Genomic DNA, 42,115 nt, shown 5'->3' on the forward strand with positions numbered 1-42,115 from the left:
TAGGTAATGATGAATTTGGTAAACATATTCAAACATTTGCTCGTGGTGAGGGGATTGACGTTTCCCAAGTTGATTTAGTTGATGGATATCCTACTTCATTGAACTTTAAAGAAATTATGGAAGATGGAAGTGTACGAACATTTTACTATCGTGACAAATCACCCACTTTAACGATGACACCAGTTGATTTGGATGAAGCATATTTTCAACAAGCTAAAGTGTTGCATATAACTGGGATTTTCCCTGCCATTGATTCAAAAAATATTGCAATTTATGATCGAGCCATTGAATTAGCGAAGAAACATGGATTAAAGATCTCTTTTGACCCTAATATTCGTTTGCGTATGTGGAGTAAAGAAAAAGCAAAAGAAGTATTATCTAAAATCCTGCCGCATGTTGATATACTGCTTGCTGGTGATGAAGAAATGGATATTATTATCGGAGAAAAAGATCCAAAAGTCATTATTGAAAAAGCGAAGGAGCTAGGCATCTCCTTTATAGCTGTTAAACAAGGTGATAAAGGGTCTGTTGGATATCATAACGGAGAAATTATCGAATCTCCACCAGTCAAACCTTCTAAAGTGGTTGATACAGTTGGCGCGGGAGATGGATATAATGCAGGTATCATCTATGGTATTTTAAAGGACTGGCCGTTGGAAAAGACATTGCACTTTGCTAATACGATTGGTTCGATGGTAGTTAGTGTTGTTGGTGATAATGAAGGATTGCCATATTATGAAGATGTGCAGGGGCGACTAGGTGAAATTGAACGAATCGAACGATAAAGAAGGAGTGTTAGCATGAACTTACAACTTGCTCTAGACCGGTTAACCAGAGAAGAATGTCTTCGAATTGTTGATGAAACAAAAGATGAAATTGATTTTATTGAAGTTGGTACAGGTGTTATAAAGGAATATGGAATGGCTATTGTTCGTGAGATGAGAGAACTTTATCCAGACAAAGCAATTGTAGCCGATATGAAGACGTGTGATGCTGGAGGCCATGAAGCAAAACAAGCATTTGAGGCGGGAACTGATATCGTTACGGTTATGGCTTTTTCATCCGATTTAACCATCAAAGATACGTTACAAGTTGCCCAGCAGTATGGGAAACAAGTTATGGTTGATTTATTGGAAGTTTCTTCAAGAGATAGAATGGAACAGCTAAAAAAAATAGATGTTCGTCTGGTTAGCCTACATGTTGGTAAGGATAAACAACAAGAAGGAAACTTTGATACAGAATTATTTTCCTTGGTAAAAGGTCTTGATTTTGAGGTTACCGTAGCAGGTGGCATTAATTTAGATACACTGCCTGATATTATTCAGGAAAAGCCGGATACTGTAATAGTTGGAAGTGCTATAACAAAGTCGGAAAATCCTAAAGAAGTAGCTAGTAAGATGAGAAAAATGATTAAGTCAAGCTAACTAAAGGAAGGGGAGATTCGAAATGAACTTAGGTACAATAGGAACAAATTGGATCACAAGTAAGTTTATAAAAGCTGCAAAGGAAACAGGTCTATTAACCCTTTCTGCTGTATACTCCCGAACAGAGAAAAAAGCGAACGAATTTGCAAGTACTCATGGAGTAGAAAATACGTTTACCAACTTAGAGGAGATGGCCAAAAGTAATTCTATCGATTGTATCTACATTGCGTCACCGAATTCTTTACACTTTGAGCAGGCACTAATGTTCTTAAAAAATCACAAACATGTGATCTGTGAGAAGCCTATATTTTCTAAAACTGTTGAATTGGAAAAAGCCTATCAGATAGCTGCGGATAATAATGTATATTTATTTGAAGCATTGCGAAACATCCATGTTCCAAATTTCACTTCATTAAAAGAAAACCTTGATCATATCGGAAAAATTCGTGGTTCCATATTACACCGCGTGCGATATTCATCACGCTATACGGACTACTTAAATGGAGAAAATCCGAATGTTTTCTCACCTGAATTTTCTGGGGGAGCACTTGTAGATTTAGGGATTTACCCACTTTCTTTGGCGGTGGCGTTGTTCGGAAAACCAGAAACAAGTACATATTTTCCAGTCTTATTAGATTCCGGGGTAGATGGCGGCGGAACACTTATATTAAACTATACGGACTTTACATGTACCGTTATTTGTTCCAAGATTACTACTTCCTATCTTGCTTCTGAGATCCACGGTGAGAAGGGGACTATAACGATCGATGATCCTGGAAGATTAACAAACTTGCAGTTAACAAATATCCACGACGGGAGTACCACGGCTATAAATGAGGATCAAGATGATAAAGACATGATCTATGAGATACAAAGCTTCGTTAACATAATCAAAACCAACGACCAACAAAGATACGAAGAACTAAAACAACTCAGTAAGGACGTACTAAGCATTACCGAATCAGCCAGAAAACAGTAGAAGAGGGGCCTGTTATTTTCCGGTTTTGAGCGGATTTTGTCGAAAATGTATAAAAAATCTCCTAATAATTGTTATTAGGAGATTTTAATGATGGCGTTAGATTTTTCTTTTTTCATTCGCTTCTTCTATAAATCTAATGATTGCTAATGTCTCTTCCTCAGGAATTGGATTATTACCTGTTTCAAAAAACGTAATGACTTGTTCTAGTAAAGAAGCATAGTAAGGTTTCTCATCTTTATAGATAGGCAGGTGAACTGTTTCATTTTCATAATGAAGGATTGCCTCGAAATTTCCATGCCAGTTATGGCTCCCGCGAATTATTCCGAATCGGCCATCAGCCCACTCTGTAGAAATCACATCATAATCATTGTTGCCCGAAACAGTTACCTGGTTATAATTTGGTCCCATAATGGTGAACAACAATTCAACCATATGTATACCATACCAAAAGTAATAAGGCATCTTTTCTATAAATGGAAGCGGTCCGGATAAATATGCGCCTTTAAGTTGTCCAGGTGAATCTGCTAGATGTTTTTGGAGTGAATCAGCGTAACGTAACGAAGAGGATGACATAATTGGTGAATGATACTTTTTGCTTAATGTAAGGATTTCCTTTGCATCCAGCTCCGATAGTGCCAAAGGTTTATCAATAAATATAGGTTTACTATAGGATGCAACTCTCTTAAACAGATCTAGGTGTTTTCTGCCATCTACTGAAGTAATCATGATAGCATCAGCTTTTTCTGCTACGTCATTAATAGATGGAGTGATTTCTACCCCATAATCATCCCGCAAAACAGCAGTATATTTATTCACCCTGTTTATACTCAAATCCAAATCTTCAGCAGCGTAAGGACAGCCTATAATGACTTTTGAATTTCTAAGTTGATATTTATTTTCATGGAGCAACTTTGTGAATATCTCTACATGGGAAGTATCTAAACCAATCATACCAATATTCAAACTCATTATTTTTCACCTCTTAATAACATTTTATATACTTGACGGGGACGTCCTTTCGATTGAAGTTTTTCAATGCCAACAATTTCTACAATGTTAGCATCTAACCATGATAAAAGAATGCGGTGGGCACTTCTTGTCGTTACACTTAACGATGCAGCTAATTCTTGTGCTGTAAATGTATCAATATTTTGCCGCTCAATGATTGATATGACCTTTCTTAAATAATAGGGGGATATAGACGTATCCTCTGATTGTTTCAATAGCTCTTTATTCGTAATGTTTAGTGGGTATGTCAGTGGTGGATTATTCTCAATCGGACCAATCACACTACGATCCTCTTTTACAATGAAACACTTTTCTCCTCCAAAATCGATAGACTGAGATAGTGCCATCCTTGCGTGAGTACCTGCTTCATTCGCGGATAATCCGAATCCAATACCAACTGAGATACTCAGTTTTTGCTGCTTTTTCATATCTGCGATGAGGGGGAAGTATTTGTACCCTTGCGTTACTCGTTCAAAGGTTCCTCTTGTGGTAACAAACATATACTCATTGCCATTTAATACTGTTAAATAGCCTTCTACAATTTCAACAAAATCTAAGATTGTCTTTTGAACATCTAAATAGAGACGTTGGATATGTTGCTCAGATGTTATCTGTCGCTTTAGCTGATCGAAGTTTTCGACCTGTACAATGCCAAAAACGATTTGTGATTCTAGTTTTTGTCGTTGCTCTGTTGATAAAAGTGCTCTCTCGAGGGTCACAATAATATCCTCTTCTGTTGGTAATATCCATTCGTTTGGTATTCCTTTTTGGGTTAATTGCTCTGACACAACCTTTAAACCAGTTAAGGCACAATCTGTTTTATTTTGATTATAGTTTGACACATGGAAGTTCACAATTTCATCGGTTTTAGCAAGAGACAGTCTGGAATCGTAATGTATGCTCTTAATGGATTCATCCAGTTCATTGTTTAAATGGTTAATCTCATGCAGGGACAATGTATCAATGGATATGGTAGTAAAGTTTGTAAGTTTTTTGTGAAGTTTGTAAAAAGCCCGGTACAAGGAAGCCCCTTTTATAGGAACAAAATGTGCTGGTAGGTTGATAGGGATATGCTCCTTGGATATGGAATAAGGTATGTATCCAGAGTAAAGCAGCACATCGCATTTTTCTTTTAATTCCTTTGTAAAATCAGAAGCGTCATATATGTTGTTCGATGTTTTATATATTGGATCGAAGTTTGGGAACATTTTCAGGGAGCGTTTGATTCGCTCATTAGTCCAGGTAGGTCCTATAATTCCGATTCTAATCATGTCTTAACAACTCCTTAATAGGAAAAGAGGAAACACTGTATGCGTAGTGTTTCCGTGTACTAACTATATTCTATCTATATTTAAAATTAAATCAATCTCGTCTCAGCCATTTGTTTAGGTTTTTTGTTATGAATTCGTCGTCATTCAGGTGAGGATATTCACAATAGACACGGTCGATTTCCTCTGATTGTCCAGGACTAAGTTTTTCCTTATCAAGTAGACACCAGTTACCTCTAAGTAATCCTTGTCGTGCTAAGACTTCATTGATGCCGGCAATACAGCCTTTGAAACTATTATGTGCATCAAAGAAAGCAGCATTGGCATCCGTAACTTGATGAGATAATGGGAAAAACGTTGAAACATCCCCATTTTCCAGACGTGTTTTTTTAATATGTTTGAACTGTTCTACTGCTTTTTCGGTCCAGACAGCCCAATGACCTAACAGTCCACCGACTATATTTTTCCTGATGGTTTTGCCCTCGACTTGTATTTCATAGGTAGTTAATAAATCTATAACAATATTATCATCATTACCAGTATAAAGAGCGATCTTATCTCCTCTATTGGAGTGACACACTGCTCTAATAACATCCAGCGTTTTATAGCGGTCAAACGGTGCCATTTTTATCGCATGCACATTTTCAATGTCAGCAAAACTTCTCCAAAAATCAAAGCTTAACGTTCTTCCACCAACAGCAGGCTGAAGATAAAAACCGAAGATTGGTATTACTTCAGCAACTTGCTTGGCATGATTCAGCAACTCTTCTTCTGATAAATGATTAAGTCCTCCGAAGCTTAAAAGTCCTAAATCATATCCTAAATTCGATGCAATCTGTGCTTCACGTACGGCTTGGTCAGTAGAACCACAGATACCTGCAATTTTAATGAAAGGACGGTCTAAGTTACGTTTGTTTACTTCTTCAGTAGCCAGTTGTAAAACTTTTTCGAAAAGCTGAAACTCTTTGTCTCTAATTTCAAATTGTGTGGTATGAACACCAACCGCTATACCGCCTGCACCCGCATCCATATAATAATTGGTTAAAGCTCGTTGTCTATTTTCATCTAGCTTTTTGTCTTCTGTAAGTGCAAGTGGGTGAGCTGGTATAACAGTTCCTTCAAAAAGCAGATTTTTAATAGCTTGTTGTAACATTTAAAACGCCCCTTGTCTTTCTTGGAAGTGTGTTGGCTTTTCCATAATTTCTCCACCATGTTGGAGCCACTTTGCAGTCCATTCAATCATTTGTTGTAACGGTATACTCGGGTAACCGAATAATTTATGTGCTTTCCCGGAATTATTGAGTAGGGCATTTGGTGCCTCCTCATTTTTAAACGAAACCTTTTTATTGAGATGTCTACCAAATTCTTCCGCCAACCAGCGAACAGAAGCTGTTTCTGGACCTGTAATATTTAATATTGCTGGGTCAGTACTGCAGTGAAGTAATGACCGAAGCGCAAATTCATTCGCATCACCTTGCCATATAACATTAACATGTCCTGTTCTCAGATCTACTGGTTTTTCCTCATAGACCTGTTTTGCAACTTCCAACAGCACGCCATATCGCATGTCTATTGCATAATTTAATCTATACAACAGAATAGGTGTATTATTTTTCTTAGCGAAATGTGTAAAAACTCGTTCTCTTCCTAAGCAAGATTGAGCATATTCACCAATCGGGTTTGTTGGCGTATGTTCTGTACAGCCACCTTTTGTGATGTCGACAAAGGGATAAATATTTCCTGATGAAAATACGACAATATTAGAGTTTGAAAACTTCTCAGCAACTCTACCTGGCAAGTACGTATTCATGCCCCAGGTTACATGTTCGTTTCCCATTGTTCCAAACTTTTTCCCAGCCATAAAGATAATGTTTTTTACATCTGGTAATGCCTGTAATTCTTTATCATTTAACAAATCAGCAGTAATTGTTTTAATACCGAATGATTCTAGTTCCTTTTGTAAGGGACCTGAAGAGAATCTGGAAACTCCAATTACCTTCTTTTCTAAAGCTGCTTCATCAATTGCCCGTTTCGTTAATTTGGCCAATGATGGCCCCATTTTCCCGCCTACCCCAAGAATCATAATGTCACCAGAAATTTGTTTTAAATCATTTATTAAACGGGGTGAAGGTTTTGTCATTATTTCATCTAATTCTTCTATTGTTTGCATGTAATCACCTCATTAAGTTTATAAAAAGATATTTTTTACATTATTAAATGCTAGTAGTAGCAATACTATTAAACCGGCAATAGCAATCATATTTTTGAACCATGTATTTTTTAGATCGCCCATGATTTCTTTGTCGTTTGCTACAACTAGTAAAGCTATAGCAATAAAAGGTACAGCAACGATCGTGATTGCTTGTGCAAATATAATCAAGTTAAGTGGAGCACCGCCAAATATGATGGCAATGATAGAGCCAAATAACATAACCGTGATAATTGCCAGCTTAACTTTCTTGTCTTTTAATTTACTTCCAAAACCAACACTATCTGAAATCATTGCTCCACCAATGGTTGCGTTCCCCATTAGGGATGAAAATGCTGCTCCAAAAAGTCCAAACATAAATAGTGTTGTTGCCCAAGTTCCATATAATGGTTCTAACGCTAAGCCCATATCGGCTACGGAATCAATCTGAATACCTGCTGGTTTAAGTACGGCAGCTGCTGCAATCATAACTAAAAGAGATATTAAACCGAGTAAAAAGATACCTAAATAGGATTCTTTCATACCTTCTTTTGCAGTGTCTCTAGTCCAACCCTTTTCTTGAACAAGGTATGATTGATAACTTGCCCCCACGATGGAAAAACAAGTAGCGGTTAGTGCAATGATTAAACCTAACGATCCTGTAGGTATTGATGGGACAAGGCCACTGGCTATTGATCCAATAGATGGCTTTGCAAGGAATACAGTTATGAGAAAAGATATTAACATGAGAGCTACTAGACCTATCATTAATTTTTCCAAAATACTATAAAAGTCTTTCGAAAATAATAGTAGAGCACCAGCAATAGTAAATGCCACAACCCAAAATTCCGGATTCAGACCTACAATAGCTGAAGCAGCAACACCAATACCAATCGAGTTTCCGGCTTGGAATGATGCTGTTACCAAGAATGCACCAATACCAATGAGAAGTGCCCCCCACTTACCCCATTTTTGTTTTATGATTTGGATAAAACTAATTTTCGAGGCTAAACCAATTCGTGTACTCATTTCTGTGTAAATCATCATGAAAATTACAGTTACAACTAAAATCCATACTAGCTGATTTCCAAAAACTGCACCAATGGTAGATGAGAGCGTTAAACTACCAGGTCCTAATACTAACGCAGAGGTGATAAGAGCTGGGCCTAAGAATTTAAAAATATTCTTTTTGCTACCACCTTTGTTACCGCTTTCAATATTAGGTGAATGATCTTTAGCTTGTTGCGATTGCATGAAATCCCTCCTGAATATTTATTTAGAATATTGATTAAATTCATTATATTGAATTCTGGATTTAAAGAAAACGTCTTAATTATGTCTTTAAATAAAAAATGCCTTTTACATGAAGGAGATGATAAATCAGGCTATAATGTAAGTAATATACGATAACAAGGAGGCAAAAACAATGAATCTTGGTCTAAAAGGAAAATCTGTATTGGTACTTGCATCCAGTAAAGGATTAGGAAAGGCTACGGCCTATCAGTTTGCTGCAGAAGGAGCCAATGTCTTTATATCAAGCCGAAATAAAGAAACGCTGGAGAAAGTTAAAAAGGACATCCAGGAGGGTACTGGGAATAAAAATGTTGAATACGCTGTTTGTGATATTACGAACCCTGATTCTATCAAACAAATGATTAGTACAATAGTTGAAACAAATGGAACCATTGATGTTTTGATAAATAATGCAGGAGGACCACCAGCTGGTTCATTTGAGGATTTCGATGACGTGGCATGGCAACAAGCATTTGAACTCAATCTACTTAGCTTTATTAGAACCATTCGGGAAGTGATACCATACATGAAGAAACAAGGGAGTGGACATATTGTAAATATCGCCTCCTCTTCAATAAAACAGCCAATTGATCATTTAATTTTGTCCAATACGTTTAGAACTGGTATTGTTGGGCTTGCCAAGAGTCTATCACAAGAACTTGCAGCAGATAATATTTTGATTAACACGATTGGACCTGGAAAGATTTCCACAGACCGTATCTTGCAGCTTAATTCTAAACGAGCAGATGAGCTTAATGCTAGTATGGAAAAGGTAAAATCAGATGCAGAGAAACAGATTCCAATCGGTAGATATGGTACACCAGAAGAGTTCGCAAAGACAGTTGTGTTTCTATGTTCGGGAGCTAATACGTATATAACCGGCCAGTCTCTATTGGTCGATGGTGGGATGGTTAAAGCGTTGTGATTTGTTTGGCTCCGAACCGGGCAAGCGGTTAACATTATTTTAGAGTAAGACTGCTATTAAAAAGGAATCAGAGATCTCTGGTTTCTTTTTTTAAAGGTAAGGAAAGTATAAAATTTTGGTACTATAAAGTTTCTTGTCAGCAAGAGCCATGTCTAGCTCCAGCGCCCAGCCACTCGCGACATAAGCAATCCGTCTTGCGAAAGGAAAAACCACCTTTCTCCAGCCGTTTTGCTTATGCGGTCGTGTCTTTCAGGGCGCTTGCGCTTTTCTTATAGATAAGAACAACTGAGGCTTGGTGATAAGCCGAGTTTTCTAATATTAGTTTTATTCACCTTTCCACTTCTATCTTTGATAAAATATTAAAAAGAGTCAAAATTCAGAGGAGTTGGTAATGTGAAGGTGAAGTCAGCTGTGTTACGGGAATTAGGACTTGAAACCCCATATGCGAAAAGTCGTCCTATCAAAATCGAAACGTTGGACTTGGATGCTCCAAAACAAGGTGAAGTTTTAATTAAAATAAAGTCTGCTAGTCTCTGTCATTCAGATTTATCTGTCGTTAATGGTAGTAGACCAAGGGCGCTACCGATGGCATTAGGTCATGAGGCATCTGGTGTTGTGGAGGAAGTCGGTGAAAGTGTTACAGGCCTAAAGCCCGGGGATCATATTGTGTGTGTGTTTGTACCGAGTTGCGGTCACTGTTTACCATGTAAAGAAGGTCGTCCTGCTTTATGTGAAACAGCAGCAAAAACGAATACGGCTGGAACATTACTTGGTGGTGAAAAAAGATTGCACGCAGGTGAGGAATCTATCAACCATCATTTAGGAGTATCTGCTTTTTCAGAATATGCAGTTGTATCAAGGAATTCATTAATAAAAGTACCCAAAGATATAGCCTTTGAAGAGTTAGCCCTGTTTGGATGTGCTGTCATAACGGGTGTCGGTGCAGTGGTAAATACGGCATCTATTAAATTAGGCAGTACAGTGGCAATTGTTGGACTAGGTGGTGTTGGATTAAGTGCGCTGATTGGTGCGGTAGCAGCTGGTGCTGGTAAAGTAGTAGCAGTGGATATTAATGAGACGAAATTACAACAGGCAGGAGAATTAGGAGCAACGGAGACATTCAACTCCATGGATAAAGATGTTATAGAGCAAATCCGCAATACCACAGGAGGCGGACTTGATTACGTATTTGAAACGGCTGGTGTGGTACCTGCAATGGAAGTCGCCTATGGTATTACCAAACGTGGTGGAACGACTGTTACTACTGGATTACCACATCCTGATCATCATTTTTCTTTTCCTTATGTTAGTTTAACTGCAGAAGAAAAAAGTTTAAAAGGATCCTATGTCGGCAGCTGTGTTCCTGAGAGGGACATCCCGAGGTTTATTAATTTATATAAACAGGGAAGATTGCAGATCGACAAACTCACCACAGAAATTATTTCGTTAGATCAAATCAATGAAGGGTTTGACAAGCTAGGTAAAGGAAAATCTTCCCGGATTATTATTAATTTTTAGGTAGGTGGAACGTTATGTACAAAAAAATAATTGAGCCCCGAGTGTCTGAAACTGATGGAGTCGGTCACATCAATAATACGACATTACCAATTTGGTTCGAGGCTGCGAGAAACCCAATTTTTAAATTATTCACACCAGATGATTCATTTGAAAATTGGCGAATGATTATACTGAACATCAATATTGACTATGTGAGTCAAGTTTATTTTGGAATTGATGTGGAAGTATGCACGTGGGTGAAGAAATTAGGGAATTCAAGTTTGGAATTATATGAGGAAATCCGTCAAAACGGTAATCTTTGTGCCAAGGGAAAAGCGGTATATGTGAATTATCATACGGGTAACCAAAAATCTGAACTGATTCCAGATCATATCAGAAAGGAACTGGAAAAGCATTTATATGAAGAGACTCCTGAACCAGGGGAATAATACGTCATTTCTACGGATAACACATGGGATAACAGAGCGTTATTCGATGTGCTATTTATCTTGTAAAACTATAAGGTTTCTATTACTATAAAAAGAAAGAGAAGAATGACTATTCGGAAATATTAAATAAATGGAAACATTTTAAGGAGGCGGACATTATCGATTTTAATTGGTCTGTCAATTGAAAAAATTAAAACTGTTTCAGAAATAATAGAAGAACTTCACGTTTCCTACTCAAATGCTACAATAAATAGTAAATAAAAATACGGTAAGCAGGATGTGACAGTAATGCTCGAAGAATATGGTTTAAAACTTATCAAGCTTGATCTTCCCTTTAGGCTAAATCATGTGAATTGTTTTATTGCTGAGGGAGAAAATGGTTGGAAAGTAATCGACACAGGGTTGAATAACACTCCAACGAGAAGAAGATGGGAACAGGAACTGGTAGGGAAAAAGGTATCAGATATTATCGTTACACATTACCACCCAGATCATTATGGTTACGCGGGAGCACTGCAAGAAAAAACAAGTGCATGTGTCTCCATGACTAAGGTTGATTCAGATGCAGGATCAAATGCCTGGCAAGAGAATACCATTAATAACCTATCAGATAACTATATGTTAGCAGATATCCCTGAAGATATAGCGACTAAAATGATAGTTAACACAAAGGAATTTGTATCTTCTGTTACACCATACCCTACAGTGGGTCACTACTTAGAAGAACGTGAAAAGTTTCCGATTGGCAAGTATGAATATGAAGTAATCTTCACACCTGGACACTCGGATGGTCTGGTAAGTTTTTATAATAAAGAGAAAAACATGCTATTATCCACCGATCATATTTTACCTAAGATCACACCAAATATATCTTACTGGTTTCATGGCGATCCCAATCCATTGGGTACTTACTTGCAATCATTGGATAAAATAAGAAAACTGGATGCTGATTTTGTCGTCCCTTCTCATGGAAACCCATTTTATGGAGCTAATAAAAGAATTGATGAGATAAGATCGCATCATGACGATAGATTGGCGCATACTTTGGAGTTAGTCCGTGGAAGTAGTACGGTGTATGAGGTTTGTCAAAAGTTATTTAAAAAAGAACTTACGATTCATGAGACAAGGTTTGCTATCGGTGAAACGATTGCACATCTCGAATATTTAGTTGCAAGGGGAGAATGTAAAAAAGAGACGGTAAACGGGAAATATTTATATACTATTTAACTATGGATTGCATAAAAAAGGAACCAGTTTAATTAGGTTCCTTATTTGTATATATGCACTTATTTTCGTATGTTGCATTTTTGACATGATAATATTTGGCTAATAAATATTCTTTATACCGGACTTAAACTTTGGGACTCGAGAATTTTTTATCTTTTTCGCATTGACTATATTTGACTTGTTATCTCTTCTTTTCCGGCAAAATTCCTCACTTCTTGCAATAATTCAACTCATAGAATAAATAACTCCCAAATTCCATAAAATAATGGCAAATACTAATAAACCCTTACCATCATTACGTTATACATTTATTTTTATCTAATTTATAATGTTACCTAGTCTGCATTCTTTGGAGGATTTACTACATGAGTTGGTATTTGATTTATTTTATTATTTATTTTGGATTTCTATTTGGAATGGGGTTTTGGTATTTTTTCCGGGTGAAAAGTTCTGATGATTACTTGATTGCTGGCTGGAGCATGGGTTTCTGGCCAATCGTGGGAACGATTATCAGTACTTTTTGTGGTGCCGCAGTTTTTATCGGTTGGGTTGGAATGGGATTCACGATCGGTATGTCAGGATTTTTTAAATTTGCATTGCCCGCGTACATATTTACACTGATTTTGATCGTGTTATTTGCAAAACCACTACGTCGACAGAAGTTATATACATTAGCTGATTTATTCAGTGAGCGTTTTGGTAGTAAGATTGGGATATTCCCTTCTATCTTATCTGCATTTATTTATTCAGTTCCGACGCTTGCACTTCAGATTGTTGGAATGTCAACGGTTTTTACATTAGCATTTGATATGTCATTTAACGCAGGAATTATTATGGCATTTGCGCTTATTTTAGGATTTACGATTTTAGGAGGGCTGCCTGCAACCATCATAACGGATGCGATCCAATCCATTATTTTAGTGATTGGAATTATTGCGCTCTTTATAGCAAGTATTGTATACGGTGGAGGGTTGAAAGAAATTTTAGCTTCGACTCCAACTGATTATTTAACACCATTTGGACAAGAAGGTGTGGCAGCAGTATTAATCTATGCGTTGTCTGTCGGACCGTTTTATTTAATATGGCAATCAACGTGGCAACGGATTTTTGCCTCAAAATCGGAAGAGGTCGCGACAAAAGCTGGGGTTACTGCTGTTATTATTGCAACGTTAATTTCAATTTTGCCATATTCAATCGGCGTTATAGCTCGTGGATATGTACCTGCAGATATTAATCCGGATCTGATTTTTTCTTATGTCACAGTTGAATTATTGCCATCTGCATTAGGTGGGATTATTCTTGTTGGTTTATTGTCAGCACTTATGACGGGGGCAGACTCATTTATTTTGCAAGGAAGTTCGAATTTAACGAAAGATTTATATGCGAGATTAATCAGGCCTGATGCTAGTGAACGTCAAATGATGCGGGTATCACGCTTAAGTGTTGTCATAATTGCAGTATTAGGATTGATTGTAGCGTATAATATTACGAACATTATTGATATGTATCAATGGGCGCTTCGTTTATCTGCAGTTACACTTGTTTTTCCGTTCTTAGCCGTTATGTTTTGGAAACGTGTAACAGCCATTGGAGGATTATCATCGATGATTGTAGCAGCAGTATTAACGATAATTTGGCCATTTTTAAATACGCCAGTTGATGAAACTATTGTCGGTTTTTCTGCATCATTAATAATAATGGTAGTGGTAAGCTTATTCACTGGTCATTCGAATAATGAAAAAGTGAATGCGATATATTACGAAGACTTTAAAAAGCAGAAGAACGATGTCCATGAGAGGGGTTAGAAGAGATTGGATTATGATAAAATCATCTATAATGGAAATATTCTTACACTAGAGGATAACCGAACAGCAAAAGCAGTAGGACTTACAAATGGAACCATTACGAAGGTGTGGTTTGATGAAGCATTGCCATACCTAAAAGCGCACCAATGGCTTGATTTAAAGGGACGTACATTAATTCCGGGTTTTATCGACACACATAATCATTTATTTATGTATGCACGACAAAAACAACAATTAAATTGTTCGACACCTCCTAATAAAGCAATTGACGATATATTGGATATTGTAAAACGAGAGATAGAAGGCAAATCTGCTGAAGATTGGATTGTAGGAGCCGGTTACGATAATACGAAACTTAAAGAGAATCGTCATCTTACCCGACGTGAGTTGGACGATGTTGCGCCAAATCATCCTGTATTTATTCGCCATATTTCCGGGCATCTTGCGGTAGTCAATTCGAAAGCTTTGGAGATTTGTGAGGTTACCGAGGATATCGAAAATCCTTCAGGGGGACATTTTGGTCGTGATGAAAATGGCCAGTTGGATGGAGTGTTATATGAACTACCTGTTTTAGAACGTGTCATGCATCTAATGCCTATGCCTACATTGAATGAACTTGTAGACCAGCTAGAAGCGGCTTCGTATGATTATCTGAAAGAGGGAATTACGACGAGCACGGATGCTGCAGTTGGGTTAGATATGGGTTTGGATGAGTACCGTGCACATATGAAAGCTGTTCGTACTCAAAAGAACCCACTAAACATGCGCTATATGATCATGCATCACTTGTTTGATAACGTTGGTGCATTTGCTGGTATGGATGCTAAAGCCATTGATAAGCAAATTCGAAATGATTCCGGCGGTCGTGGTGTTTTAGACAGTGTGAAGCTTTTTCAGGATGGATCTATTCAGGGGCGTACTGCTGCATTAAGGGATGGTTACCATGGGGAGGAAGATTTTAATGGTGAACTTATTCATTCCCAGGAAACGTTAAATACCCACTTCGAACGGTTTCACAACGAAGGATTTCGAATTACCACACATGGAAATGGGGATCTTGCAATAGCGTCGATTATAGAAGGCTATGCAAATGCATTGGATAAAAAACCTAATGACAATCATCTACACCGGATTGAACATTTGCAGACTGCAAGAAAACAGGATTTAGAAGCGATGCAAAAATACGGTATTGCTACATCACTATTTATTAATCATGTCTATTACTGGGGTGATGATCACCGGGATATATTCCTTGGACCTGATCGTGGTGCCAAACTAGATCCAATTGCAAGTGTCGCTGATCACGGAATAATATATACCCTACATTCCGATTGTCCAATCACACCTATTTCACCACTGTTCTCTGTATGGGCTGCGGCAAATCGAATTACGCGTGATGGCCATGTACTAGGTGAGGAGGAAAAGGTATCCGTTTTGGAAGCTTTAAAATCTATGACTATTTATGGTGCAAAACTGAATGGAACAGAAGATGTTAATGGAACCATAAAAGAGGGAAAGCGGGCTGATTTCGCAGTACTCGATCGAAATCCACTTGAAGTAGATCCATTAGAAGTGAAGGATATTAAGGTAGAGATTACCATGATCGGTGGAGAAGTTTTGTTTGAACGTAATTTTTAATTTTATAAGATAGTGTTAAAGAGACTATGTAAAGCCGATAATGGTTTTGCATAGTTTTTTTGTGTGTTAGAAAAATTTATTAACAATGTATGCCATGTCCAGTTCCGACGTACAGGACAAGAAATGCTTTGACAGCGAAACATCGTACGAAAAAAAGCGAACTTCTTTTTCGAGGACGTACTAGTGCCGATGACACCACAGGATAAGGAAACCTCCCTTGAAAAGCATCCGCACGCAGAAAAAGTGCTTTTCTTTTTCAAGGATGTGGCGAACTTAGCCTGTAAGGGTACTTACGCTTTTGTTCTGTGAACACAACTGCAAGCGCTACCATAAAAAACTCTATTTATTATTCAAAAAATTGTTGATTTCTGATACTTCTGTAATGTATAATTATAAATAATTTCATAAAGAGGTATTATATTAGGTGTTTAGTATATTAAATGGGTAATATTGTATCGTTTTATCATTTTATACAAACTAATAAAACTGTTTAAGTATCTTAAAACAGAAGTGAGGTGAATGTATGGAATATGAAATTGATGATTTGGACAGGAAGATTATTCAGAAATTGTCCGTTGATGGCCGTATGTCTTTCAGGCAAATGGCAGAGGAGATAAACGTAACGGAGAAGACCATTCGCATTCGATATAACAACCTAATCGACAGCAATACATTAGAGGTCGTTGGTGTTGTTAATCCAATTGCACTTGGATTGAAGGCGGGTGCCATCATCCAAATTAAACTCCAGCCAAACTCGGTTAATGAAGTAATTGAGGAACTGCAGAAAATTCATGAGGTTCGCTACATTACATTAACTTCAGGGGAATTCCCGCTTCTCGTACAAATTAATGTTTCGGATCATGATGAAATTACTAATACCGTTTTGAAGGTTACCGAACTCCCGCACGTAACTGGTATTAATACAATTGTACAAATGCGAATTTATAAAAATACATTTCAGTACATATAAATAAGGAGTTGTGGAGATGGACGAGCTAGTAAAACAGTTGACGGAACTAAATGGTCCGAGTGGCTATGAACAAAATATAGCCTATTTTATGGAGGCATACGTTAAAGAAAAAGTAGATCATGTACATATCGATCCTATGGGAAATGTCATTGCCAGGAAAAAGGGAACGAAACCGGGTCCTGTAACTCTTTTAACTGCTCATATGGATGAGGTTGGTTTTATTGTTAAAAAGATAGAAGATAATGGACTGATCCGCTTTGAAAAATTGGGCGGGCATGATGAACGTATTCTCCTTGCACAGGAAGTGAAAGTGCTGGGATCTGACAAAGAAATTGATGGGGTGATTGGTACCTTAGGCGCCCATTATGTGAAATTTGATGATCCCAAGAAAGTTCGCAAGTATACCCAATTATATATTGACGTGGGGGCAAGTTCCAAACAAGAGGTAGAGGATCTTGGGATTGAAGTTGGCACACCTGTTACATGGTCTACTACAAGTAAGTTGATTGGGCCAAAAGAAAATCAAATGATGGTAGGTAAGGCGCTTGATGATCGTGCTGGATGTGCTGTCCTGCTTACTGCTTTGAACGAACTACAGAATATGGAATTTGCTGGTGAAGTGGTATTTCTCTTTGCGGTTCAGGAGGAAGTTGGTTTAAGAGGAGCACAGGTAGCCATTAAGCCACTACAAGTGGATGTAGCCCTGGCAATAGATGCAACTGTTGTAAGTGATACACCAGAGGAAACAATGGATCAAAGCTTGGAACTAGGGGCAGGAACAGGGATAAAGGTAATGGATGCAAGTCTTATTGTTCAAAAGTCAGTAAAGGATTATTTAAAAAATATAGCTAAACAATCATCCATCCATTATCAATTGGAGATTTTTAATGGAATAGGTACGGATGGTGGGGCAGTGGCACTTGCCGACAAAGGAATACCCACTGGTGTTTTATCGATTCCATCACGAAACGCGCACTCACCAGTGGAGATGATTAACATGAAAGACTTACATGCGACAAAGGAATTGGTAAAAGCATTTGTTTTAACTATGGAAGAAGATCTACAATTTAAATTTTAAGAAAACTAGGCTTATCGCTAAGCCTGAATGGCGAAAGCCTAAGTTGCACTTATCTACTAAAAATATTGTCAAATCAACACAGACATACAAAACTTATCAACATGGAGGGCATATGATGAATAGAAAAAAATGGTCACTACTACTAACACTTGTTTTTGCAATGAGTATTTTCCTAGCTGCTTGTGGAGGAGATGAAAACTCGGAAGAAAGTGGAGAAGATGGAGATTCCACTTCTGAGCAAGTTCTAAATGTAAACATTAAATCAGAACCACCAGCATTAAATCCTGGACAAGCAACTGATACAACATCTGCTGCTGTACTGGATCAAATTTTTGAAGGTTTAACACGAGTTAATCAAAATGGTGAAGTAGAAAAAGCTATGGCTGAGGATTATGAAATTTCTGAGGACCAAAAGACATATACGTTCACAATTCGTGAAGATGCTACATGGTCAAATGGGGATCCAGTAACTGCACAGGACTTCGAATACGCATGGAAATGGATACTGGACCCAGAAAGTCCAGATACTGACTTTGCTTACTATTTAAACCCAATAAAGAATGCAGAGCAGGCTAAATTAGGAGAGGTTTCTCTTGATGAAGTTGGGGTTACAGCGGAAGATGATCAAACTTTAGTAGTTGAACTAGAGCAACCTACTCCATACTTCCTTGAACTAACAGCATTTTTCAGTTTTTATCCTGTTAATCATAATGTGGTGGAGAATGCTGAGGACTGGGCGCAGGACAAAACAGAAAACTATGTTACAAATGGACCGTTTACAATGGAGTCATGGAAGCATAAGGACCAAATCGTATTAAAGAAAAACCCTGATTATTGGGATGCAGAAACAGTACAACTTGAAACGATTAATATGTACATGATTGATGATGAAAATACAGAACTACAAATGTATGAAAATGGTGAACTTGACTGGGCTGGTTCGCCAACAGGTGACTTACCATTATCGGCAATATCTTCTCTTAAAGAAGAAGGTAGCTTAAACATTTCTTCATTAGCAGGTGTTTACTATTATATCTTCAATACAGAAGAAGAGCCTTTTACAAATAAAAATATTCGTAAGGCATTTGCACTTTCCATTAATCGTGAAGGAATCATTCAAAACATTACCAAAGCTGAACAACAGCCCGCTACTGCATTAGTACCATCGTCCATTTTTGAAGAGAATAAAGAGGGATACTTCAAAGATAACGACGTAGAATCAGCTAAAGAATATTTACAGAAAGGTTTGGAAGAAGAAGGGTTGGATGAATTACCAACCATTAAATTATCCTATAATACGAGTGAGGCACATGCTTCGATTGCACAAGCAATCCAGGACATGTGGAAAGAAAACCTTGATGTCGATGTAGAACTTCATAATGAAGAGTGGAATGTCTATCTTGACTCTATGAGTGAAGGTAACTTCCAAATGGGGCGCATGGGTTGGTTAGGTACCATTAATGATGCAAGTAACTTCTTGGATATTTTTGAAACAGCTGACGGAAATAACTATTCGAGATGGGAAGATGAAGAGTATGCAAATCTTCTAGAAGAAGCAAGAACAGAAACAGACGAAGCAGAACGCAGAAAAATATTACGTGATGCAGAACAAGTCTTTATGGATGCAATGCCTATTGCTCCAATCTACTTCTACACAAACGTGTGGGTTAACAAAGACTACGTGAAAGATATCAGTGTATCATCACTTGGTGGAATTCAATATAAGTGGGGTTATATTGAAGGAAAGTAAAAATTAAGCATTTAGAAGAAGAGGTAGCCATTGGGTTACCTCTTTTCACGTTTGATTTAAAGGAAATTAAATTAATACATTTTAGTGCAATTTTAGGTCTTGTTACCATGAAAAGAACTGTTCATCGTGTTACAATTACGTTATTGACTGCGAGGTGAACTTTTTGGAAAATTCTACTGCACAAACACAACAGGATAAACCTTCCTTCTTCGCTGACTTAAAATCGCTTTTTAAAGGAATTGTACTAATTTCTAACGTGTTACCTGTCTTTACTGGATTTTGGTTGGCACTTCATTATACAAATTCCTCTTTTATAACGCATTGGGATGTACTTTTATTAACGTTAACTGGAAGCACGCTTATCATGGCTGGAGCACTTCTTCTAAATAATTGGTACGATGTCGACATTGATACCATCATGTTGCGGACTCAGAAAAGGCCGACTGTAACAGGAAGTATTTCACTGAAGACGGTGCTGTTCATGGGGATTGGACTTAGTATATTAGGACTTATTTTACTTCTTTTTACCACAATGGAAGCGGCATTATATGCATTCTTAGGCTGGTTTGTATACGTTGTATTGTATACGATGTGGTCTAAGCGAAGATATACATGGAATACGATCATTGGAAGTGTATCTGGGGCTGTTACGCCTTTAATTGGGTGGGCTGCCGTTGATTCTCTAAACCATGTTGTTCCAATTGTATTGTTTATCATTCTATTGATTTGGCAGATGCCACATACATTTGCCATTGCTATAAAGAAATGTGAAGAATATAAAGCTGCAGGTGTCGCGATGCTACCAGTTGTTCATGGCTTTGGGGTTACCAAACGTCATAGCGTGATCTACATCGCTTGCTTACTACCGTTGCCATTTTTATTAACATCGTTGGGTGTGACCTTTATTACGATAGCTACCTTATTGAATGTTGGCTGGTTGGTACTGGGAGTGAGTGGATTCTATACGAAGAATGATTTTAAGTGGGCACATCGTATATTTATCTATTCACTATTTTACTTGATGACCTTATTTTTCGGAATGATTTTAATAACGTCGACGTAACGAAGGTGAATTCATATTGACATCTACTAGCTTCCTCTATATAATATATCAAGTGAAATGATTATATATTTCTGTTAAATAACGGGAGAGGTTCTTAGCTTTTAACCCTCTATAAAAAACTAAGGACAGATGATGCGATTACAAACCATGTGCCTTTAGGCTATGGTTTTTCTTTTTTTTTAAGGCTGCTTTCGCACGCATTATTGCTTTTTTACCTTCATAGTTGATGTATAATGCGACATAACGCTTGATTGATTTCTATAAGTTGTGCTATTGCCGCCGTCCGGAATCGCTCCGGGAGGATGCTTTCCGCGGGCACGGTCTCAGCCTCCTCGAGAAAACCACTCTGCGGGGTCTTCGAACACGTGCTGTTCCCGCAGGAGTCACCTCCCTTCGCTCACCATGACTGGTAAAGCTGCATTATAAGTGTTTTCTCGCTACGCTGCTATTAAATTATCAGATAGCACTATATTAGCAGCCGGAATACACGAAGACTCCTTGAACATACAGACCAATTTTCTGCGTGCGATGTAACGCTGCCGGAGCTTTCCTTGTCCTGCAGGAGGATAGGCATAGGTGAGATTCTAAAAATGCGTTAGCATGAAGAAGCTCACCAGCCGCGCGCGAAAAGCGAAGTGTATTTCCAGAGCGAATAACAGCACCACCATCATCTCAAGTTACGTCGCATTATATATCTATTCTCTCAAAAGCAACAATCTTTACGAAAACAGCCTTTTTTTAAAAAACATTTTAAGTAAGGAGGTATTCAAATGGCAGGAAGGCGAGATGAAGATCTAACTGATATAACGCTACTAGGAAGCCAAGGAACGACTTATGCTTTCGACTACACACCAGAAGTATTAGAAGCATTTGATAATCAGCATCCTAACAGAGATTATTTTGTGAAATTAAACTGTCCAGAGTTTACGACATTGTGCCCAAAAACGGGTCAGCCTGATTTTGGAGCTGTTTATATTAGTTATATACCTGATGTGAAAATGGTAGAGAGTAAGTCCTTAAAACTCTATTTGTTTAGCTTCAGAAATCATGGTGATTTCCATGAGGATAGTATGAACATTATTATGAACGATTTAATCGAACTAATGGATCCACGTTATATTGAAGTGTTGGGTAAATTTACACCGCGCGGAGGTATTTCGATTGATCCTTATTGTAACTATGGAAAGCCAGGAACAAAATTTGAGCAAATGGCTGAGAATCGTTTGATGAATCATGATTTGTATCCTGAAAAAATTGATAATCGCTAAATTGATCTTGAGGGTATAGCTTTGTTCCTTTTCTAGGAGAAGGAAGAGGATTAGTATGTTTATCTATTTAAATGCATTATTTGTAGGACTTTTATTATTAGCTAATATTTTAGGAGTTAAATTATTTAGTATCGGGGAATTTATATTACCAGCAGCGGTAATTGTTTATGTGGTAACGTATTTAATTACAGATGTGATTGGTGAGGTTTACGGTAAGGACGCTGCAAGAAAGACAGTTCAAGCTGGTTTTGTAACACAGGTAATTGCATTAATTTTTGTGTTTATTGCCATTCAGCTTCCTGCTGCACCAGTGTTTGAATCTCAAGCACAATTCGAGGAAATCCTTGGTGGAAGTTTTCGCGTGATCGTTGCTAGTTTAATTTCCTATATAGCCAGTCAGAACCTTGATGTGACCATCTTCCATAAATTGAAAGCAAAACATGGTGAGAAAAAGCTTTGGTTACGTAACAATGTATCAACGATGACTAGTCAGTTGATCGATACGACCATTTTTATAACCATCGCCTTTTGGGGAATGGTTCCTACTGGCATTTTACTTGGAATGATTGTAACACAATATGTATTTAAGCTTTGTATTGCATTGATTGATACACCAATTGCTTACTTGTTGGTGAATGTTGGAAAAAAGTATAGCAGTAAAGAAATATAGTAAAAAACCGGGAGGTGCTTGTCACTTCCCGTTTCGGTTAAAGCACAAAATATAATATATCAAGCATTTTAGCAGTCCAATTATCACAAAATTGGACTGTTTGTTTTTATTTGAATTCAAAAATATCTCACAAACGGTACGATTGCACAAGAAGGGCTGTTGCTTCTTGTGTAAACGAGGGAAATATAGACGAACGAATTTTAAGCGGACATCAGCGCCCTTATTTGTGTCGAAAGTAGTGATTTTTAAGGTCAAGCGGTCACAGGGGATCTTATTCAACGAAATCACTGCTTTTACATCTAGAATTGTTACAAATAAGGTCCACTGTGAAGTTAGAATAAAAAGTGGACACCCCTTTAACGGATTATTTGAATTAGGTAAGATGATAATAACTAGGAGGGGTTTCCATGGGTGAGAATCGCCAAAGATATAGTGAAGAGTTTAAACGGGAAACAGTCAAATTTGCGCAAGAACACCAACAAAAGAAGACAATGAAAGATATAGCCGATGAGCTTAAAATTCCGTTGAGTTGTCTTCATGAGTGGATGACGAAATACCGTGAATTTGAAAATGAACCGGTGGCAAGTGAAGATCGTATACGCCAACTGGAACAGCAAATCCGTAAACAAGAGCACCAGTTGAGAGCGAAAGAACGCAAAATAGCGTCAACAGAAGAAGAACTGGCTATTGTAAAAAAGGCGGTGCACATCTTCAGCAGACCAAAGCCATGAGGTTTCAATTCATTGAGGATCATAGCCGGGAGTTCTCAGTGGTGAAGATGTGCACTCTATTGGAAGTATCCCAGAGTGGTTATTATAAGTGGAAGAAACGCAAACCCAGCCACCAAGAATTGCGCAGCAAGGAGATCAAAGAGCGTATTTCCGAAATCTATAAGGATTCAGAAAATATATACGGCAGTCCAAAGATTACAAAGCTGCTGGAGAAAGAGGGATACAAGATCACTGAACGCACAGTGGGCCAGTATATGCAGCAGCTTGGTTTGCGCTCCTGTGTTTCTAGGAAGTTTAAAGTGAACACCACTGACTCCAATCATGACTATCCGGTCGCACCCAATAAGCTGAATCAGAACTTTAACGTCTCAGCGCCTAATAAGGTATGGGTCACCGATATCACCTATATTCCTTGTCGGGGAGGCCGTTTATATTTGGCAACTGTTCTTGACTTGTGTACACGCGAAATAGTTGGATGGCGCTTATACAACCGCATGGGAACAGAATTGGTCATGGATGCTTTAGACGATGCCTACCAGGATAGAAAACCGAAAAAAAACCTAATTCACCACTCAGATCGAGGGACACAATATGCTTCCAAAGATTATCGAAAGAAGCTGCAGGAGTACGGTATGGAAGCAAGCATGAGCCGCACCGGAAACTGTTACGATAATGCATGCGCAGAATCTTTTTTCAGTCTTCTTAAAAAGGAGTTAATCCGGGGTGGTAAATTCAGAACGAGAGTAGAAGCATCTACAGAAATCTATCGGTATATAGAGTTCTTCTATAATCGCAAAAGAATACACGGATCCATTGGCTATATGTCTCCCGTTGAATACGCACAGCAGTTTTATTTAAACCCGGCAGCATAAATGATGACTTGCGCTAATTAACAGGCAAAGTGGTGGGTTTTTCTTAACTTGCCGACAAAACAGATGATAGAGTGGATGGGTCAAGCGGGTTGGGCTTGACGCTTCCACGGCATCATCTATGCTTTTAAAAAGTTAAGAAAGGCCTACCACATAATAATTCCAAATTACTTTTTCGTTATTTAGGTGTCCACTTTCTTGACAGAGGTCCACTGAGTCCGACAACAGCGATAAATCTACACATTGAAAGGAAATAAGGTCCAATGAGTCCGCAAAAAAATGAAGGCAGTCTTAATGTTCAAGCAGTGTGGTTTCTATTCAAGTAACGGAGCAATAGTAAAAAAAGAAACACTCAGAGATTTTTTTAGCTCTGAGTGTTTCTATCAATGTTATGTTGCTGTTCAATTCAGTTGTTAATACTTTTTTGCGGTTTTACCTTCTATTGATGATTTTGTGCTTTAAATCTGAACCCGTTAACCTTAGCACTTTCTGTTTTTATAATTTGTCGATTTGTTTGATTGATTTTGCTGCTAGTTGCATAATTGTCATGTCGTCCATTGGTGGGTTGTGAAGGCCTGCCCGTACGTCCCGGTAGTAACGTTGCAATGGATTCTGTTGGGACAGGCTTCTTGCACCTGCAATGCGCATTGCCAGGTCAATTATTTCAATTGCCTGGTTAACAACAGAAAGTTTAACTGCGCCCAGTTCTGGTTTCATGGTTTCGCGTGTTGCTTCATCACTTTCATCCCATTTAATTGCCACACTATAGAGGAAACTTGAGCTTTGTAATACACGTAGTTCCATCTCACCAATCTTTTCCTTCACATTAGGCAGGTCAGAAATCGTTCCCTCAATACTATTTGGGGAATACTGTTTTGCAAAGTTTACGGCGTATTCTTGTGCAGCACGTGCTATTCCCAGATAACATGCCGGTATGTGTAACAACCAACCAGCCGCTGGTTTCTTACCAGGTGTGAGATTTTCTACTAGGTCATCTTTACCTACATGTACATTTTCTAAAACAATATCATGACTGCCGCTTGCTTTCATGGCGATTGAATCCCATGTTTCATCTACTCTAAGGCCTTCATTTTCACGTTTCACTAGAAAATTAGCAACCCTGTCTGTGCCGTCAATAGATGCGCTGACGACGAAATAAGATAGGATAGGAGCAAGTGTTGTGAAACTTTTTCTTCCGTTAATTATCCATCCACTTTCAACTTGTTTTGCTACAGTTTCTGGTCTTCCACCACGTGTTGGGCTGCCTGTTGCTGGTTCCGTAGCAGCGTTATTTAGTAGTGATCCATTTTCCATAACGTCTGTAGCGAAAGCTTGATACTTGTGTTCATCCCATATGTTGTTTTCACCCATAAACATCGTTATTCCCATGTGCCAGCCAATGGATAGTGCTGTCGCACCGTCTGCTTTTGCTATTGTTTCTTGAAGACGAAGCATTTCGTTCAGTGATATTCCTAATCCACCATATTGTTTCGGTATCGTTAATGCAGGGTAACCAATCTTTTTTAGGTCGTGAAAGTTTTCAAATGGAAATGTTCCATTTTCATCATGTTTTTGAGCTCTTTGTGCGAAAGGTTTAACGGTTTTTTGTAAAGCTTTGATTCGTTCTTCGGTTTTTTCAAGTTCCATTAGTTTCATACTCCATCACTCACTTTTAATTCTTATTAGTTAACTCGGATTTATGTAGTATATTATTTCATTTACGTATGGAAAGTGCAAGGTTTTGATATGCTGTACTACCAACGTGTAAATGTATCTTTTATACTGCTGATAGTAGCCCTACTAATATTTCCCCAAACGGAGGAATAAAATGTACAAACAGCAACTTAAGGGAGACTGGTAATATGAGGGGTGGTCAAGGAAAAGGACTGATTATCTTATTATTAGTAGTAATGGTAGGTATTGCTTCAACCGTTTACATTCTCTATATCTTGTCTCCAGAACGTCAAGCTGAAAAAGCGGTTGATTCCTTTTATACATTTGAACAAGACGGAGCATTTTCAAGTTCCTGGGCAATGTTTCATCCGTTTATGCAGGAGAAGTTTGACAAGGCGCATTACATACAGGATCGTGCCCATGTTTTTATGAATCATCTTGGGGTTACGACGTTTAGTTTTACGATAGATGATACACAAGAAATCAGAAATTGGAAAATAGACAAAGATAGAGAAGCAATTGATATAGTCTATAACGTAACCGTAGCACAACATTATCAAGGTAAATATGGTAACTTTACCTTGGTGCAGAATGTATATGCCACAAAATTAGAAGGGGAGTGGAGATTGCTTTGGGATTATAAGAAATAAGGATGGGCTAATTTGTGACTCAGCCCATTTTTAGATAAAACTATCTCCCTTTGTATCCTTTTTTAAAAATTTCCTGAACCCCATGTACGGTGACATAAGCGTTTGGGTCAATTCGCATGATGATTTTTCTGAAGGAAACGATTTCATGTTTATTAATGACAAGATATAAGATTTCACGTTCTGTTTTTGTATAGCCACCTTTACCTTCAAGTACGGTGATTCCACGAGCCATTTTAGTGGTGACTGCGTCTAACACTTCGTCAGGGTAGTTGGATATGATCGTAACAGCTGTCCGTTCGTTGGCACCTTCCACGATTACATCAATAACTTTAGCCCCCATGTAGACTGCAACCAAGGTATACATTGCTTTTTCCTGTCCTATTATAAAAGCAGATCCGGCTATAACCAAAATATCGATGATTAGCATTCCTTTTCCGATACTCCAGCCTAGTAGTTGATTGGCAAGCCTTGCAAGAATTGCTGATCCCCCTGAAGTACCGCCTGTGCGGAAGATGAGTCCAAGGCCAGTACCAACTGCTAGACCCGCAAATAATGCTGCTAATAATGTATCACCATTAATTTCTTCGCCCCAATCAACCGTGAAATGTAAGAAAAAAGAGGAGAAAATAATCGCAATGATCGTATAGATAATCACACGTTTATCGAAAAACTTATAACCTAATGCAACAAGCACCGAATTTAGCACGAAATTGACAAGACCTGGTGACCACTCAAATAAATAATAGGTAACAATAGTTATACCAATTACACCGCCCTCAGACAGGCGATTAGGAATAGCAAAATAGTTTACACCAATGGCAAAAATAAAGGAACCGATAAGGATCAATAGGACATCTTTAACTATTTTTTTCATCGATCCCTCTCCTCTCTATATTATCTTATACTATATCATTAGGATAACTATAGATTGAACCATAAATCAACTTAAATTTCTCCAGCAATTCGATATACATAAATTTTCCACGGTGAGGAGCTATTCTCAAAACTACGCTCATACAGAAGTCCTGTTTCTTCATGGTTTATTATCGGTAGAGCTGAAAAGACATAATCTCCACCCAGCTCTTGGAGTACTTCTGTATTGATATCCAATTGTTCAATTTCTTCTTCACTATCTTTTCTAAACAGATAGTTTTTACCTAGTTCGCCTACATACATATACAACCTGCCACCCCACGTGTCGAAGTAGTTTTCCAATGCTGGATTCTTTTCAAGCTCGTTTTCAGTCACTTCCCGAAATTTATGTTTATATTCAAGCGGAAAGCTGTTGTTATACGTATCCAGTGTATAGAATCCGTTATATTGTGCGATGGTTGGGTGCATGGCAACGCTAACGACTCTGTATTTAGATTGGTCTTTACCAATATAGTTCTCGATTTCCTCGAACAATCCTTCAGAATAAAATTCGTTATATGTCGGGGTACCAATATGGCTGTACTTGATTTCTTCAGTCATGGTAAAAAGCAATGTACATTGTGCGATGATTAATACGCTGACCACTATCTTCCCGAATTTCAGATACTTCCATAAAATGAACAATGCCAGAGCGAAACATATATACCAGATTACAGGATCCAAAAAGTGAATCCGACTAAAATTAAAGGTGTTAATAATCTTGAACTCATCTTTTAGTACCCTCATGCCTTCCCAGTACCAACATGCATACCAAAGCGAAAGTATTACGTTTGTGAAAAATAATCCGAGTAATAGTTTCGGCTTTACGTTCTGATAAGCAGCGACAAGAAAAGCAAGCCCAATGACTGGTATTAAGATGGTCGTATGAACTGCCATATCATGTGTGTGGCCATTGGCAAAATTATGGAAAAATAACTCGAGTGTACCGGCTAAATCCTTGTGTCCCAGATCATTTTCGATACGATGGGATGTGTTGTCTTTATTTATAAACATCGAATAAATTAATAGGTAATTTTTGACCAAATATAGGAACGTCATACATGAAATTGCTGTAAAGAATATCCAGTTTGCTTTTCTTTTACGAATCCAATTCACAAGCCATATAACGCACATTAATCCAAGGAAAAATACAAACGTTAAAATAAAGCTTGAGAAAAAAGGGAAGAGGAGCAGGATGATCCAATAGTATTTCGGTGTATGTTTCCCGTTCCTATAAATCGTAAGGAAGATGTGGAGTGCTAGTGGTAATCCGGCAATTGATAATAACCCTGATGGCCAAAAAGGCAAAAGCGCAAATCCTAAAGCTACACCACTGGTAATAAAATCGTTTTTTTCTCTGTAAAAGATATGATTCTTCAGCAGTACGTACATACCGAAAAAGGCAACAAAGCGCATAATGGTTTGGCCAATTGTATAAGCCGTCATTGGTTCGAATAATACATACAACCAAACCATCACATCAAGACCGGAAGCGAGGGAACTTCTAGGCAGACCATTAATTACGTTTGGTAGTGTTGTGTCTGTTAGGGAAAATGGTTGCCCACTATCTATGAGTAGTTTATACCAAACGATGTTTGAATCTAAATTATCATGAACACGGATATGAGTATCCCCACCTAATATATAGTAGGGCATCAGATAGGCAAGGATAATGAAGCATGCCATCCATATGAATCTATTTTTCTGGATAAGCGCAACTAAGGCATGGCGAATGCCAAGTTTTCTAAGCAGATAAGAAAGTATAAAAACTTTCTTTATTTGCATAAGTGCAACTAGGTCATTCGCTATAAAGGCATGGCGAATGCCAAGTTTTCTAATAAAATTGGTGTAAACAGTTGACCACATGATCGACATCCTCTTTTTCTATTCCGTAATATAATGGTAGGCGAACGAGTTTTTGACTTTCGGTAGTGGTATATTGGTCAACGCCTGAGAAGCTTCCATTTCTTTTGCCTGCGTGGGCTGAATGAAGCGGTACATAATGCGATACAGCCATAATTCCCTGATCGTTTAGAAACTCGATCAGGTGGCTGCGTTCCTCTTCACAACTCGTTTTTAAATAATAGAGATGACCATTGTGTTCACAGGAATCCGGAACAGTAGGTCCTGATAGTTCCCTGGAATCAAATAATGGCTGCAATTCATAATCATAGTACTCCCAAATTAGTTTGCGTTCATGGTTTATGGTTTCTGCATGTTCTAATTGCACGTGGAGGTAAGCGGCATTCAAATCACTTAATAAATAGGAAGAACCAATGTCCCGCCACGTATATTTATCGACCATACCTTTAATAAACTGCTCCCGATTCGTTCCTTTTTCCTGTAAAATTTCAGCGCGTTCGACTGCGGATTCCTCATTTATAATGAGGGCACCACCTTCTCCACATGTGATATTTTTCGTTTCGTGAAAGCTTATGGTACCGAAATGGCCTATTGTTCCTAAAGGTTCTTCTTTATACGTACTTAATAGGGCTTGTGCAGCATCTTCAATAACCCATAAATGGTGGCGGTAAGCGATATCCATAATCGCATGCATGTCACAGGCGATTCCTGCATAATGAACAATGACGATTGCTTTTGTATGCTCCGTTATTGCTTCTTCGATTTTGACGGGGTTAATGTTCATCGTTGATGGTTCCACATCAACAAATCGAATGGAGGCTCCCCTTAATGCAAAAGCATTAGCTGTTGAAACGAAGGTATACGATGGCATAATAACTTCATCACCTTCTGAGACTTCGGTCAACAATGCTGTCATTTCAAGTGCTGCTGTGCAGGAAGGTGTAAGAAGTGCCTTTTCGCAGTCAAGATGTTTCTCTAGCCAATTCGTGCATTTTTGGCCAAACGGTCCATTTCCGGATAGTTTGGATTGAGTCATTGCTTCTTGTATTGCTTGTGATTCTTTGCCGATTACACATGGTTTATTAAAAGGAATCAATCGTTATCACCTCATCACGATTATGCCTAAAACAATAAGTGAGATTCCTACTACCTTTTGTGGACTTACTGGCTCCCCGAATAAAAATGCGGAAAAGAGGAATACAAGCACAAAAGACAGACTCATAAATGGATAGGCATAACTAATGTTGAATTTTGTCATGGCGGCCATCCAAAACAAAGCTGCGATAAAAGCAGAGAATAATCCAGATAAAATCCAAGGATTTAATAAAAGTTGTAATAAAAACGTGAACTTTTCCACCCATGGTTCTGGAAGTCCGCCGTAATCATCTATTTTCCATTTCAACACTAACTGTCCATAAACCGTGAATAAAATAGTTCCGAAGATAAATAGATATCCCAAGGCTACACACCATTTAGAGCAGTTCGGTTCAGTTTATGGTACACATCAATGGTATGGGATAGTCTGAATCCAAGTGCATAAAATAAATTCAAAGAAGTTACATTAGCTGCAGAAATGGATGTGCGTAATTGATCATGGCCGAGCTTTAATTGGGTGTAGCACCCCTGACTTGTAAACGCTTTGGCTAATCCTTTATTTTGATATTCTTTTTTAATTCCGAGTAGTAGGACTTTGTCATTTTCATACGCATAAAAGCCTGCTAATCCTCCTTTGTAATACAGGGCACAAATTTGGTCATTTGCCTGGAGGTCCTTCACCCAATTTCGGTAGCGAAGATCGGCCATAGACGAGGGAATGTTGAAATCCCGGTGAAAACGTCCATGCGTAAAAACTTCTTCAGCAATTTCATTGATGTCTTTAGAATTATATTCCTTAGATATCAACGTGTCTTCGTTAGAAAAAAGGTTCAGTTTTTCCTTCGTGCATACCGGTTCAATTAAGGTGTCTACATAATAAAAGCCGTGTCTTAAGAGTTTTTTTGGACTTTCCAAAGGATCCACTTTTAGTGTGTAATGCCCGGGGTGTTTATCTGAACTTTTTAGGGCTTCGTCTGTTGTAGAGGTGAGTTCGTACGTGTTAATGTTGAAATTCCGTCTGTCCCATGGTGTTTCTTTTATATAATTTTCCATAAGATCAACTCCGTTTTTCAGTTTCTCGTATTCTCTCTGTTGTTTCTCTAACGAGGTAAAGAGGTCGTGCTTTCGTTTCATTGAACACTTTTCCTAGGTATAACCCGAGAACACCGAAGTTAAAGAAAACCAATCCTCCGATGAAATAGATGGATACCATTACACTGGTCCATCCTTGAACAGGTTCAGCCAGGAAAAAATAGCGAGCAAATAAATACATGCCGTAAATAAATGATCCCAGAGAGATTAAAAAGCCGAATTGAATGGATAATCGAAGCGGCTTGTTGGATTGGGATATGATAGCATCTGTCGCTAACGTGACTAATTTTTTTATATTATAAGATGTTTTGCCTTTGCGTCTGGAATTGTGTTCGATTTGAACGGTACCGGTTTTATAGCCCATCCATTGGATAAATAACGGATAGAAACGGTTTTGCTCCCGCATCTGTCGAAAATTCTCTACTACTTTTTTTGAGCTAATACTAAAGTTGGCGATCGTATGGTCTGATGTACGCCCCGTTAGGTAATCATAAACGCGGTAAAATAGTTGTGATGACTTTCGTTTGATCCATTTGTCCTGGCGTTGTACCCGATTACCAAATACAACTTCATATCCTTCTTGGGCTTTTTCATACAATGTTTTGATTTCTTCTGGACGGTCTTGCAAATCACAATCCATTACGACGATCCAGTCACCGCTGGTATGGTCAAGGCCAGCAGTAATTGCGTGATGCTGACCAAAATTGCGCGTGAGATCTATTCCTTTAATGCGTTCATCTTCGTCACTTAGTTGTTTAATCGTCGTCCATGCGTCGTCTGGGCTACTGTCATTGACTAAAATGATTTCAAATTGGGCTGGTATGGTTTCGATGGCGTTCGTTACACGGCTGCAAAGCATTTTTAAACAGAGATCACAACCATAAACAGGAACTACAACCGAGATTTTTGAAGGGTTTGGTCCCATTGTGCCACATACCAATCTATCGTTTTTTTGAGTCCTGACTCTAATGATTCAATCGGTTTCCAGCCCAATGATTCTCTAAGTTTTGTATCATCAACTGCATAACGCCTATCATGTCCTTTACGATCAGTTGTAAATGTAATTAAGTTTTTAAAACTGTCTAGTGATCGAGGGGTCTTCACAGCTTGCATGTGATCCAAAATCTCACAAATTTTGACTGCAATATCCATGTTAACTTTTTCATTACCACCACCAATGTTATACGTCTCAAAGGCTTTACCGTAATGATAGATGGTATCGAGTGCACGGCAATGATCTTCTACATATAGCCAATCCCTAATATTTTGCCCATCTCCATAAATAGGGATTTCCTCACCCCTTAGAGCGTTTGAAATAATCGTTGGGATAAGCTTTTCCTCGTGTTGTTTTGGCCCATAGTTATTAGAACTACTGGAAATAACAACATTCATGCCATACGTATGACCAAAGCTCTTCACAAGCATATTGGCGCTTGCTTTTGATGCACTATAAGGATTCCTAGGGTCATAGGGTGTTTCTTCATGAAATTTCCCATCTTCGCCTAATGAACCATATACTTCATCAGTTGAAATGTGATGAAATCGTTTTTTTGTTAGTGTGCCTTCCTTTTCCCAAGCGCTTCTTGCTGCCTGAAGGAGAATCATCGTTCCGAGTGTATTTGTTTTCACAAATTCTTTTGCATTTTTAATCGATCTATCGACATGTGATTCAGCTGCAAAATGGATAACGCCTGAGACATTAAACATAGAAAAAATCGTATTCACAAGCTTTTCATCAGCAATATCACCTTGAATAAAGTAGTAGTTTTCTAGACTTTCCAGAGCCTGCAGGTTAGTTCTTGATCCTGCGTACGTGAGTTTATCCAGGTTAATCAGTTGCATGTTAGGGTACTTTTCTAAATAGTAGTTAATGTAGTTTGCACCGATAAACCCTGCTCCACCAGTAACGAGTAATGTTGGTTTTTGTTTATTCATTTTACCAGTCCTAACATTGGATTACGGTCAATGGATTCCCAATATTGTTCGGTATGTGTTCTATTTGCTATTTCCAATAAATAGTTCCCGTAATCGTTTTTCTCCATTGATTTGCCTTTTTCGTATAATGCTTCTCTGCTCATATATCCCATGTAATAGGCAATTTCCTCTAGACATGCTAACTTAAAGCCTTGCCGCTGCTGTGTTATTTTCACAAATTCAGAGGCTTCAAATAGTGACTCATGTGTTCCAGCATCCATCCAGGCAAACCCTCTTCCTAGTAATTGCACATCTAATTGACCACGTTTCAAGTATTCTTTGTTGAGGTCAGTGATCTCAAGCTCCCTGCGATTTGAGAAAGTTAGTTTTTTAGAAAATTTTGTTGCTCGATTATCATAGATGTAAAGACCTGTCACAGCGAAGTCTGATTTTGGTTCTTCCGGTTTTTCTTCCAATGAAATTACTTTTTGATTGTGATCAAATTCTACGACACCGAACCGTTCAGCATCTTTCACGCGATAACCGAATACGGTTGCATATTTGTGATTGTTTATGGCGTCTCGTAGCAGGGTTGTAAATCCCTGACCATAAAAAATATTGTCTCCTAATAACAGTGTGACATCATCCTGACCGATGAAGTCTTCTCCAAGTATGAAGGCCTCCGGTATACCATTTGGCTCTGATTGTTCCTGGTAAGTAAGTGATATACCAAGTGCTGAGCCATCGCCGAGTAATTCTTGGAATTTCGGTTTATCTTCTGGTGTACTAATAATCATGACATCTTTTATGCCACCCAACATTAATATTGATAGCGGATAATAGATCATCGGCTTATCAAAAACAGCTAGCAGATGTTTATTGATAGTATCTGTACTTGGGGAAAGTCTCGTTCCACTACCACCAGCTAATATAATACCCTTCATTAATACCCACCTCTTCACCGATTTAGATTTTCATCCTACTACACTATTTCCGATTTTAGGGAAAATAATCTTACAATTAAATTGCAATTAAATTACGAAGAATTTCCATATAGGAGAGGACATATTGTTATATATAGGTAAAATTCACCTTAAAAATCAGTTTGGTTTGGTCTACTATAGAAGTAATAGGATTATCTGAGTTAGGGGAGGGAAGAAAGATGACGCAAAAAATAGCTGTAGTAGTTATTCACGGAGCGGGGACTCCTGATGAAAATTTTGCCGATGAGATTGTTACACGTATTGCAAAAGAGTTTGCTAAAAAACTGCCAATCAGTAATTCAGAGCAGGAAATTGTGTTTGAGCCTGTGTTTTGGTCGTCGATTTTCGAAGTGGAACAGGAAAAACTGTGGGAGCGATTAAATCAAAGTGGTGATTTGGATTTTCCACTTTTACGGCGATTTGTGATTGAATTTTTAGCAGATGCTGTCGCGTATCAACCTACTGCTCTTGGTAATCAAAATTACGATAAAGTCCATGCTTTAATAGCTGCTTCCATTAATAAGTTAAGGGAGAAAGCTGGACCGCATGCACCGTTATGCGTAATTAGTCATAGCCTTGGAACTGTGATTGCAAGTAATTATTTTTATGATTTACAGTTTAGACGGGAAAATATGGGAGTTGAAACGAAGCGGTGTTCAAGTAATACACCAATTGAGCAATGTGAAACATTGACACTGTTCTATACTTTGGGAAGTCCGATGGCATTATGGTCACTAAGGTATATTGATTTCGGCTCACCGATTCAGGTGCCCTCTTCTATGATGAAAACGCAATACCCGAGTGTTCAGGGAGAATGGCTTAACTTTTATGATAAGGATGATGTCCTAGCCTTTCCCTTGCAAGGATTGAATAGTGCATATGAAGCTGCTGTTACAAAGGATGTACCAGTAAATGCAGGAGGATTGTTAACTAGCTGGAACCCATTGTCCCATCTTAAATATGATTCGGATAAAGATGTTATTAAACCGATTGTAGAGGGACTCGTCAAGACATGGCGTGAAGTTAATGGGGGTGAAGGGGTTAGACAGTAAACATAACCAAACAAAAAGAGCAGTTTAGGATCACTGCTCTTTGAATCGAGTGTCAACTTTCCATAACAGGTTGATGACAAACTCGCTCTTTAAATTTTTTGACAGGTATATAAAAACTTTGTATTAACGGACCAATTCCAAATGCAACAAGAATAGTACCGAATCCAATTGGACCTCCGATAATAAATGCAATTAGCATAATCATTACTTCAATTGCAGTCTTAGAAAAAGCAAGACTTTTACCTGTACGGAAATGAAATGCCATCATTAAATTATCAATTGGATTTCGTGCAAAATTGGACTGAAGATAAAAAGAGACCCCAACAGCAATAGAAATAATCCCACTGACTAGCATGCCGATTCTGACTAGTAAAGACGTTATAGCTAATTCAGCAAAGATAACTTCGAGCCACACATCAATAAATGATCCAATCAGAAACATGGTAACGAGTGCTAAGAAATCGGGTGTCTTTTTGAGTAGGTAGGCATTTAACAAGATTAATAGTATTCCGTTGATAAAAATCCAACTTCCTACTGTGAGTCCCAGGTTTAATGATAATCCTACAAAAAAAGCATCCCAAGGACCTGCCCCCAAGTTTGCTAAAATCATCATACTAATACCAAACGTTAAAAAAATTAATCCTACTATATAAAATAAACCAATTATAATCCCGTTTTTCAATACTACACCTTCTTGACTGATAATTTTTAAACTACCGTTATTTTATCATAGTTTTTGTTTCAAGCACTATTTAATTTCAGGTAACATACATAAGCTACTATCATTTTTCATATAGTAATACATTAGCAGAATGGAATATTCAATTTAGCTTCTGCATATTATGACCCTATAGATCGATCGTATCACGGAGAGGGTGGAGGAGTATGTGCGGGATTACAGGAGTTGTTAATTGGAAGAAAGATGTACGATCTGAGCGGTCTACATTAGGGAAAATGGCGAAAACCATGACATTGCGGGGCCCTGATGATTCACAAGTTTGGATGGATCAGCATGTGGGATTTGGTCATAAAAGGCTTGCGGTAATTGATATTGATGGTGGTAAACAGCCAATGAGCAAGGTGAAAGATGGTAAAACATATACGCTTGTTTATAATGGCGAATTATATAACACGGAGGAATTACGCAAAGAATTACAGAAAAAAGGATATCAGTTTGTTACTACCTCAGATACGGAGGTACTATTGACTGCCTATATGGAATGGAAAGAAAATTGTGTTGATTATTTGAACGGGATTTATGCATTTGCAATATGGGATAAGGAAAAAGAGCAATTATTCATCTCCAGAGACCGACTTGGAGTAAAGCCATTATTTTTTCTAGAAGGTTCTGGTTGGTTAATATTTGGTTCTGAATTAAAGGCGATATTAGCACACCCCAATGTCTTGCCTGAAGTAGAACGAGATGGGTTAGCTGAGATCTTCGGATTAGGTCCTTCTAGAACTCCAGGTCACGGGTTATTTAAGGATTTTCGGGAATTACGGGCAGGTCATTCGTTAACATTTTCAAAAAATGGTTTAAACGTTTGGCGTTATTGGAATGTTGAAAGTTATAAACATTATGATTCTATAGAAGAAACTGCTGAAAACGTAAGAGCATTATTTGTTGACGCCGTTCAGCGACAGTTGGTTTCTGATGTACCAATTTCTACTTTTTTATCTGGGGGTCTGGATTCAAGTGCAATCACTGCTGTTGCTTCGAACTTTTTTGAGGCTAAGGGCACTGGTCCACTGTCTACTTTTTCGGTGGATTACGAAGGAAATGAACAATTTTTTAAAGCGAGTAAATTTCAGCCTTCAAATGATCGACCTTGGATTGAAAAAATGGTGCGGGAGTTTTCTACAGATCACCATGATGAAGTAATGTCGGGTTTTGAGTTAGCCAGTTTGTTAAAGGAATCTGTGTATTTGCGTGATCAACCAGGTATGGCTGATATTGACTCTTCATTATTATGGTTTTGCAGACGCATAAAAAATTATTCGACAGTGAGTTTGTCTGGGGAGTGTGCCGATGAAATCTTTGGTGGGTATCCATGGTTTCATGATCCACCTGGTTCCTCGGACGGATTTCCATGGATGAGATCTTTGGACGCGAGGATTAATTTACTTCACCCAGAATGGCAGAAAAAACTGGATTTGAAATCCTATGTACAAAATCGTTATGTAGAGACGATCCAGGAAACTCCAGGGCTGGATGGGGAAACGGAACAAGATGCACGACGACGAGAGCTTTTTTATTTGAATATACATTGGTTCATGGCGCAATTGCTTGATCGGAAGGATCGTATGAGTATGGGTGCAAGCTTAGAAGTTCGGGTTCCATATGCAGATCATAAATTAGTGGAGTATGTGTGGAATATTCCGTGGGAGATGAAGGTATTAGACGGCAGGGAAAAGGGTATTTTGCGAAAAGCGTTAGAAGGAATTTTGCCTGATGATGTGTTATATCGGAAGAAAAGTCCGTATCCGAAGACATTCCAACCAGCATATACAAAAGAAGTTGTGAAATGGATGGAAGAAATTTTAGCGGATCCCGCGGCACCTTTGTTTGAATTTGTAAGCCGAAAAAAAGTGGAAGCTATTGTGCGTAGTGAAGGGAAAGAGTTCAAAGATCCGTGGTATGGACAACTGATGAAAGGACCTCAGCTGATTGCGCATTTAGGTCAAATTGATTACTGGCTAAGAAAATATGATGTTCAGGTTCGTGGGTAATATGCCGAAATTTAACAGGTGTAAAATCAGCTATCTTTGAAATTCTAAGTGGTGAGCAGGATTAACCTGTTCATAATTCCCACGAGGAGTGATCAGTTGTGGCAGAAAACAATCGTAATAAATTGTTGGTGCCAGGTGCGAGAAATGCAATGGAAAGTATGAAAGAAGAAATTGCAAATGAGTTCGGTGTTCAGCCAGGAGCTGACACTACTGCACGAGAAAACGGATCGGTGGGTGGCGAAATGGTCAAACGAATGATCAAAATCGCCGAGCAAGATATGGAAAGTCGAAACAGGTAGTACAAGGAAAGAGGATCCTGTTAAGGGTCCTCTTTCTTCTAGACTTTTTCGTAAAGTTTGTTGCTTTTGAAAGAAAAGATATAACTGCGCCGTAACTTTAGGCCTATTTCTATTGCCGCCGTCCGGGATCGCTACGGACGGATGCTTTCCGCGAGCACGGCCTCAGCCAGGGTACTACTTGAATCATCTTCTTCGTTCCCTTGCGCTGAGGAAGCATACTTCGAAGCGTTATTAGAAAACTTGGCATTCGGCATGCCTTTACGACGAATGCCTTAGTTGCACTTATGCAGAACAGCAAAGTTTCTTTTCTATTCTGCCTAGAAGACGCAGGCGCATCTAAGCGGGGTCTTCGGACAGTGCTGTTCCCGCAGGAGTCACCGCCCTCCGCTCACCAGAACTGGTAAGGTGTTTTATCAATACAGATACAGTCCCACGACAGTGAAGGAAATAACCAGTGGAGGAAATACACGTAGATCCCTTGAAAATACAAACCGATTTTCTGCGTGCGATGTCTAGCTATGTAGCTTTCCTTATCCTGTGGGAGCAGAGGCTCATCAGCCGCCCACGGGTAGAAGACACTGCGCAGTGAAACGAAGCAGATGTCGCACTTGTACCCGGATGGGTGAAAGCGAAGTGTATTTCCGTAGCGGTAGGTTAACCGTCACATCAAGTTGCGACGCAGTTTATATCAAGTATGTAGATTAAAAAGCAACAATGCGTGTGAAGCCAGCCATGTTCCTTAACTAATAAGAAAAGTGAAAGCCATGTTTATTTATCTATAGCAACAGCTACGTCCAGCTCCAGTGACCATGCTTTTTGTTTCTAATTTCGATATAATGGGAGTATAGATTATTCGTTAATAGGGAGGGGATTCATATGATCGGTCTTACTGAGGTTCAACAAGCACGAGAACGAATTGCGGGTATTATAAATGAGACGCCTATTTTACATTCGGGCCAGTTATCATCCATTTCAGGAAACCAAGTGTTTTTAAAAGGGGAACACGTACAAAAAACGGGTGCTTTTAAAATTAGAGGAGCTACGAATAAAGTTAAGCAAGTCGTTAAAGATGGAGAAACATATGTGACTGCTGCTTCATCAGGTAACCATGGCCAGGCGGTGGCTTATATTGCAAATAAACTTGGTATTCCGGCAACAATTGTTATACCAGTTGGAGCGACATTAAGTAAAGTAAATGCAATTAGGGCATATCATGCTCAGATTGAGACGTGTGGTACAACGTCTGAGGAACGATTACCACGGGCAATGGAGTTGGCGAAATTAAAAAATGGTGTGTACATACCGCCTTATGATGATCCATTCATTATTGCTGGGCAAGGAACAGTTGGTTTGGAAATCATCGAACAAGTGCAGGATGTAGATGTTGTCGTTGTTCCAATAGGTGGTGGTGGCCTTATATCAGGTGTGTTGACCGCGATAAAGGAGACGAATCCATCCGTAAAGGTGATTGGTGTAGAACCGGAAGTTGCAAATGATACATATCTTTCATTAGAAAGGGGTGAAATTACCTCCGTCGAAGCAACCGCAACGATTGCAGATGGACTCCGAACAAGCCAACCTGGTAATGTGACGTTTCCAATTGTACAGAAATACTTGGATGAATTAGTGCTTGTAAGTGAAGAAGAAATTCGTTCGGCGATGTTTTTTGTAATGGAACGAATGAAGCAAGTGATTGAACCTTCAAGTGCAGTGGCTGTTGCTGCTGTAATGTATGGGAAAATAAGAGCTCAGAACAAAAAGGTTGTCTGTGTCGTGTCTGGTGGTAATGTAGACGTAGGTAAACTTGGGGATGTTTTTAAAGACTTGAAGTAACTTTGAGCTTGATTTTAGATGAATAGTAACCCTTCCATTGAGAGAAAGTAATTACGTATACATACTTTTTAGGGTGGAGGGGTTTTTATTGGATGAAGATATGAAAAAGGGTGGTCCTGGTGGTGCTGATGATCAGCGATTTTCAGAGGGGGAATCGAAGGATACGTTAACGACAAGACAGGGCCATGTGATAGATGACAATCAGAATATAAGAACGGTAGGCAATAGAGGTCCATCGACACTTGAGAACTATGACTTTATTGAGAAGATTTCCCACTTTGACAGGGAGCGTGTTCCAGAACGTATTGTCCATGCCCGAGGTGCAGGTGCACATGGATATTTTGAGACGTATGGAAAAGCTGGAGATGATCCGGTAGAGAAGTATACGCGTGCGAAGGTGTTCTCAGGTGAGGGTAAGAAAACACCAGTACTTGTTCGTTTTTCCACGGTGACCCATTCAAAAGATTCACCAGAAACGCTTCGTGATCCGCGTGGTTTTGCAGTGAAATTTTACACAGAGGATGGCAACTGGGATTTGGTTGGTAATAATTTAAAAATATTTTTCATAAGGGATGCGATGAAGTTTCCTGATTTGATTCATGCGTTTAAGCCTGATCCAGTAACAAATGTGCAGGACAGTGAACGTATATTCGACTTTATAAGTAATACGCCTGAAGCGATGCACATGATTACGTTTCTATTCTCACCGTGGGGGATCCCCGCTAATTATCGTCAAATGCAAGGTTCAGGGGTAAATACATACCGGTGGGTAAACAAAGATGGAAAGGCATTTTTGGTGAAATACCATTGGGAGCCGTTACATCAGGGGATCAAAAATTTGACCCAGGAAGAAGCCAATCGAATACAGGCAGAGAACTTTAGTCATGCGACCCAGGACCTTTACCAGGCTATCGATGAAGGTGATTATCCAGAGTGGGAATTGTGTGTGCAAATTATGGATGATCATGAGCATCCTGAGCTTGATTTTGATCCATTAGATGATACGAAGATATGGCCTGCTGATGAGTTTCCATTTCTAAAGGTTGGTAAAATGGTGCTTAACAAGAATCCGGATAATTATCATAATGAAATTGAACAGGCAGCATTTGGTACAGGTGTACTTGTTGATGGATTGGATTTTTCGGATGACAAAATGCTGCAGGGAAGAACGTTTTCTTATTCAGATACACAGCGATATCGAGTTGGCGCCAATTACCTTCAATTGCCAGTTAATGCACCGAAAAAGCATGTGGCAACCAATCAGGAAGGTGGACAAATGGCCTACCATGTTGACCGGCCTAATCCACATGTGAACTATGAACCTTCTTCCTTAAATGGTTTGGACGAAGTAGAACGCGAAGAAGGTAGATTCAAACCTTATGCTGAGGGTAAATTGGTACGTGAATCTATCGAACGGAAAAATGATTTCAAACAAGCAGGTGAAAGGTACAATCTTTTAGAAGATTGGGAGCGGGATGATCTCATTATGAATTTAGTGAACTCGTTAAAACCTTGTCAGCCTCATATTCAAACAAGAATGGTGCAGTTGTTAACAAAATGTGATACCAACTATGGTCAACGCGTTGCAGAGGGACTTGGAATGAATGCAGATGAGATGAATACAATGAATGAGGAGTTTGCCAAGGAAATAACCCCTACAAAAGGAAAACTACCTAAAAAAGGCGGCTCTCCGATTGGCAATACAGGTGCAAGTGATGCTGTGGAAGAAGCAATCAGAAAAGGACATGACGCCGATCCTTACTAAAAGAGTAACGCCTTGTATTAAAAAGCTGTTTTCTACAAGATTGTTATTTTGCCGTAATAGATATAAACTGCGACGTAACTTTAGGCTTCTAAGAACGCGTGCTATTGCCGCCGTCTGGGATCGCTACGGGCGGATGCTTTCCGCGGGCACGGC

At 38.6% G+C, this 42,115-nt stretch carries 38 protein-coding genes and 1 riboswitch (1 of these 39 running past the window's edge); of the genes, 23 read left to right on the forward strand and 15 right to left on the reverse strand.

Annotation, left to right across the window (positions count from 1 at the left end; genetic code table 11):
- The 3 genes in view from ACFQ3N_RS03820 to ACFQ3N_RS03830 are tightly spaced (at most 22 nt apart) and all read left to right on the forward strand, a layout consistent with a single transcriptional unit that may run on beyond the window.
- Positions 1-785, forward strand: the 3' portion of a protein-coding gene (locus ACFQ3N_RS03820) for a sugar kinase (RefSeq protein WP_390359680.1). It extends 166 nt beyond the left edge of the window; 785 of the gene's 951 nt are visible here — the last part of the coding sequence; the start codon falls outside the window, past its left edge; the stop codon is at positions 783-785.
- Positions 786-800: 15 nt separating this feature from the next.
- Entirely contained in the window at positions 801-1,424 is a 624-nt protein-coding gene (gene hxlA / locus ACFQ3N_RS03825) for a 3-hexulose-6-phosphate synthase (RefSeq protein WP_390359682.1), read from the forward strand.
- Positions 1,425-1,446: 22 nt separating this feature from the next.
- On the forward strand, positions 1,447-2,403 hold the full coding sequence (locus tag ACFQ3N_RS03830) for a Gfo/Idh/MocA family protein (protein WP_390359684.1): 957 nt from the start codon (positions 1,447-1,449) through the stop codon (positions 2,401-2,403).
- A gap of 96 nt (positions 2,404-2,499) precedes the next feature.
- On the opposite strand, the gene ACFQ3N_RS03835 is transcribed toward ACFQ3N_RS03830, so the two are convergent.
- The 5 genes from ACFQ3N_RS03835 to ACFQ3N_RS03855 all read right to left on the reverse strand — a co-directional run bounded on the left by ACFQ3N_RS03835 (position 2,500) and on the right by ACFQ3N_RS03855 (position 8,121).
- Complete coding sequence (locus tag ACFQ3N_RS03835; protein WP_390359686.1) at positions 2,500-3,372, reverse strand: Gfo/Idh/MocA family oxidoreductase; 873 nt, start codon at positions 3,370-3,372, stop codon at positions 2,500-2,502.
- Positions 3,372-4,682 (reverse strand): hypothetical protein, encoded by a 1,311-nt coding sequence (locus ACFQ3N_RS03840; protein WP_390359688.1) that lies wholly within the window; start codon positions 4,680-4,682, stop codon positions 3,372-3,374. Before ACFQ3N_RS03840 ends, ACFQ3N_RS03835 begins: the two co-directional genes overlap by 1 nt.
- Before the next feature lie 91 nt (positions 4,683-4,773).
- On the reverse strand, positions 4,774-5,832 hold the full coding sequence (locus tag ACFQ3N_RS03845) for a dihydrodipicolinate synthase family protein (protein WP_390359690.1): 1,059 nt from the start codon (positions 5,830-5,832) through the stop codon (positions 4,774-4,776).
- Complete coding sequence (locus tag ACFQ3N_RS03850) at positions 5,833-6,849, reverse strand: NAD-dependent epimerase/dehydratase family protein (protein ID WP_390359692.1); 1,017 nt, start codon at positions 6,847-6,849, stop codon at positions 5,833-5,835. It abuts the gene before it with no gap.
- Positions 6,850-6,867: 18 nt separating this feature from the next.
- Positions 6,868-8,121: an Nramp family divalent metal transporter gene (locus ACFQ3N_RS03855; RefSeq protein ID WP_390359694.1), complete on the reverse strand. Its 1,254-nt coding sequence runs from the start codon at positions 8,119-8,121 to the stop codon at positions 6,868-6,870.
- Between the two features lie 172 nt (positions 8,122-8,293).
- Here ACFQ3N_RS03855 and ACFQ3N_RS03860 point away from each other — a divergent pair, with 172 nt between their 5' ends.
- The 14 genes from ACFQ3N_RS03860 to ACFQ3N_RS03925 all read left to right on the forward strand — a co-directional run bounded on the left by ACFQ3N_RS03860 (position 8,294) and on the right by ACFQ3N_RS03925 (position 24,103).
- Positions 8,294-9,085 (forward strand): SDR family oxidoreductase, encoded by a 792-nt coding sequence (locus ACFQ3N_RS03860; protein WP_390359696.1) that lies wholly within the window; start codon positions 8,294-8,296, stop codon positions 9,083-9,085.
- 393 nt (positions 9,086-9,478) lie between these two features.
- Entirely contained in the window at positions 9,479-10,603 is a 1,125-nt protein-coding gene (locus ACFQ3N_RS03865) for a zinc-dependent alcohol dehydrogenase family protein (protein ID WP_390359698.1), read from the forward strand.
- 14 nt (positions 10,604-10,617) lie between these two features.
- Entirely contained in the window at positions 10,618-11,031 is a 414-nt protein-coding gene (locus ACFQ3N_RS03870) for an acyl-CoA thioesterase (RefSeq protein WP_390359700.1), read from the forward strand.
- Positions 11,032-11,319: 288 nt separating this feature from the next.
- On the forward strand, positions 11,320-12,258 hold the full coding sequence (locus tag ACFQ3N_RS03875; protein WP_390359702.1) for an MBL fold metallo-hydrolase: 939 nt from the start codon (positions 11,320-11,322) through the stop codon (positions 12,256-12,258).
- 365 nt (positions 12,259-12,623) lie between these two features.
- Positions 12,624-14,063, forward strand: a complete 1,440-nt coding sequence (locus tag ACFQ3N_RS03880; protein ID WP_390359704.1) for a sodium:solute symporter family protein — start codon at positions 12,624-12,626, stop codon at positions 14,061-14,063.
- 6 nt (positions 14,064-14,069) lie between these two features.
- Entirely contained in the window at positions 14,070-15,701 is a 1,632-nt protein-coding gene (locus ACFQ3N_RS03885) for an amidohydrolase (protein ID WP_390359706.1), read from the forward strand.
- A gap of 523 nt (positions 15,702-16,224) precedes the next feature.
- Positions 16,225-16,671 (forward strand): Lrp/AsnC family transcriptional regulator, encoded by a 447-nt coding sequence (locus tag ACFQ3N_RS03890; RefSeq protein WP_390359708.1) that lies wholly within the window; start codon positions 16,225-16,227, stop codon positions 16,669-16,671.
- Between the two features lie 16 nt (positions 16,672-16,687).
- Positions 16,688-17,749: a M42 family metallopeptidase gene (locus ACFQ3N_RS03895; protein WP_390359710.1), complete on the forward strand. Its 1,062-nt coding sequence runs from the start codon at positions 16,688-16,690 to the stop codon at positions 17,747-17,749.
- A 115-nt stretch (positions 17,750-17,864) separates the two neighbouring features.
- A complete protein-coding gene (locus tag ACFQ3N_RS03900; protein ID WP_390359712.1) occupies positions 17,865-19,499 on the forward strand; it encodes a peptide ABC transporter substrate-binding protein in 1,635 nt (544 codons plus the stop codon).
- 163 nt (positions 19,500-19,662) lie between these two features.
- Positions 19,663-20,562 (forward strand): heme o synthase, encoded by a 900-nt coding sequence (gene cyoE / locus ACFQ3N_RS03905; protein ID WP_390359714.1) that lies wholly within the window; start codon positions 19,663-19,665, stop codon positions 20,560-20,562.
- 81 nt (positions 20,563-20,643) lie between these two features.
- Positions 20,644-20,691: riboswitch (PreQ1 riboswitch) on the forward strand.
- 641 nt (positions 20,692-21,332) lie between these two features.
- Positions 21,333-21,830 carry a preQ(1) synthase gene (queF, locus tag ACFQ3N_RS03910; protein WP_390359716.1) on the forward strand — a complete coding sequence of 166 codons (498 nt, stop codon included), beginning with the start codon at positions 21,333-21,335 and terminating at the stop codon, positions 21,828-21,830.
- A gap of 55 nt (positions 21,831-21,885) precedes the next feature.
- Positions 21,886-22,500 (forward strand): queuosine precursor transporter, encoded by a 615-nt coding sequence (locus ACFQ3N_RS03915; RefSeq protein ID WP_390359718.1) that lies wholly within the window; start codon positions 21,886-21,888, stop codon positions 22,498-22,500.
- Between the two features lie 407 nt (positions 22,501-22,907).
- The gene (locus ACFQ3N_RS03920; RefSeq protein ID WP_390359720.1) at positions 22,908-23,231 is read left to right on the forward strand and encodes a transposase; all 324 of its coding nucleotides are present in this window, start codon (positions 22,908-22,910) and stop codon (positions 23,229-23,231) included.
- A complete protein-coding gene (locus ACFQ3N_RS03925) occupies positions 23,228-24,103 on the forward strand; it encodes an IS3 family transposase (protein ID WP_390359722.1) in 876 nt (291 codons plus the stop codon). The genes ACFQ3N_RS03920 and ACFQ3N_RS03925 overlap by 4 nt, the downstream gene beginning before the upstream one ends.
- Positions 24,104-24,595: 492 nt before the next feature.
- Here the strand turns inward: ACFQ3N_RS03925 and ACFQ3N_RS03930 are convergent, their stop codons facing one another.
- Entirely contained in the window at positions 24,596-25,756 is a 1,161-nt protein-coding gene (locus tag ACFQ3N_RS03930; RefSeq protein WP_390359723.1) for an acyl-CoA dehydrogenase family protein, read from the reverse strand.
- 206 nt (positions 25,757-25,962) lie between these two features.
- Here ACFQ3N_RS03930 and ACFQ3N_RS03935 point away from each other — a divergent pair, with 206 nt between their 5' ends.
- Positions 25,963-26,424 carry a hypothetical protein gene (locus tag ACFQ3N_RS03935; protein WP_390359725.1) on the forward strand — a complete coding sequence of 154 codons (462 nt, stop codon included), beginning with the start codon at positions 25,963-25,965 and terminating at the stop codon, positions 26,422-26,424.
- Positions 26,425-26,464: 40 nt separating this feature from the next.
- Here ACFQ3N_RS03935 and ACFQ3N_RS03940 read toward each other — a convergent pair whose 3' ends face one another.
- From ACFQ3N_RS03940 to rfbA, 8 genes are all read right to left on the reverse strand, one after another.
- Positions 26,465-27,298 carry a YitT family protein gene (locus ACFQ3N_RS03940; protein ID WP_390359727.1) on the reverse strand — a complete coding sequence of 278 codons (834 nt, stop codon included), beginning with the start codon at positions 27,296-27,298 and terminating at the stop codon, positions 26,465-26,467.
- Between the two features lie 71 nt (positions 27,299-27,369).
- Positions 27,370-29,202 (reverse strand): DUF6044 family protein, encoded by a 1,833-nt coding sequence (locus ACFQ3N_RS03945; RefSeq protein ID WP_390359729.1) that lies wholly within the window; start codon positions 29,200-29,202, stop codon positions 27,370-27,372.
- Positions 29,171-30,295, reverse strand: a complete 1,125-nt coding sequence (gene rffA / locus ACFQ3N_RS03950; RefSeq protein ID WP_390359731.1) for a dTDP-4-amino-4,6-dideoxygalactose transaminase — start codon at positions 30,293-30,295, stop codon at positions 29,171-29,173. Before rffA ends, ACFQ3N_RS03945 begins: the two co-directional genes overlap by 32 nt.
- A gap of 6 nt (positions 30,296-30,301) precedes the next feature.
- Positions 30,302-30,658 (reverse strand): EamA family transporter, encoded by a 357-nt coding sequence (locus ACFQ3N_RS03955; protein WP_390359733.1) that lies wholly within the window; start codon positions 30,656-30,658, stop codon positions 30,302-30,304.
- Between the two features lie 2 nt (positions 30,659-30,660).
- On the reverse strand, positions 30,661-31,347 hold the full coding sequence (locus ACFQ3N_RS03960; RefSeq protein WP_390359734.1) for an N-acetyltransferase: 687 nt from the start codon (positions 31,345-31,347) through the stop codon (positions 30,661-30,663).
- Positions 31,348-31,351: 4 nt separating this feature from the next.
- Positions 31,352-32,311 carry a glycosyltransferase family 2 protein gene (locus ACFQ3N_RS03965; RefSeq protein ID WP_390359736.1) on the reverse strand — a complete coding sequence of 320 codons (960 nt, stop codon included), beginning with the start codon at positions 32,309-32,311 and terminating at the stop codon, positions 31,352-31,354.
- Positions 32,278-33,321, reverse strand: a complete 1,044-nt coding sequence (gene rfbB, locus ACFQ3N_RS03970) for a dTDP-glucose 4,6-dehydratase (protein ID WP_390359738.1) — start codon at positions 33,319-33,321, stop codon at positions 32,278-32,280. Before rfbB ends, ACFQ3N_RS03965 begins: the two co-directional genes overlap by 34 nt.
- Positions 33,318-34,244 (reverse strand): glucose-1-phosphate thymidylyltransferase RfbA, encoded by a 927-nt coding sequence (rfbA, locus tag ACFQ3N_RS03975; protein ID WP_390359740.1) that lies wholly within the window; start codon positions 34,242-34,244, stop codon positions 33,318-33,320. The genes rfbB and rfbA overlap by 4 nt, the downstream gene beginning before the upstream one ends.
- Before the next feature lie 218 nt (positions 34,245-34,462).
- On the opposite strand from rfbA, the gene ACFQ3N_RS03980 reads away from it, so the two are divergent.
- A complete protein-coding gene (locus tag ACFQ3N_RS03980; protein WP_390359742.1) occupies positions 34,463-35,335 on the forward strand; it encodes a chemotaxis protein in 873 nt (290 codons plus the stop codon).
- A gap of 52 nt (positions 35,336-35,387) precedes the next feature.
- Here ACFQ3N_RS03980 and ACFQ3N_RS03985 read toward each other — a convergent pair whose 3' ends face one another.
- The gene (locus tag ACFQ3N_RS03985) at positions 35,388-36,017 is read right to left on the reverse strand and encodes a YczE/YyaS/YitT family protein (protein WP_390359744.1); all 630 of its coding nucleotides are present in this window, start codon (positions 36,015-36,017) and stop codon (positions 35,388-35,390) included.
- A 203-nt stretch (positions 36,018-36,220) separates the two neighbouring features.
- Between ACFQ3N_RS03985 and asnB the strand changes: the two genes are divergently transcribed.
- From asnB to ACFQ3N_RS04005, 4 genes are all read left to right on the forward strand, one after another.
- Positions 36,221-38,065: an asparagine synthase (glutamine-hydrolyzing) gene (asnB, locus tag ACFQ3N_RS03990; RefSeq protein ID WP_390359746.1), complete on the forward strand. Its 1,845-nt coding sequence runs from the start codon at positions 36,221-36,223 to the stop codon at positions 38,063-38,065.
- A gap of 98 nt (positions 38,066-38,163) precedes the next feature.
- Positions 38,164-38,364, forward strand: a complete 201-nt coding sequence (locus ACFQ3N_RS03995) for a small, acid-soluble spore protein, alpha/beta type (RefSeq protein ID WP_390359748.1) — start codon at positions 38,164-38,166, stop codon at positions 38,362-38,364.
- A gap of 876 nt (positions 38,365-39,240) precedes the next feature.
- Positions 39,241-40,197 (forward strand): threonine ammonia-lyase, encoded by a 957-nt coding sequence (locus ACFQ3N_RS04000; RefSeq protein WP_390359750.1) that lies wholly within the window; start codon positions 39,241-39,243, stop codon positions 40,195-40,197.
- Between the two features lie 100 nt (positions 40,198-40,297).
- Positions 40,298-41,962 (forward strand): catalase, encoded by a 1,665-nt coding sequence (locus tag ACFQ3N_RS04005; RefSeq protein ID WP_390359794.1) that lies wholly within the window; start codon positions 40,298-40,300, stop codon positions 41,960-41,962.
- Positions 41,963-42,115: the final 153 nt, after the last annotated feature.

It is taken from the genome of Virgibacillus byunsanensis (genome assembly GCF_042675965.1).
Lineage (GTDB): Bacteria > Bacillota > Bacilli > Bacillales > Amphibacillaceae > Virgibacillus_R > Virgibacillus_R byunsanensis.

What these genes read in the sequence shown, in the direction of transcription:
- hxlA (WP_390359682.1), top strand. Translation starts at nt 801, where the DNA reads ATGAACTTACAACTTGCTCTAGACCGGTTAACCAGAGAAGAATGTCTT.
- ACFQ3N_RS03830 (WP_390359684.1), top strand. Translation starts at nt 1,447, where the DNA reads ATGAACTTAGGTACAATAGGAACAAATTGGATCACAAGTAAGTTTATA.
- ACFQ3N_RS03835 (WP_390359686.1), bottom strand. Translation starts at nt 3,372, where the DNA reads ATGAGTTTGAATATTGGTATGATTGGTTTAGATACTTCCCATGTAGAG.
- ACFQ3N_RS03840 (WP_390359688.1), bottom strand. Translation starts at nt 4,682, where the DNA reads ATGATTAGAATCGGAATTATAGGACCTACCTGGACTAATGAGCGAATC.
- ACFQ3N_RS03845 (WP_390359690.1), bottom strand. Translation starts at nt 5,832, where the DNA reads ATGTTACAACAAGCTATTAAAAATCTGCTTTTTGAAGGAACTGTTATA.
- ACFQ3N_RS03850 (WP_390359692.1), bottom strand. Translation starts at nt 6,849, where the DNA reads ATGCAAACAATAGAAGAATTAGATGAAATAATGACAAAACCTTCACCC.
- ACFQ3N_RS03855 (WP_390359694.1), bottom strand. Translation starts at nt 8,121, where the DNA reads ATGCAATCGCAACAAGCTAAAGATCATTCACCTAATATTGAAAGCGGT.
- ACFQ3N_RS03860 (WP_390359696.1), top strand. Translation starts at nt 8,294, where the DNA reads ATGAATCTTGGTCTAAAAGGAAAATCTGTATTGGTACTTGCATCCAGT.
- ACFQ3N_RS03870 (WP_390359700.1), top strand. Translation starts at nt 10,618, where the DNA reads ATGTACAAAAAAATAATTGAGCCCCGAGTGTCTGAAACTGATGGAGTC.
- ACFQ3N_RS03875 (WP_390359702.1), top strand. Translation starts at nt 11,320, where the DNA reads ATGCTCGAAGAATATGGTTTAAAACTTATCAAGCTTGATCTTCCCTTT.
- ACFQ3N_RS03880 (WP_390359704.1), top strand. Translation starts at nt 12,624, where the DNA reads ATGAGTTGGTATTTGATTTATTTTATTATTTATTTTGGATTTCTATTT.
- ACFQ3N_RS03890 (WP_390359708.1), top strand. Translation starts at nt 16,225, where the DNA reads ATGGAATATGAAATTGATGATTTGGACAGGAAGATTATTCAGAAATTG.
- ACFQ3N_RS03895 (WP_390359710.1), top strand. Translation starts at nt 16,688, where the DNA reads ATGGACGAGCTAGTAAAACAGTTGACGGAACTAAATGGTCCGAGTGGC.
- ACFQ3N_RS03900 (WP_390359712.1), top strand. Translation starts at nt 17,865, where the DNA reads ATGAATAGAAAAAAATGGTCACTACTACTAACACTTGTTTTTGCAATG.
- queF (WP_390359716.1), top strand. Translation starts at nt 21,333, where the DNA reads ATGGCAGGAAGGCGAGATGAAGATCTAACTGATATAACGCTACTAGGA.
- ACFQ3N_RS03915 (WP_390359718.1), top strand. Translation starts at nt 21,886, where the DNA reads ATGTTTATCTATTTAAATGCATTATTTGTAGGACTTTTATTATTAGCT.
- ACFQ3N_RS03920 (WP_390359720.1), top strand. Translation starts at nt 22,908, where the DNA reads ATGGGTGAGAATCGCCAAAGATATAGTGAAGAGTTTAAACGGGAAACA.
- ACFQ3N_RS03925 (WP_390359722.1), top strand. Translation starts at nt 23,228, where the DNA reads ATGAGGTTTCAATTCATTGAGGATCATAGCCGGGAGTTCTCAGTGGTG.
- ACFQ3N_RS03930 (WP_390359723.1), bottom strand. Translation starts at nt 25,756, where the DNA reads ATGAAACTAATGGAACTTGAAAAAACCGAAGAACGAATCAAAGCTTTA.
- ACFQ3N_RS03935 (WP_390359725.1), top strand. Translation starts at nt 25,963, where the DNA reads ATGAGGGGTGGTCAAGGAAAAGGACTGATTATCTTATTATTAGTAGTA.
- ACFQ3N_RS03940 (WP_390359727.1), bottom strand. Translation starts at nt 27,298, where the DNA reads ATGAAAAAAATAGTTAAAGATGTCCTATTGATCCTTATCGGTTCCTTT.
- ACFQ3N_RS03945 (WP_390359729.1), bottom strand. Translation starts at nt 29,202, where the DNA reads ATGTGGTCAACTGTTTACACCAATTTTATTAGAAAACTTGGCATTCGC.
- ACFQ3N_RS03960 (WP_390359734.1), bottom strand. Translation starts at nt 31,347, where the DNA reads ATGGAAAATTATATAAAAGAAACACCATGGGACAGACGGAATTTCAAC.
- ACFQ3N_RS03965 (WP_390359736.1), bottom strand. Translation starts at nt 32,311, where the DNA reads ATGGGACCAAACCCTTCAAAAATCTCGGTTGTAGTTCCTGTTTATGGT.
- rfbB (WP_390359738.1), bottom strand. Translation starts at nt 33,321, where the DNA reads ATGAATAAACAAAAACCAACATTACTCGTTACTGGTGGAGCAGGGTTT.
- rfbA (WP_390359740.1), bottom strand. Translation starts at nt 34,244, where the DNA reads ATGAAGGGTATTATATTAGCTGGTGGTAGTGGAACGAGACTTTCCCCA.
- ACFQ3N_RS03980 (WP_390359742.1), top strand. Translation starts at nt 34,463, where the DNA reads ATGACGCAAAAAATAGCTGTAGTAGTTATTCACGGAGCGGGGACTCCT.
- asnB (WP_390359746.1), top strand. Translation starts at nt 36,221, where the DNA reads ATGTGCGGGATTACAGGAGTTGTTAATTGGAAGAAAGATGTACGATCT.
- ACFQ3N_RS04000 (WP_390359750.1), top strand. Translation starts at nt 39,241, where the DNA reads ATGATCGGTCTTACTGAGGTTCAACAAGCACGAGAACGAATTGCGGGT.
- ACFQ3N_RS04005 (WP_390359794.1), top strand. Translation starts at nt 40,298, where the DNA reads ATGAAAAAGGGTGGTCCTGGTGGTGCTGATGATCAGCGATTTTCAGAG.